We start from the raw sequence: 54,498 nt of genomic DNA on the forward strand, positions 1-54,498 counted from the left end.
AGGTGGGGCAATTGGTGCGCGTGCGCGTGACAGAGTCGAAGTCCAACTCTTTGGCGGGCGTCCCTTTGCAGGGGGGCTAGGTTTCCAAAATCGCAGCGAAAGGCCGGATATGCAGGAATTGGCGCGCATCGCGCAACTATTGCTGCAGAGTTTGGGGCGGCTGCCAGTTTTTGCTTTACAATCAGGTGCTCGGGCTGCAAATCTTGAAAAGATACTCAGGTCTGCGGAAAGCCCGGGGGGGTTATTGCTGTGAAACGACAGTTTAATGCATTGATGAAAATGGTGATCGGGGGGGCAGCGCTTGCGTTTGGCCTTGCTGGGCCCGTCGCTGTGATGGCGCAGCCCAAAGTTACCGGGCAAATTGAGTGGGGCGTGTGGGTCGATGATGACGGCTGTATGCACTGGTGGGCCGATGGTGGCCTTGAAGGCTATATGGTGCCGCGCCGAAACCCAAAAACCGGCAAGCCGGTTTGCCTGAAAAAGAACACCTGTCTGGTGGAAAATACAGATACGTTATTCCAAACCGACAGCGCGAATTTGACTGCCAGTGGCCGCGCAAGGTTGCAGAATTTCTTTCAAAGCACCGACGCGTTTGGCTATGCTATCTATGGCCATACCGACAGCCGTGCCTCACAGTCCTATAACCAAAGCTTGTCTGAACGGCGTGCTGCATCGGTTGGCGCTGTTGCCCGCTCGGTCGGTGCTATGGTTGAACGGCAGATTGGCTTTGGCGAAACACGTCCGATCGCGTCGAACTCCTCTGCTGCAGGTATGCAACAGAACCGCCGTGTCGAAGTTATTTGCTACAGGTGGTAACCGATATGAACAGAGCTTTGATTTCTTTCCTTGGTCTGTCGGCGATTGCCGCCTTGGCGGCCTGCACGGACGGGCTTTCGCCCTATGATGGCAATCCGAACACGGTGATTGCGACCGGCATTGACAAGGGGCGCGATACCGGCGTTCTGAACAATGGCCGCGCTGCGATTGCCTATGATCCAGATGGCTGCCAGAATTGGGTTATCGACGATGGCGTTGAAGGCTATGCCTCGCCGCGCTTCGATCCAGTCTCTGGTTTGCCGATCTGTAACAATCTCTACCCGCCAGGCACAGTGATCCGTGACTATCAGTCGAACACTGAAGGCATCAATGATTATGTGCCCGGCCCCGGCCGCAGAACCGTGGTTGTACGCCGCTGATGGCGGGATGGGCCAGAATAAAAGGCCGCAGCATATGCTGCGGCCTTTTGCGTTGCGCATGGCCTGCCGAAAACCCTGTGTTTTCGGTTGGTTATGAAAGGCCCCTTGTCATCTGCGCCCTCCTATCCCATTTCCCACCTGTAATCATCGTTTGACGAAGGAGTTCTCCTTGGGCATCAGCGCGCTGACCCCCCCGACCACACCGCAAGACACGGTTGAAACCTTGTTGGAATTTCCAGATAACCGCTTGCTGATTGATCTTTGTGGCGAGTTTGATCGAAATTTGGCACAGATCGAGCATCAGACTGGCGTCAATATCCTGCGCAGAGGCAACCGCCTTGCTGTTATCGGGGGGGCTGCCGCGCGTGAATATGCTGCCTCTGTTCTGGCCGCCCTGTATGCGCGGCTGGAGGCGGGCAAAGGGCTGGAAGCCGGCGATATTGATGGTGCGATTCGCCTGGGCCGCCCGATCCCCGAGCGCGAACTTCCGGCCGTAGAACAGATCGAGCTGTTCTCGGGCGAGCGCTATGAACTGCGCACCCGCAAAAAGCCTGTCCAGCCCCGGACCGAGGCGCAAAAGGCCTATGTCGGCAATTTGTTCGACCATGATCTTGGCTTTGGCATTGGCCCCGCTGGGACGGGCAAAACCTATCTGGCCGTGGCTGTCGGTGTGACGATGTTGCTGGCGGGGGCGGTAGATAAAATCATCCTGTCACGCCCCGCGGTTGAGGCGGGTGAGCGGCTTGGCTTTCTGCCCGGCGACATGAAGGAAAAAATCGACCCCTACATGCAGCCGCTTTATGATGCGCTGAATGATTTCCTGCCGCAAAAGCAGCTTGCCAAGCTGATGGAAGACAAGCGGATAGAAATTGCCCCGCTGGCATTCATGCGCGGGCGCACGCTTTCCAATGCGTTTGTGGTACTGGATGAGGCGCAAAACGCCACGTCCATGCAGATGAAAATGTTTCTGACCCGTTTGGGCGAAGGGTCGCGCATGGTGATCACCGGCGACCGCACGCAAGTTGACCTTCCGCGCGGCACGGCCAGCGGTTTGGCCGATGCCGAGCGTATTCTCAAAGGGGTCCGGGGGGTCAGCTTCAATTACTTCACGTCCAAAGATGTTGTACGACACCCGCTTGTCGCGCGGATTATTGAGGCGTATGAGGCGCAGGATGGAGCCACTGGTTGACACAATAATCGAAGACCCGCGATGGGAGGGGGTTGGCCTGGCCGCCTTGGCCAGCCGTGCCTGCGCCGCGGGTCTGGCGCATCTGGGGCTGCCTGCTCAGGGCTTTACCCTATGCCTGATGGGGTGCAATGATGCCCGTATTGCCACCCTGAATGCCGATTTCCGTGGCAAGCCGGTGCCGACGAATGTTCTGTCCTGGCCATCGGATGAGCGCGGCGCAGATCTCGCGGGGGGGGTGCCAGAGGCGCCCACACCCGGCCCGTCAGATGACCCTGAAAGCCTTGGTGATATTGCCATCGCCTGGGAAACCTGTGCGGCCGAAGCCGAAGCCGCAGGCAAACCCATGGCCGAACATGTGACCCATTTGGTCATTCACGGCCTGTTACATCTTCTTGGCTATGATCATATTGACGACACAGATGCCACATTGATGGAAACCACCGAGGCGCGCATACTTGAAACCTTGGGGGTTACCGACCCATATAGGTAGATACGCCCCGGTGCGGGCATTTTTTGGAAAAGGACAGATGGGTAGTACGCATAACGGGTCAGTTGCCAAGCTAGAGGCACAAGGCCCCTCGGATCAGGACAGTGATGAACCTGCGCAACGTGGTTTCTTCGGTCGCATCATTGACGCATTCAGCCCGTCTGACACAGATTCCGACAGCGACGCGCAGCCTGTTCAGGGCCCGGTGCGCCCGCCGAGTGGCCCCGCCACGCATGGCATGGCCAATCTGCGCAAAATGCGGGTCGATGATGTTGCGGTTCCCAAGGTTGAAATTACGGCTGTGCCGATAACTATCGGCAAGGAAGAGCTTGTTGAAGTGTTTCGCGAACAGGGTTTCAGCCGTATGCCGGTGTATAAAGGCACGCTTGATCATCCGCTTGGGCTTGTCTTGCTGAAAGACCTTGCGCTGCAATATGGCTTTGCCGGTGCGTCTGGTCGCTTTTCCTTGCGCAAACTGTTGCGCCCGATGCTTTACGCGCCGCCCTCGATGCCGGTTGGCGTATTGCTGCAAAAGATGCAAAAGGAACGGGTGCATATGGCGCTTGTCATTGATGAATATGGCGGCGTCGATGGGCTTGTTACCATCGAAGACCTTATCGAAACCGTGATCGGCGAGATTGAGGATGAGCATGACGAGGATGAAGGTCTGCCCTGGAAAGAAGAGCCGCAAGGCGTTTTTCTGGCCCAGGCCAATGCCCCGCTGGACGAGTTGGAGCAAGCGCTCGGGCTTTCCTTGCGCAATGGTGAGGATGACGACGATATCGACACGCTTGGTGGCCTTGTCTTTTTGCGGCTGGGTCGGATTCCGGCACGCGGCGAAATCGTACCGCATGAAAGCGGGGCCGAGTTTGAGGTGGTCGATGCCGACCCACGCCGACTGAAGCGGCTTAGGGTTCGCTTGCCTGCGGCCGTAGCGCGCCGGGCCGCTGTAAGTGCAGTCAGCGCGGATACCAAAATAGCGCAAGCATGATCCGTAGCCCAATGCGTTTGTGGAAAAGCCTGGTACACCCGAACACGCGGAATCCGCGCAGGCGCAAGGCGCATCATGGGGCAGACGGCACAAGCATTTCCCGAACGGTACTACGCGGCGCTTGGCCCGGTTGGGCGCTTGCCGGTGCGGCGTTCGGGCTGGGGGCTGTTGTTGCCTCGGGGCAGGCACCTTTGGATGAATGGCGTTTGGCGCTGCCGGGGCTGTTTGCGGCGCTGGTGTTGCTGGCGCGTGCGCCCTCGGCCGGGGCGGCGGGCTGGCTTGGCCTGTTTCTTGGTGGCGGATACTTTGCCCTGTCCCTTTCGTGGATCGTTGAACCGTTTCTGGTGGAACCGGAAACCTATGCCTGGATGATCCCTTTTGTGCTGCTGTTGCTGCCCTTTGGGTTGGGCCTGTTTTGGGCCGTGGCTGCCTGGGCTGCGCATCGCATCGGGCAAGGCCATGTGCAGCGGGTGCTGTGGTCAGCCCTGTTTCTGACCCTGGCCGAAATGGCGCGGGGCTATGTGTTCACCGGTTTTCCCTGGGCCATGCTTGGCCATATCTGGATTGATACGCCGATTGCGCAGGCAGCAGCCTTTGTGGGGGCGGGCGGATTGACCGCGCTGACGCTGCTTTTGGCCGCCTTGCCTGCCGCGTTTGGCTGGCGCTTGTCGGGGGCTTCGATTGTTATTCTTGCCGGGTTTTATGTGTATGGCGATGGTCTGCGCAGCCCGGCTTACCCGGAAAATCCGGCGATTGTCAGGCTGGTGCAACCCAATGCCGAACAACACCTGAAATGGGACCGCGACCGTGCGCGCGTCTTTTTCGATCGTCTGACGCTGCTGTCATCCACACCTGCCGAAACCCGCCCCGATCTGGTGGTCTGGCCCGAAACCTCTGTGCCGTATCTTTTGAACGATAACGAGGCAATGGTGCAGGCCATTGCGCGGGCAGGGCAGGGGGCACAGGTCGCAGTTGGGATTCAGCGGGTCGAGGGCAATCGCGGCTATAACAGCCTTGCCGTCGTCAAGTCGGATGGCGGCATTTCGCAGCTTTACGACAAACACCACCTTGTTCCCTTTGGTGAATATATCCCCTTCGGGGATCTTGCGTTTGACCTGTTTGGCCTTTCGGCCTTTGCGTCGCAGCTTGGTGCGGGCTATTCTGCGGGGCCGGGGCCGGCGGTGCTTGATTTCGGGGCTCGTTTGGGCCGAGCCTTGCCGCTTATTTGCTATGAGGCGGTGTTCCCGCAAGACCTTCGGGCGGCCCCCAGCCGCGCGGATTGGATTTTGCAAATCACCAATGACGCATGGTTCGGCAAGTTGACTGGCCCGTGGCAGCATCTTGCCCAGGCCCGGCTGCGCGCGATCGAGCAAGGCCTGCCGCTGTTGCGCGCCGCCAATACCGGCATTTCGGCGGTGATTGATGCGCGGGGGCGCGTGGCCGCCTATATCCCGCTTGGGGTCGCAGATTTTCTTGATGCGCCCTTGCCCCCTGCTTTGCCGCCTACAGCTTATGCGCGGTTCGGCGATGCGCCAATTCTGGTGTTGCTGCTTGGTCTCGGCCTTGCGCTGCTCATTCAGCGCCGCCGGGGCAAGGCTTGACATGGGCCCAGTGCGGGCATAGGGCGAAAGCATAAACCGTCACAACGGCTTCCTGGCGTGACGCGTATAACCAACGGAGCACTTCCCCATGTCACGCAATAATTACGTTTTCACGTCCGAGTCCGTCTCGGAAGGTCACCCTGACAAGGTTTGCGACCGAATATCCGATGCAATTCTGGATGCGTTCATCGCGATTGAGCCCAATGCCCGCGTTGCCTGCGAAACCTTTGCCACCACCAAGCGCGTTGTTGTGGGCGGTGAGGTTGGGCTTGCCGATCAGGGCAAGCTTAAGGAAATGCTGGGTAGCGTCGAAGGGATCGTGCGCGACTGTATCCGTGACATCGGCTATGAGCAGAAGAAATTTCACTGGGAGACCGTGAAAATTCACAACTACCTGCACGAACAATCGGCCCATATCGCACAGGGCGTTGACAACGATGGCGCTGGCGATCAGGGCATCATGTTCGGCTATGCCTGCACCGAGACCGAGGCGCTGATGCCAGCCCCGATTCAATACAGCCACGCCATTTTGAAGCGTCTGGCCGAAGTGCGCAAATCTGGCCAGGAAAGCACGCTGCGCCCCGATGCCAAATCGCAAATCTCGCTGCGCTATGAAGATGGCAAGCCGGTTGAGGTGACCTCGATCGTGCTGTCGACCCAGCATGAGCATAAAAAGCAAACCAGCCATGATATCCGCGCGATCGTAGAGCCGTATATCCGCGAAGTGCTGCCCGCAAGCTGGATCACCCCGAAAACCGAATGGTGGGTCAACCCGACCGGAACCTTTGTCATCGGCGGCCCGGATGGTGACGCCGGCCTGACCGGCCGCAAGATCATTGTTGATACCTATGGCGGTGCCGCCCCGCACGGTGGCGGTGCGTTTTCGGGCAAAGACCCAACCAAGGTAGACCGCTCTGCCGCCTATGCCGCGCGCTATCTGGCGAAAAACGTGGTTGCGGCTGGCTTGGCCGATCGTTGTACCATTCAGGTCGCTTATGCGATTGGCGTGGCCAAGCCGATGTCGATTTATGTTGATACCCACGGCACCGGCAACGTGCCGGACGCCGAGCTGGAAAAAGTGATCTGGGACGCGATGGACCTGACCCCGCGCGGCATCCGCACCCATCTGGACCTGAACAAACCCATCTACGCGCGCACCTCTGCCTATGGCCATTTTGGCCGCGCGCCTGAGACGGATGGCGGCTTTAGCTGGGAAAAGACCGACCTTGTGGATGTCTTGAAAAAGCCGTTCTGAGTGGCCGTTCATCAGGGCGCCTTGCAAGAGCCGGGCGCCCTGATGCCGGAACGCAAGAAAATTTACTGGCCGTCTGGCTTTTCTGCGCCCGTTATAGCGTTTCGCCTTTGGCTTGCAACAAGGCCTGTCACATAACGCGTTGAAATTTTTGATTTCAGGCAGCGATATGAGATTCAGATTTAAGGCGAAACGCTTTGGGTCCACCGCAAAGCGCAGTCCTTTCAGATCTTGATGTCGTAGGTTACCCAAGCTGTCTTGGTGGCAATTCTGTCATAAACCCCACGCCCGCGATAATTGTCATCGGCAGTTATCCACCGCACAACCGACCAGCCCCGATCTGCAGCAATGGCTCTTACAGCGTCAATCAGCGCATCGGCTACGCCCATACCCCTGGCATCGGGCGAAACGAACAGATCATCCATAAAGCCGCCGGTCGTGGCTGATAACGGTCGCGCAAATGGGCGGAAATGCGCCAGACCAAGCAGCTTGCCGTCAGCACCCTCGGCAACAAGGCCTTGGCTTTCTGCGCTGGGGTCGTGAAGCCACGACCACACACGGTCCCGCATCTGATCCGATTGGGTGACCTTGTAGAAGGCAGCGTAGCCGCGATACAGGTCATCCCAATCGGCCCTGTCGCCAAGTGCAACCGGACGTATGATGACTTTTTTGGCCTTTGTCATGGTTTATCCTTTTGAAAATTCTGCCAGTGCTGCGGCAAAGGGTGGTTTCGCCCAAGTATAAGTGGATTGCAGCTATAAAACCCCGTTCGACGGCAAGGAAGAGACGGCGCTTATGGGTAAAGCCGACCCCTCCGGTGTTTATCCGCTTACCCCTTCCACTCTTTCACCAAGGCCTTGGCCCCTGTCAGCAGCACCCCGATATCCAGCCCCACGGCGGTAAAGGTACAGCCCGCGGCAACCACCTCGCGCAAAAACGCGGGGTCAGACCCCCAGAAACCCTGCCGCCTTGCCCGTGGCCTTGATGCGCGCGATGGCATCCAAAACCGCGGCCTTCACCTCTGGGTGGCCCAACTGCCCCGGATAGCCCAGTGATGCCGCCAGATCGGCAGGGCCGATGAAAATGCCATCCACGCCTTCCACGGCTGCAATCGCTTCGATCTGGTCCAAGGAGGCCTTGGTTTCCACCTGCACCAGCAGGCAAATCTCGGCGTTTGCTGTCGCGGTGTAATTCGGAATGGCCCCGAACCGGCTTGCCCGTGACAGGCCCGAAACGCCGCGCATCCCATGCGGCGGGTAGAGAACCGCCGCAACTGCCGCCCGCGCCTCTGCGGCCGATTGCACATAGGGCACCAGAATTGTCTGTGCGCCTGCATCCATCAACCGTTTGATTTCCACCGCGTCATTCCAGCCGGGGCGCGCGCCCGCATGGGTGGGATAGGGGGCCATTGCTTGCAGCATTGCCTGCACCTGTGCGGGGTCATTCGGTGTGTGTTCGGTGTCGACCATCACCCAGTCAAAGCCGCACGTCGCCACCGCCTCGGCCGAAGCTGCATTGGCAATCGACATCCACAGCCCGATCTGCTGCTTACCGGCTTTCAACGCCGCCTTGAACTCATTCTTCGGCAAATCCATATCTTTTCCCTATGTCCAAATGTTTTGGCGCCTTATGTGCTGTTTCAGGCCAAAGTCGAAAGGCTGCAATTTTTGCCCCCCCCCCTCTGCCCCCCCCCAGACACCGCGCCTGAGGGGCGACAAGAACACCTATGCCAGCAACATCGCCAAACGCCGTACCGCGGCCAAATAGCCTTCGGTTCCAAGCCCCGCAATGACGCCTTCGGCGCGCAAGGACACATAGGAATGATGCCGGAACGTCTCTCGCTTGTGCACGTTGGAAATGTGAACCTCTATCACGGGCCCCTCAAACGCATTCAGCGCGTCCAGAATTGCCACGGATGTATGTGTGAACGCGCCGGGGTTGATGACGATGCCCGCCGCCTTGTCCCGCGCCTCATGGATTTTGTCGATGATCGCGCCTTCATGGTTCGATTGAAACGCATAGAGGCCCAGACCCAGTGCGCTGGCCGTGGTGGTACAGCTTTGCACAACATCGGCCAGCGTCTCATGCCCGTAAATCTCGGGCTGGCGTTTGCCCAAAAGGTTCAAATTCGGGCCGTTCAACAGATAGACTGTCTTCATCAGCGGTATGCTCCTGCGTTTCTTGCGCAGCTTCACCCTTGCCAAGTGAAATTGCAACGCCCTGTGTCACACAGCCTGTCGTATCGGCCCAAAAGCCCGGCCAGTTGCACAGCACAAGGCCCGTCACGCTTGACGCGCCCTTGCGCACAGGCTACGCCCGCCCGCGCCAGCAAAGGGGGCCGCCATGTCTGATCCAAGTGAGAAAACCACGCCCGAACGCCGTAATTTCTATGGCCGCCACCATGGTAAAACCCTGCGCCCCAGCCAAAAGGCCTATCTGGCCGAGGATCTGGAGCCGCTACGCCCCGCAGGCACCAGCCACGCCGACAACCCTGATCGCAATTTGGTTGACCCCAGCACGTTTTTTGCGGATGCCCGCCCGCTCTGGCTGGAAATCGGCTTTGGCGGCGGTGAGCATCTGGTCCACATGGCCGCACTTTACCCCACGGTGGGGATTGTCGGGTGTGAGCCCTTCGTGAACGGTGTTGCCATGCTTTTGGGGAAAATCCGTGCGGCTGGTGTTGAAAATCTGCGCGTCCACCCCGAGGATGTGCGCGATCTGTTCGACATCTTGCCCGATGCCTGCATTTCCAAGACCTTTCTGAATTACCCCGACCCATGGCCAAAAGCCCGGCACCACCGTCGCCGCTTTGTGACGCCGAACCACTTGCACCCTTTGGCGCGGGTGATGAAACCGGGGGCAGAGTTTCGCGTGGCTACGGATATTGATGATTATGTCCGCCAAACATGTGAAGAGGTGCCGCCTGCCGGTTTTGAACTGCTCGACCAATCCGCGACGCCGTGGGACGACTGGATTTCGACCCGCTACGAACAAAAGGCCATCCGCGAAGGCCGCCCGCAGCACTATCTGACGTTCAGGCGAAACGGGTAAAGGGGCGGCTCCCGCCATTCGTTGAAGCGCCTTTGCAGGCGCATCGCCTCAAGGTTGGGCCGGGCCGCCCGCGTGCCGCGTGCGGCGGCAGTGCATGATTGTCCGGGGTCAGTTTTGCTTGGGGCTTTGCGGCTGCGGCGGTTTGGTGCGATAGACCGGCAAGCCCCAGCCAAAGGCGATTGCGCCTGCGCGCAGGACAAATGTGACCGCCGCGCAGGCCATCAGCGCGGAACCGGTGGAATGGCCCAGCCAGAATACCAGCACAGCTGCACCCGCCCCGGCAAAGGCTGCGGTTGCGTAAATCTCGCCCTGCTTCAGCACCAGCGGCACTTCATTGCAAACAACATCACGCATCAGCCCGCCAAAGCAGCCCGTCGCCACCCCCATCACCATCACAATTGCCCAATGCTGCGCCATGCCCAAGGCCACGCCAACCCCGGCAGGAACGGCAATCGACAAAGCAAAGGCATCCAACCAAACAAGCGTGCGATAGCGGCTTTCCAGCAAATGCGCGCCAAAAAACACAACAACCGCCGCCGCCACAGCCGCAAGCAGAATTGACGGGTCGGTTATCCAGAACACCATATCACGGTTCAACAGCACATCCCGAAGCGTACCTCCGCCCACCGCCGTCAGGCAGGCCACAAAAATAAAGCCCACAATGTCCAGTTGACTGCGCGATGCGACCAGCGCCCCGGTCAAGGCAAACACCGCCACCGACGCAAAATCCAAGGCACCCAATAGCGTCATTTTATCGCCCCGGATTTTACCCCGACTGCCTTTGCTGGTTTGAACGGTGCCATCCCTGCGCGCGCCAATTCATCGGCCCGCTCATTCTCGGCATGGCCTGCATGGCCCTTGATCCAGCGCCATTCGACGCTGTGCTGTTGGCGTGCCGCATCCAATCGTTGCCACAGATCAACGTTTTTCACCGCCGAGCCTGCTGCGGTGCGCCAGTTCTTGCGCTTCCAACCCGCCAACCATTCGGTAATCCCGTTTTTCACATAGGCGCTGTCGGTCACTAGAATTATCTTCGTCGGCCGCGCCAAAGCTTCAAGCGCCGAAATCGCCGCCATCAGCTCCATCCTGTTGTTGGTGGTATCGGCCTCGCCACCTTGCAAGGTGCGCTCTTTCAGCACCAGATCACCCTCGCGCGCCAGCATCAGCACGCCCCAGCCACCGGGGCCAGGGTTGCCCGAACAGGCTCCATCGGTATAGGCGTATAGTTCGGGCATTGGCATCTCCTCTTTGCGTCCGTCTAAGCAGGGGGCCACAAAAGGTCAACGCGCTGCCCCTGATGCATGTTGCACATGATTGCATCCGTCAGTACCGCAAACGCTGGCTTGGCGCATTGGCTGAATACAGGAACCTGACCAGGCGCGAACACAGCCCCAAGCGCTTCGGCTTGAACCTTACTCACATATCGCTGCCAGCAACCAAGGATTTCAACGCGCTATGTGATGCACCATGTTCCAAGCCAAAGGCGAAACGCTATAACCCGTGAGGCTTTCTCTTTGGGTCAAATATCCTCGGGGTGAATGCGCCTCAAGGCGCAGGGGGGCAGAAGGCCCCCGCTGCTCTATCCTTTGGGCAGCCCGTCTGCAGGCCGGGACCAAATATGAACTTGGGGAAAGGGGGGCTGCGTGCCGGCGACACAGATGCAGCGCGCCTATCTGGACCAAGGCGCTGACGGCCGCTCTTTACCCCTCGCGCAAAATCCGTGGCACCTTGAACTCTACCATCTCTTGCGCGGTCTCGACCAATTCCACCGTTGTGTCATAATGGGCGCGAAACGCAGCGATCACCTCATTGACAAGCACCTCTGGCGCACTTGCCCCGGCTGTGATGCCAACCGCACGAATGCCCTGCAATGCGCGCCAGTCAATATCCGTGGCACGTTGCACCAATTGCGCATAGGCACAACCTGCGGCACGCCCTACCTCTACCAAGCGCTTGGAGTTGCTGGAGTTGGGGGCACCGATCACCAAAAGCGCGTCGATCTTGGGCGCGATGGCCTTGACCGCCGCTTGCCGGTTGGTGGTGGCGTAACAGATGTCTTCCTTATGCGGCCCCACAATTGCCGGAAAGCGTGCCTGCAAAGCTGCGACAATCATCGCGGTGTCATCCACCGACAGGGTGGTCTGGGTGATATAGGCCAGCTTGCTTGCGTCCCGCACGGCCAGGCTGGCCACATCGGCTTCGGTTTCCACCAATAAAACCTCGCCTTCCGGCAATTGCCCCATGGTGCCAATCGTTTCTGGGTGGCCCGCGTGGCCGATCATCACCATCTGAAGGCCCTCAGAGGAATGGCGCGCGGCTTCGTTATGTACCTTTGTGACCAAAGGGCAGGTGGCATCAACGGCAATCAAGGCCCGCGCCTGCGCGGCGGCGGGCACTGATTTCGGCACGCCATGGGCAGAAAAAATGACGGGCCTGTCGTCTGGGCAATCGTCCAGCTCTTCCACAAACACCGCGCCTTTGGTGCGCAGATCATCCACGACAAATTTGTTGTGTACAATCTCATGGCGAACATAGACCGGCGCGCCCCATTTCTGCAACGCCAGCTCGACGATCTTGATCGCCCGGTCCACACCTGCACAAAATCCGCGCGGTGCGGCCAGATAAAGGGTCAGGGGCGGCAGGGTCATCGGATACTCCTGTGGATATGATGCGCTTTGTTTAAGGCGATGCGATACAGAGGTCCAGCGCCCCGCCGCATTTGCGAAGTTTCGTCGAGCCCGCAGGCGCAATGGTTTATTCAATCAGCCTGGCCGTGATCAGCGCAAGCCCGATATAGCGGCTGGTCTTGGCAATGCCGACCAACAGCAAAAACAGCCACAGCCGCGTGCGCATGACCCCTGCAACGACCGTCATTATGTCGCCGACAGGCAGCCAGCTTAGCAAAAGCACCCAGATGCCCCAACGCTGAAACCAGCGTTCCGCGCGGATCATTTGGGCCGGGCTTGCGGGAAACCAGCGCTTGCCCTCAAACCGGGTGATGCCATGCCCGATGTAATAGTTCACCAGCGCGCCAAGTGTGTTGCCAAGGCTTGCCACAACGACCAGCCAGACCAAAGAAACATGGCCTGCCACCTGCAGCGCGACAAAGAGCACCTCGGATTGAAATGGCACAACGGTTGCGGCCACAAACGCAGCAAAAAACAGCCCGAAAAGCGAGGAGACAAGCATCATGGACTGCCCTTGCCGCAAATCGGCGCTGGCTGCAAAGACAATCCACGCTGATTTTACGCGTTCTGCCATTCTGCAAATAAAAAGGGGGCAACCTGTGCCCCCTTGCCGATTGTTTCTAGCCCGTTGCCGCCACGTCCCCACATGGCCAGCACCTGAGCAGATTTACTTTACCGTCTCGGCGGTCTCAAGCAGGTCTTCGTTGTCAAAGCGTGGCTCGCGCGGGGGGCGGCCGATCACATCGCGCAGCTCGTCCAGCTCGATGAAGTTATCGGCCTGACGGCGCAATTCATCAGCAATCATCGGGGGTTGGCTGCGAATGGTTGATACCACGGAAACCCGCACGCCCTGCCTTTGCAGGCTTTCGATCAGCGGACGGAAATCGCCATCACCCGAAAAGATCACCGCGTGGTCGATGCGCGGCGCAAGCTCCATTGCATCCACTGCCAGCTCGATATCCATGTTGCCTTTCACTTTCCGGCGGCCCTGGCTATCGGTGTATTCCTTGGCGGGTTTGGTCACCATGGAATAGCCGTTGTAATGCAACCAGTCCACCAGCGGGCGAATGGGCGAATAATCGTCATTCTCCAGCAGCGCTGTATAGTAAAACGCCCGCAACAACTTGCCCCGGCGCATGAATTCATGCCGCAGCAATTTGTAATCAATGTCGAAGCCCAACGATTTTGCCGCTGCATAAAGGTTGGACCCGTCGATAAATAAGGCGAGTCTTTCGTCCTTGTAAAACATCACTTTTCCCATCTAAAAAGCACGCACACATCATTTTCGCGAGTGTCAGAGGCTCGAAATTATTTTGTTTGCGAATGTGGGTTAATATCTGGTTTTTGGCTGTAAGTTCAACCCTCACTATACGAAAGCGTAAGGGGCAAAAGGATGGTCGAAATGATCTTATTGTTGGCTTTGGGCGCGAATTTGCCAAATGACCTTACATCAACGAGGCGCTTGCCCGCCGACACGCTGCGGGCGGCTTTGCAAGAGTTGACCGCCTCTGGCTTGCGGTTACAGGCCCAAAGCCGGTTTTACATGACCCCGTGCTTTCCAGCGGGGGCAGGCCCCGATTACATCAACGCCGCCGCCGTGCTCCATGCAGACCCGCACCGCACCGACGGCTTGCAATCGCCGGATCAGATTTTGGCACTGCTGCACCGGATAGAGGCGGCGAATGGCCGCAGGCGTGCGGGCCGCTGGGCGGGGCGAACGCTTGACCTTGATCTTTTGGCCATGGATGACAGGGTTCTGCCCGATGCAGAAACCCAGCGCTATTGGCAAGATTTGCCCCCCCAGGATCAACTTCGCCTTACCCCCGACCGCCTGATTTTGCCGCATCCGCGCATGGCCGAGCGGGCCTTTGTGCTGGTGCCGCTGGCCGAAGTGGCGCCCGATTGGCGCCATCCAACCCTTGGCCTTACGGTGGTGCAGATGCGGGATGCGCTGGACAGCACCGATCTGGCCGCGGTGCGCCCATTGGCCCCTGACGCCGTTCCATAATTCGCCGCCGGCCACCCTATCCTGTGGCTTATCACGGCAATTTGTCGCGTTTCAGGCCAGATCATGGGGCATAAGGCGCTTGTCAAGGGGTTTGCCAGCCCTTACATAGACCGTTCCTAACCTCAAATCTGAAAGGGTGTCTTTATGGCCCGCGTCACGGTTGAAGATTGCGTTGACAAAGTTCCGAACCGGTTTGAGCTGGTAATGCTTGCCGCCCACCGCGCCCGGGAAATCCAGGCCGGATCTCCGCTTACGGTGGAGCGCGATAATGATAAAAACCCCGTCGTGTCCCTGCGCGAAATTGCCGAGGAAACACAAGCCGCCGATGCGCTGCGCGAACGGATGATCGAAAGCCATCAAACCCAGATTGAGGTTGATGAGCCGGAAGAAGACAAGATGTCGTTGCTTATGGGCGGCGAAATGGACCGTCCTGCGACGGATGACATGTCAGAAGAACGGCTGCTGCGCGCCTTGATGGAAGCGCAAGGGGCCAGTTGAGCGCCAGTTGAGCAAAGCATCATACCAACAGGGTGCGCATGAGGGCGCCAAAACCAAGGCAAGTCGCCGAAATAGGATGTGGCGGGGATGATCGACGTCGAAGACTTGGTCGCCCTCGTCCAAAACTATAACCCCCGCAGCAATGCAGACCTGATCCGCAAGGCTTATGCCTATGGGATGCGTGTGCATGACGGCCAGTTTCGCCACTCGGGAGAGCCGTATTTCACGCATCCTGTTGCCGTCGCCGCCATTCTGACGGAACAGCGGCTTGATGATGCGACCATCATCACCGCCTTGCTGCATGACACTATTGAAGACACCAAAGCCACCTATTCTGATGTTGCCGCGATGTTTGGGGACGAAGTGGCAGAGCTTGTCGATGGCGTCACCAAACTGACCAATCTGCAACTTTCCTCGACCCAGTCGAAACAGGCTGAAAACTTTCGCAAGCTGTTCATGGCAATGTCCAAGGACCTGCGGGTGATCCTGGTCAAACTTGCCGACCGCTTGCACAATATGCGCACGATCAAATCCATGCGCCCCGACAAGCAGGCCCAGAAAGCCCGCGAGACGATGGAAATCTTTGCGCCCCTTGCGGGCCGCATGGGCATGCAATGGATGCGCGAGGAGTTGGAAGACCTTGGCTTTCGTGTCCTGAACCCCGAGGCGCGCAATTCGATCATCCGCCGCTTTATCACGCTTCAGCGTGAGGCGGGCGATGTTGTCTACAAGATTACCGCCGATATCCGCACCGAGCTTGACCGTGCCGATATTGACGCCGATGTGTATGGGCGCGCGAAAAAGCCCTATTCCGTATGGCGCAAGATGCAGGAAAAAGACCTGTCGTTTTCGCGGCTTTCGGATATCTACGGTTTCCGTATCATCACCCGAAATGAGGCCGATTGCTACCGCGTGCTGGGGGTGATTCATCAACGCTGGCGCGCCGTGCCGGGGCGGTTCAAGGATTACATCAGCCAGCCCAAAACCAACGGCTACCGCTCTATCCACACCACGGTTTCGGGGCGTGATGGCAAACGGGTCGAGGTGCAGATCCGCACGCGCCAGATGCATGAGGTGGCCGAGGCAGGCGTGGCCGCCCATTGGTCCTACCGCGAAGGCGTGCGCGCCAATAACCCCTTTGCGGTTGATCCCGCCAAATGGGTGGCAAAGCTGACCGAGAATATGAATGAGGAAGACCACGACGATTTCCTCGAAAACGTAAAGCTGGAAATGTACACCGATCAGGTGTTTTGCTTTACCCCCAAGGGCGAGGTCATACAGCTTCCGCGCGGCGCGACCCCGCTGGATTATGCCTATGCCATCCACACCCGCATCGGCAATTCCACGGTTTCGGCCAAGGTCGATGGAATCCGGGTGCCGCTTTGGACGCGGCTGAAAAATGGCCAATCGGTTGAAATCATTACCGCCCAGGGCCAACGCCCGCAATCCAGCTGGATAGAGATTGTTACCACGGGCCGCGCCAAAGCCGCCATCCGCCGCAGCTTGCGCGAGGAGGACCGGGGCCGGTTTGTGAAATTGGGCCGTGAACTGACCCGCGCCGCCTTTGACAATATGGGCCGCAAAGCGACGGATAAAGCGTTGCGCACTGCCGCCCGCATGTTGGGGCTGAATGACGAAAGTGACCTGCTGGCGCGTGTTGGCTCGGCCGAACTGACCGCGCGCCGGGTATTGGAAACACTGTATCCAGAGCTGACTCAGGTGGCGGGTGATGTGGTTGATGCCAGCCGCCCCGTCATTGGCCTTGGCGACAATCAGACCTTTCGCCGCGCCGGCTGTTGCCAGCCCGTACCGGGCGAGCGCATCGTGGGCATCACCTATCGCGGCCTCGGCGTAGTGGTGCATGCGATCGACTGCCCCGCGCTGGAGGAATTGGAAGATCAGCCCGAGCGCTGGGTTGATCTGAACTGGCAATCGGGGCGCCACGCCCCTGTCAACACTGTTAGCCTTAACGTAACAATCTCGAATGATGCGGGTGTGTTGGGGCGAATCTGCACCTTGATCGGTCAGCAAAAGGCCAATATATCGGACCTGCAATTCACTGACCGAAAACCAGATTTTTACCGCTTGCTGATTGACGTTGACTTGCGGGACGTAGAACATCTGCATATGATCATGAACGCCCTTGAAGCCGAGACGGATGTGGCCGAAGTTGGCCGCCATCGCGACACCCGGCGAAAGCCCTGATCGCAGAATAAGGAAGACCCCGGGGCATGGTATTCAAGCGGCGTAACAAACGGTCGTGGGGGCGGGCATTCACCGAGGCCTTGTGGCCACGCGGCGGATGGACACGCGCTGCCCATTACATGAAGCACAGGTTGCGCCGCTTGCCCGATGCCCCGCACCGCATCGCGCGCGGCATATTTGCCGGGGTTTTCATCTCGTTCACGCCGCTGTTCGGGCTGCATTTTGCTGGTGCGGCGTTTTTGGCATGGGTCATGCGGGGCAATATCCTTGCCTCGCTGATGGCCACCTTCGTCGGCAACCCGATCACCTTTCCTTTCATCGCGGCGTTTGGCGTGGAATTGGGGAACTGGCTGCTTGGCCATCCCGGAGTCATGTCCCCCCTGGAGATATTTTCTGATTTCGGCCGTGCAAGCGCCGAGTTCTGGCGCAACATCACCTCACTTTTCAGTGACGATGTTGCGCATTGGGATCGGCTGCATCGGTTTTTCTTGCGGGTCTATCTGCCCTATCTTCTGGGCGGCTTCATTCTGGGGATCGTCGGTGGAATCTCAAGCTATTATATCAGCTTGCCTGTCATTCTCGCCTATCAAAGCCGCCGCAAGAAAAAGCTGCGCGACCGGCTTGCAAAACGGCTGGCCGCGCGTGGGCTGGAGTTGGACAAGCACGCCGCGAATGGCCCAAAGCCATCGGATGATGGCGCATCGGGCCAAGCAAAGTCTGGGCAAACAAGGTCTGGGGATGACGTGGCCCGGACAAAAGGTTAATCTGGGGTGCAAAGCCCTTGGTGTTGGGGCTGGGTTGAAAGAAGGATTGCATGATGAAACCTCTGGGGCGGCTGCGGCTGGGTATCAACATCGACCATGTGGCGACCATTCGGAACGCGCGCGGCGGCGCATTGCCCGACCCTTTGCGCGCCGCCCTTTTGGCCGAGGCGGCAGGTGCCGACGGTATCACCGCCCATCTGCGCGAAGATCGCCGCCACATCCGGGATGCGGATATTGAGGCGCTGATGGCCGGCATTTCCATTCCGCTCAACTTTGAATGTGCGGCGACCGATGAAATGCAGGCAATCGCCCTGCGCCACAAGCCCCATGCCGTTTGCCTCGTGCCCGAAAAGCGCGAGGAACGCACCACCGAGGGCGGGCTTGATGTGGCGGGCGATGCGGCCCGCCTTGGGGCCTTCATTACCCCCCTGCGCGAGGCCGGTTGCCGCGTGTCCCTGTTCATCGGGCATGAGCCGCGCCAGATTGCGGCATCGGCAAAAATCGGTGCGGCGGTGGTTGAATTGCACACCGGCCGCTACTGCGATCTGGTCGCTGATGGCCATGAGGCAGAGGCCGCAGCAGAGTTTGAGGCCCTGCGCACAGGTGCCACGCTTGCCCATTCGCTGGGGCTTGAGGTGCATATGGGCCACGGCCTTGACTTTGAGACGGCGGCCCAGGTTTCAGTTTTTTCCGAGGTGGTTGAGTTGAATATCGGCCATTTCCTGATTGGCGAGGCGGTGTTTCGTGGCCTTGGCCCTGCGATTGAAGAAATGCGTCGCCGCATGGATATTGCCCGGGCCAGTGCGGGGCGGGCATGAATTTTCGACGAAAATTCGGGGGCCAGCCAATGCCCGCCTGTGCCACATGATTGTTGGTATCGGAAGCGATCTGGCGAATATTGACCGGATAGCAGCTACGCTCCTGCGTTTTGGTGACCGTTTTCGCAACCGCGTTTTCACCGAGCAAGAACAACGCCGTGCTGAAACCCGTGCCCATGCCCCGGCAACCTATGCCAAGCGCTGGGCGGCCAAAGAGGCCTGTTCCAAAGCGCTTGGTACGGGGCTGCGCATGGGCATTGCATGGCGCGACATGGCGGTGTCAAATCTGCACACGGGCCAGCCGCAAATGCAGCTGACCGGCTGGGCGGCCGGGCGGTTGGCCGCCATGACTCCGCCGGGGCATACGGCGCATGTCCATGTCACCCTGACCGATGATCACCCTTGGGCCCAGGCCTTTGTGGTGATCGAGGTACGGCCGCTGACCGCATCTGCGCTGCTGCCAATTACCCCCACAAACCCGCAGCCCGCTTGACTCCTCACGCCTCCACGCGCATGTAGCGCCGCAAAGCAGCAAAAGGCAAAAACCATGGCCAGCAAGGCAAAACCCGAAGGCGGCATCGTCGAGACCATCAAGACCATCGTTTACGCGCTGTTGATTGCGGGCATTTTCCGTACATTGTTCTTTCAACCCTTCTGGATTCCGTCAGGCTCTATGAAGGATACGCTGCTGATCGGTGATTTTCTTTTTGTGAATAAAATGGCCTATGGCTATTCCAAATACTCTTGCCCGTTTTCCATGTGCCCCGTTAGCGGCCGTCTGCTGTTCTCGGAACCAGACCGTGGCGATGTCGTGGTGTTTCGCCACCCTGTCAGCGGCGCTGATTATATCAAGCGTCTGATTGGGTTGCCGGGCGATACTGTGCAAACCCGCGACGGTCAGATCATCTTGAACGGAACCCCAGTGCCACAGACCCCGGATGGACAGTTTTCAGAAATCTATGATCGTCAGGGGCCGATGGGCCATTTGCCGCGCTGTGAAAACTCGGCCGGGGCGGTTGGCATCGGCGCAGAGTGCACCAAGTCGCGCTTTATCGAAACGCTGCCGGGCGGGCGCAAACATGCGGTGCTGAACATAGATACCAATGGCGCTGGCGATAATACCGATGTGTTCACCGTGCCTGCCGGGCATTATTTCTTTATGGGTGACAACCGTGACAATTCGCAAGACAGCCGCTTTGGCCAGGCCGTTGGCGGTGTTGGCTTTGTGCCTGCCGAAAACCTGATCGGGCGGGCCGACCGGATCATGTTCTCGTCTGCCGGGTCGTCGCTGTTCTATTTCTGGACGTGGCGCGCTGATCGCTTTTTCAAAGCGGTCGAGTGACAGCGATGGGGGTCACCGGCGCATGATGCAAAGCCCAAGCCTTTTCAGGACATTCTTTGACAGGAAGGGTACAGCCTCGCGCAAGCGGGGCTGGTTGGTTTTCGGGTTTGGTGCAGTTACGCGGGGGGCGGGCCTTGCGCTGGCCGCCCTTCCTGTGGCGTGCGAGCGGTATCGGAGAACGGTAGAATGAAGCTTTCTGCGGAACTTCGAGCCTTTGAAGGCCGCCTGGCCCATAGCTTTCGCACGCCTGAATTATTGGTAGAGGCGGTTACCCACGCGTCAATCTCCTCGCCCACCCGCCCCGACAACCAAAGGTTGGAGTTTCTGGGTGATCGGGTATTGGGCCTTGTGATGGCCGAGGCGCTGCTGACGGCTGATATTGGCGCCGCCGAGGGCCTGCTTGCCCCGCGTTTCAATGCCATGGTGCGCAAGGAAACCTGTGCCGATGTGGCGCGGGAAATCGGGCTTGGCGATGTGCTGAAACTGGGCCGCTCGGAAATGATGTCGGGCGGGCGGCGCAAAGAGGCGCTGCTGGGGGATGCGCTGGAAGCTGTGATTGCCGCCGTCTATCTTGATGGCGGCTTTGATGCCGCCCGCAAGCTGATTACCCGGCTTTGGGCCCCGCGCATCGCCTCTGTCAAGCAAGACGCCCGCGACGCCAAGACCGCGCTGCAAGAATGGGCGCAGGCCCGTGGCATGACGCCGCCGACCTACACGGAACAAGCCCGCTCTGGACCTGATCATCAACCGATCTTTACGGTTGCGGTGCGGCTGGACAATGATGAACACGAGACGGCATCCGCCGGAACGAAACGCGCCGCCGAACAGGCCGCAGCCCGCGCCCTTTTGGCCCGGATGGAGCAAAAGACATGACCAACGATCACCCCATCAGCGACCCCGCACCCGGCCCGGTTGGCGGAGAGGGAAACACCCGCGCAGGCTTTGTTGCCCTTATTGGCGAACCCAACGCCGGCAAGTCGACGCTGCTCAACCGTATGGTCGGTTCCAAAGTGTCAATCGTGACGCATAAGGTGCAGACCACGCGCGCGCGTATTCGGGGTATCGCGATGCAGGGCAACGCGCAAATCGTGTTTGTCGATACCCCTGGCCTGTTTCGCCCGCGCCGTCGGCTTGACCGTGCCATGATCGCCGCCGCCTGGGGGGGGGCGGCTGATGCCGACCTGATCGTGTTGTTGGTCGAGGCCCATCGCGGCTTGACCGAGGGCACCGCCGCCATCATTGACAGTATGCGCGACCGGATTCCACAGGGTCAGAAAGTGGCTCTGGCTATCAACAAGATTGACCGGGTAAAGGCCGAGGTTCTTCTTGGCCTGTCACAAAAACTGAATGAGGCGTTTCCGTTTGCCGAAACCTTTATGATCTCGGCTGAAAAGGGCTATGGCGTTGATAAAATGCGCGAATGGCTAGCGGGAGAGCTGCCCGTCGGCCCGTGGTTCTATCCCGAAGACCAGATTGCCGACCTGCCGATGCGCATGATCGCCGCTGAAGTGACCCGCGAAAAGCTGACGTTGCGCCTGCACGAAGAACTGCCCTACCAACTGACCGTGGAGACCGAGAAATGGGAAGACCGCAAAGACGGGTCTACCCGGATTGACCAGATCGTCTATGTGGCGCGTGATGGTCACAAGGGCATCGTTTTGGGCAACAAGGGCGAAACCATCAAATCCGTGGGCCAAGCGGCGCGTGTCGACCTGACGGAATTTCTGGGCCGCCCGGTGCATTTGTTCTTGCAGGTCAAGGTGCGCCCGAACTGGCTGGAGGAACCGGAACGCTATTCTGAAATGGGGCTGGAGTTCAAGGACGGGAACTAGGGGGTGGTCAATATCGGGCAGGGGCCACGAATTTTCGTCGAAAATTCAGATTTTTCTGTCGAAAAATCGGCCTCCGGCGGGGATATTTTTGAACAGATGAAAAGCAGAGCATGCAGGCGCGACTAACGGCGGATTTCTGGGTGAAGGCCTATCTGAAGCGTTTGCTGCTTGCGGGCATCCCCGCCTTTATCACCGCGCGTGGTGATGCGACAGCGGGGGCGGTTTTGGTCAAGCAATCCCCGATGGACGGCAGCGCCCGCGCGTTTCAGCGCAGCTTTGATCTGCAGTCCGGCGCGCGCGTCTGGGTGATTCTGGCCGAAGGCGTCGAGGCCGATGTTGATGCAGCCATCACCCGCCAGCGCAGTTTTGATCCTGATCTGTGGGTGATCGAGGTCGAAGACCGTGCGGGCCGCCATTTACTGGACCAAGAGGGGCTGGCGGAGTAGTGCCACGCTTGCAATAGTCACCCAATGGATTGGCAAGACGAAGGGGTGCTGATTGCCATGCGTGTGCATGGTGAGGCCTCCGCGATCATCGAAGTGTTCACCGCAGCCCATGGGCGTCATGCGGGGGTTGTGCGGGGCGGTGCCTCACGCAAGCAGGCTGCCATCATGCAGCCCGGCACCCAGCTTGCCGTCTCATGGCGGGCACGGCTGGCTGACCATATCGGAACCTTTACCGTAGAGCCGCTGCAAAGCCGCGCGGGTTTGCTGGCCGATCGTTTGGGCCTGGCTGGTCTGACCGCGATTTGCGCCATGCTGCGGGTTGCCTTGCCGGAACGTCAGGCGCATCCAACCTTGTGGCGGGCCACGATGGCGCTGCTGGCGGCGCTGGAGCATGACCGCGAGTGGCCCGCGCTTTACCTGCGCTGGGAGGTGACGCTGTTGGAGGAGCTTGGCTTTGGCCTTGATCTTTCGCGCTGCGCGGTGACCGGCAGCCGCGATGATCTGAGCTTTGTCAGCCCGAAATCCGGCCGTGCGGTTAGCCAGCAAGGCGCGGGCGTATGGGCCAATCGCTTGTTTCCCTTGCCACAGTGCTTGATGGGGCAGGGGCCCGCTGCGCCATCCGAGATTATTCAGGGGCTTGTCATTACCGGGCATTTCCTGACCCGCGAATTGGCCGAGGCCCTGTCAAGCCATGCCTTGCCCGAAGCACGGAACCGATTGTTGACCCTGTTGGAGAAGCAAAGATGAAGGCCCCGCTGAAAGCTTTCGTCCGCAGGGGCCACCCGGCCCAGTCAGCTTTAACCAAGCGGCTGCACTGCGTTCCCCCAGCCTTGGGGCGGCCCACGCTGCCTGGCCGGGTGGCGGCACCGAATTGGCAGATGCGGCTTAGGCGGGGGCTGGCCGCCCTTGACCCCAAGGCGATTCCCCTAAAGCCGGTTCGGGGGCATGTGGCCCAAGCGCTGCCGGTGTGCATAACACCTTATTTGCGCCATGCGTTGTCGTTTTTTGCCCAATCTGTCGCCACGGGCCAAGACGCCACCCCATTGCCTGGCGCAAAACAGGGTATCGACGAGGAAATTCAACCGCATGGCAAATAAGTATATTCCGACTCTGCTGCGGCATAGCCCTGTTCCCAAAGTGCATCATTTCGCCTTGCTGGCCGGGTTGGATGCTTCGGTGCGCGGCATGCTCATATCGGTGATGCCGCTAACGGTTTACGATGCGCTTGGCAGTGCGGAATCTGTCAGCCAGGTGTATTTCATCGCGGGTCTGGCCTCGCTTTGTCTTGGGTTGATGGTGCCGTGGGCCACGCGCTATATCCCCCGGCGCTGGATGTATACCATTGGCACCTTGCTGTATATGCTGGGCGCAGCCTTGGCGGTTCATGGCAGTTCGGTCACCGTGCCGCTGGCGCTGATGGCGAATGCCGGGGCGACAGCCACCACTTTTGTCTGCTTCAACGCCTATGTGCTTGACTACATAGATCGCTCCAATCTGGGCAAGGCCCAGTCGCTGAACATGGTCTATGCGGCAGCGCCCTGGGCGATTGGCCCGCTGTTGGGCGTTTGGCTGCGGGAACTCTGGGCACCGCTGCCGTTTTTACTTGCTGGAGCCCTGGGGCTGATCTTGTTGATCACCTTTTGGATATTGCGTCTGGGCAATGGCAAACAGATAAGCCGCGCCCGCCGCCCCGCCACCAATCCGCTGGCATTCATGGGGCGTTTTTTCGCGCAGCCCCGGTTGATTGCTGGTTGGATGTTTGCGGTTGTCCGGTCTTGTGGCTGGTGGGTTTACGTTGTGTATCTGCCGATCTTTTGTATCGAAAACGGCTTGGGCGACAAGGTTGGCGGCGTCGCCCTTTCGCTTTCCAACGCGCTTTTGTTCATAACCCCGCTGATGCTGCGCCTGGTCAACAAGCTGACAGTGCGGCGTTCTGTTCGGCTGGCCTTTGCGCTTTGTGCCGTGGCCTTCGCCGGCTCGGCGCTTGTGGCACCGTTGCCATGGCTTACGGTAGGTTTCATGATGGGCGGCGCCGTCATGCTTGTGGTTCTTGATGTGGTGGGTGGCCTGCCGTTCCTTATGGCCGTCAAGCCGTCAGAGCGTACCGAGATGGCCGCGATCTATTCCAGCTTTCGCGATGTGTCCGGAATAATAACCCCCGGCTCGGCATGGCTGGTTTTGTTGGTGGCCCCGCTTCCGGCGGTGTTCGCGCTGACCGGGTTGGCCATGGCTGGCTGTGTCGTCGTTGCGGGCAAGCTGCATCCACGTTTGGGCAGCCGCCGCCCCTCACACGGGCGCTTGTTGCCAGAGGAACTGCTGCCAGAGAAATAGCGCAGACTGACCGGAGCGGAAAAGAAAGCCAAAGGGGAATGCAAAACACGGCCGTTTCGGGCTTGATCCGATTGCCGCAGAGCCTTGCATCGGCATCTGGGCGGCAAGCCAAATATCAATGGCATGGCCCCAAAGAGTCTTGTCCTGAACCTGCAATGGCAAAAGGGGCGCTATTTCAATCTTGCCTCAGGGCATCTGTGACAGCCGATATCAAGGCCTTTTGCAGGAACATGGCACCAGTATTGGAAAAGTGATCATCATCGTAGTATAGAATTTTTTCGCCAAATGCGTTGACACATCTGTCTGGGATAACCGTGTCACACAAGACATCGGAAGATCGAAACCGACTGATACGCGGATCGGCCAGGCTGTCTAAAAACTCGATGCTGATTTTGTTGCGATCTTTATACCGCTGCCAACTGGTAGAAATCTGGATATTATCGTCGCTGCCTATTGTGATGGCGTAAAGTTTGGCAAACAGCTCTGGCACGTCCCACCCCGCTTCGGGAGAGGGGTAAATGACCAATATCTTTCGGCCCAAACCCAAAAGCGCCTCGATCCCACTTTCAAAGCGATCAAATAGCGCCTTGGGATAGGCGGGAGAGCCTATCTCATGGTTGGGCAGGATGAATGTATCAACCAGCCCATTTTCGACGCCGCCTTCGCCATTATCAAAACGACGGTCAGTCAGATAAACGGTCCAACGCGCCGATAACAGAATCAGCTCCGGGTGCGCGTTTTGTAGCAAGGCCATGACTTGATTGGTATATTTTGTACAATCACGCGTTTGCGCGACTAGGCCCGTGATGGGCAGGCATGAATTTGCTGTCAATTGCCAAAAGCGATACCCAGCCTTTTGGGCGGCCTCACGCAGGGCATGCGCATAGTGATCGGCGTGGCTGTCGCCGAGCAGCACCACAAGCGGCGCAGTCGGCGCACCGGCAGAGCAGGACTGAACAGCGATTTCGGCATCAAAGGTTTCAAAGGTTCGCAGGCAGTCCGTATAATCGTTTTTGTCACCTTTGGCCTGCAAGATAAAGTCGGGCATAGACCCGCTTCTTGCCCATGTCCCGTCGGTCATATGCCCAGCCACGCCAAAGGCAAGAAAGGTTGCGCTGATCAATGCAGCGCTGCCCCAAAGGCTTTTGCGCGTTGCAAGCACAGGATTGACGCGCCTACGAAGCGGTTGTTCGACAAAGCGCCATGTGACATAGGCCAAGCCAAGCGATACCAGCGCGCAAGACAGCATTACCAGGGCCGCAGGTTCCTTTAAGCTGCTGAGGCGGGCAAAGGCGAAAAGCGGTTGATGCCACAAATAGGCGCTATAAGAAATCAGACCAATTGCGACCAGCGGGGCGGTTGACAGCAACCGCGCAACCCAGGTGGCCTGCCCGGCGAATAGAATGATCAGGGCCGTGCCACCGACCGGAAGAAGGGCGAAAATGCTGGGAAAAGGCGTTGTACCATCAAAATAAAAGACCGCAAACAGGATAGCGACCAACCCGGCCAAGCTTAACATGTTGTTCGCTTGCAAGGGATGTCGGGCCAAAATGAAAGCGCAGATTGACCCCATCCCTATTTCCCACAGCCGAGAAAGCGTGAAAAAGAAGTTTCTGCCCATATTCTCACGCCAGCCGATTTCGGCCACCAACAGGCTTAGCAGAACAAAAATCACGCAAATCACAAAAACCTTGCCACGCCCAAAGCGCCACAGGGCCATCAGGCTGAGCGGGAAAAACAGATAGTATTGTTCTTCAACGGCAAGGCTCCAAGTGTGAAGCAGGGGCTGAAGCTCGGCGTTCGGGGCGAAATAATCAACTTGGCTTAGAAAGTAAAAATTCGAGATTGAAAGCACGGTGGCAAAGCTGCTGGCCGCAAAATCTGCGAATTGTTCGGGCAGCATATAAAGCCATGCAAAGGGAATGCAGGTCGCCATCACGACATATAGCGCGGGCAAGATACGCCGCGCCCTGCGTTCGTAAAAGCGGTAGAGCGAAAACTGCCCGCGGTCCAATTCTGCGATCAGCAGGCTTGTGATCAGATAACCGCTGATGACAAAAAACACGTCAACGCCGACAAAGCCACCACCAAAAAACCCAAACCCTGCATGGAACAGAATTACGGGCAAAATCGCTATGGCTCGCAAACCATCTATTTCCGGTCTGTAGCGCACGCGCGGTTCATCCCTGTAACTTTTGCTGATCAATACCAGAGCGCTGGCGGGTTTCAAATACAGTTTTTTCCACGGCATCAAGGCTGTATTCGTGCAGCGGTTTAGGTCCCTGGCGTGTTTGATGCCTTGGGTTCACGGCCATTCTCAGCGCTCTTTCCCATCCTTTAGCGTCAGCAACCTTGTCTGGGCCGAAAGGCGGGTGCTTGAATTAGCAACCCTCTTGAAACCCCCTGCGCCCATGCCTACATACCGACAGTCGGTTTGTAACGGTGCGAAGAATGAAGAACGATCACATATCTGAAGTAACGGCTGCCCCCAAGCGCTTGCGTATGGCGCCCGATGCCCGTCGGGAACAAATCCTCGACACGGCGCAAAAGCTGTTTTTTATCCGCGGCTGGGACCAAGTCACGATTGCCGATGTTCTGACCGAGGTTGGCATTTCGAAGGGGGGATTCTACCATCACTTTGCCGCCAAGGAGGATTTGCTTGATGGTGTGGTAAAGCGTTTCACGATCGAGGCGCTTGCCGCTGCGCAAGCCGCGCGTGATGCCACATCTGGCGATGCTCTGCAGCGGTTCAACGCCTTCATTGCCGAGACCAGCCGGTGGAAAGCCGAGCAAGGGCCGCAGATGAAATTTTTCTTTGATGTCATGCTGCGCCCCGGCAACGATGTTCTGTTTGGCCGGATAACGGCGGCGGCAAATGCTGCTGCGATGCCGGTACTGCTGGAAATGATCATCCAAGGGGTTGATGAAGGGGTGTTCGAGGTGCCCGATATTGGCCTTGTTGGCGAAACCATCATGGCGCTTACTCAGGGGCGTCGCGCGGTTATGGAAGCGGCGCTGCAAGCCGCCGCGTCAGGCGATCTGGAGGCGGCAACGGCGCGCCTCAGCCAGCGGATGGTGTCAGAGGGCGCACTGATCGACCGGATGCTTGGCCTGCCGGATGGCAGTGTAAGGCTCGTCAATCCCTCAGAAATCCGCCTCATGCTGCGCGCAATTGTAGACGGCTGAGACAACGACGGCGCAGGGAAACCCCCCTGTCCGAACGACGATAAGCAAAGGAAAAAACATGCTCAAGGTAAGAGAATTGAAATCGAATGTCTGGGAACTGACGCTGGACGGTGTTCTGGAAAAGGGCGATATTGAGGTAATGGAACGCGAGCTTACGCCTGCGCTGAAGGGTGACGGGCCGCTGGGTTTGATCGTCCGCGCCGAAGGCTGGAAAGACATCACTGCCGATGCGATGGTCGAGGATGCGAAGTTTGAATTCGGGATGCTTGCCCAGTGGTCCAAGATCGCGAAGATGGCGCTTGTGACCGACCTTCAGGCATTTGCGGCGGTCATGAAATGGATCGACCCGATCCTGCCGATGATCGACATGAAGGCCTTCGCCGCCTCCGATGTGGCGGCCGCTGAGGCGTTCGCCTCTGACCTGCCGGTGAGGCAGGCGGCAGCTTCAGGCAGTGGTGTGAATTTGCTGTCTGACGGCAAGGACGGTGTTCTTGCCTATGAGATCGACGGCCGGATCACCGCAGACGACGTGGACAAGCTGCTGGCCCCGCTTGAGGCGCATATGAAGGGCGATGAAAAGATCAACCTGCTCGTGCGGTTCAAACATTACGACGGCTTTGACCCGGCGATCCTGATTGACGGGTCGGTGATGGGCAGCAAGATCAAGGCGATCACGCATCTGGGCAGGTACGCAGTTGTGGGTGCGCCAAAATGGATGGCGGCAATGGTCAGCACGGTCGGTGCAATGATGCCGTTTGAGATGCAGATGTTTGACGCATCCGAAGATGCCGCCGCCTGGGCTTGGGTTCGCGGCGCATAGGTCACCATGCCGCCCGGTCTTGCCGGGCGGTATATCCAAACAAACCAGATTTCAGGGATCGGTAACGATAGCCTGACCGGCATGGCGTCTGGCAATGGCGCGTGATTCCAAGGAAACCAGACGATGACCAAGACCCCGCAAGACGCGCGTCAGACGCTCTCCTTTGACAGTGACCGCGGATCAAATCGGTCCAGATGGGTTGCAGGCGGTTTGGCCGTGGCTATCATCGGCTGGATGGGGAGCGGTTATGTTTTCCCCACGGAAAACGCATCCCAGACCGCAAAAACGCCCGTGACCACCCGTGCGGTGTCGGTCGCTGTTCGCCAGTCGGTGGCGCAATCGGTCGAGCAGGTTTTTGTGGCCGAGGGGCAGGCGCTGCCCGACCGGGACACGGTTATCCGGGCAGAAACATCGGGGCAGATCGGTGAGCTGCTGGTCGAAATGGGGGCCGATCTGGAGGCAGGGCAGGTTATCGCACGGCTGAACATCGCCGCCCGCCAAGCCGATCTGGACCGGGCCATGCAGGAACGCGACCGCGCGCAGCGCGAATTTGACAATGCGACAGCACTGGTCGAACGTGGCATCGCTACGCTTGACCGCGTGGCGCAGGCAAGGGCAACGCTTGCGGCGGCACAGGCAGGCGTAACTGCGGCAGAGGAGGCCGTTGGAAACACAGAAATCCGCGCCCCTTTCGCGGGGCGGCTGGAATCGCTGGACATAAACGTGGGGGAATTTGTCTCACTCGGGGGCGACGTGGGCCGCATCGTCGACAATACGCCGCTGAATATTCGTATCCAGATTCCACAGCAATCGCTGCGTGACATCAAGGTCGGCCAGATGGCCGAGGTTGCCTTCATCACCGGCGAGACGTCAAAGGGCGAGGTGCGCTTTGTATCGACAAGTGCGGATGCCGAAACCCGTACCTTCATGGCACGGATTGAGGTGCCGAACGCGGGCGGCGCGATTCCCGCCGGCCTTAGCGCGCAATTGCGTATCCCGACAGGCGAGGTGACCGCGCATTTCGTTTCGCCCGCGATCCTGTCGCTGGATACCGACGGGACGTTGGGGATCAAGACGGTGACTGCAAAGAACGTGGTCGAGTTTCACAAGATCAGCATCGTGCGCGCCCAGACTGACGGTATCTGGGTGTCTGGCCTGCCGGATTCGGCACAGATCATCTCTATCGGTCAGGGTTTTGTCAATGATGGTGAGAGCGTCGATCCGCAACCGGAGCGGGGTGAAAACCTGCCCGCTGCGCAAGACCCTGTTCCGGGGGCACCAGCGACGAAGGCGCAAGCCGATGGCAACGGACAAATCATTGCGACCGTGCCCAAGACGGATGTTCCCGCCGACATGCCCCTTGGCGCGGATAAGGAGAAACTGCAATGAACGGGCTTATCGACGCTGCTTTCAGCCGCGCCCGTGTGGTCGTCATGGCGCTTTTGATGATCCTTGGCGTGGGGGCCTATGCCTATGTGGCGATTCCCAAGGAAAGCACGCCCGAAATCCCGATCCCGCTGTTTTACGTCTCAACCGGCCTTGATGGCATATCGCCGCAAGACTCCGAACGCCTGTTGATTGAACCGCTGGAAACAGAGCTGTCGTCGATCACCGGCCTCAAGCAGATGACCAGCAACGCGGGCGAAGGCTATGCCAGCGTGCAGCTTGAATTTGAACCGGGGTTTGATGCCGCCTCTGCGCTCGACAAGGTAAAAGAAGGCGTGGACCGCGCGCAATCCGACCTGCCCGCCGATGCATGGGACCCGGTCGTGACCGAGATCAACACTGCCCTGTTCCCGATCCTGACAGTCATCCTGTCGGGCCCGGTGCCCGAACGCACGCTGAACAGCCTGTCTGAACAACTGTCAGACCGTATCGAAGGCCTGCCGGGCGTGCTGGAGGTTGATATCGGCGGCGCGCGCACCGAACTGCTGGAGGTGTTGATCGACCCCACGGTGTTTGAAACCTACAACATCAGCTTTGAGGAGTTGATCGGCCAGATCAACCGCAACAACCGACTGATTGCAGCGGGCGCCATTGAAAACGGCGCGGGGCGGATCGTGCTGAAGGTGCCGGGGCTGATCGAGGGCATTGAGGATGTCATGGCCCTGCCGGTCAAGGTGCGCGGTGACACCGTCGTCACCTTTGCCGATGTCGCCACCATCCGCCGCACGTTTGAGGACCCGACCGGTTTCGCGCGCATTGATGGCCAGCCCGCCTTGGCGCTGGAAATCAAGAAACGGTCCGGCTCGAACATCATCGAGACTGTCGCCGCCGTGCGCGCCCTGATTGATGAGGCGCAGGCCGCATGGCCCCAAAGCGTGCAGATCGACTATATGCAGGATGAAAGCGAGCAGGTGCAGACCATGCTCAGCGATCTGGAGGCCAACGTGATTGCCGCCGTCATTCTGGTGATGATCGTCATCGTCTGGTCGCTTGGCATCCGTTCCGCGTTACTGGTTGGCTTGGCCATTCCGGGCGCGTTTTTGGCCGGCGTCACGATCTTGTTCATGATGGGCTATACGATGAACCTTGTCGTTTTGTTCTCGTTGATCCTTGTGGTGGGCATGCTGGTGGACGGGGCCATCGTCACCACGGAACTGGCCGACCGGCGCTTGCAGGAAGGGGACGAACCGAAAGCGGCCTATACCTATGCGGCAAAACGCATGTCCTGGCCCATCATCGCCTCAACCGCCACAACCCTGTCGGTGTTCTTCCCGCTGCTGTTCTGGTCTGGCACGGTGGGGGAGTTCATGAAGTTTCTGCCGATCACCGTTATCCTGACGCTGACCGCCTCTCTGTTCATGGCGCTGATCTTTATCCCGGTTGTGGGTGGCGTAATTGGCAAAAAGCCGCCGCAATCGGCCAAGGCCAAACAGGCGCTGCACGCCGCCGAAAATGGTGATCCGCGTGAATTAGGCGGCTTTACCGGCGGCTATGTGCGGGTTTTGCAATTCGCGATTCTGCGTCCTTGGGCGACGCTGATCATGGCGGTCAGCTTTTTGCTTGCGGGCTTTGGTGCCTATGGCCAGTTTGGCACCGGCATCAGCTTTTTCCCCTCGGTCGAGCCTGACTTTGCGCAGGTGCAGGTCCGCGCCCGCGATAATTTTTCGATTTATGAGAAAGACGCGCTGGTGCGCCGGGTGGAAGAACGCCTGTTTGCCTATGATGAAATCGCATCGGTCTATGCCCGTTCCGGCGGCAGCAATCAGGATGCCGCCGACCTGATCGGCACAATCCAGATTGAGCTGACAGAATGGAGTACCCGCCGCACCGCCGCCATGATCGGTGAAGATATCCGCGCCGATATGGCCAGGATTCCGGGCATCGACGTGCAGGTGCAGACGGCATCCAGCGGCCCTTCGGCGGGCAAACCGATCAGCCTGCGCGTTCAGGCCAGTGACCCTGACGAACAGGCCGCCGTGGTCACGCGTATCCGCGCGGCGATGGATGATATCGGCGGGTTTACCGACATCACCGACACGCGGCCCCTTCCGGGCGTTGAATGGCTTATCTCGGTCAACCGTTCTGAGGCGGCGCGCTTTGGGGCCGACATTTCCACCCTCGGGCAAGCGGTGCAACTGCTGACGCGCGGCATCACCGTGGCCGATTACCGCCCCGATGATGCGGATGGCTCGGTTGATATCAACGTCCGTTTTCCGTCGGATGAACGCACGTTGGAGGAGCTGCAATCGCTGCGCGTGCCCACCTCGGCAGGTCTGGTGCCAATCTCGAATTTCGTGACGTTTGAGCCGTCGCCCCGCAGCGGCACCATCACCCGCGTCGATCAGCGCCGGGTCATCACGATTGAGGCCAACGTCGCCCCCGGCGTGCTGGTCAACGATCAGGTCGTATCCCTGCAATCGGCCATCAACGGCATGGACCTGCCAAACGGGGTTGAGGCCGCCTTTGCCGGCGAAGCGCAGGATCAGACCGATGCGATGTTTTTCCTTGTCGGCGCATTCGCAACCGCCATCTTCCTGATGTTCGTCATCCTTGTGATCCAGTTCAACAACTTCTATCAGGCCTTTGTAGTGATGAGCGCCATCGTGTTTTCCATCGCCGGTGTTCTGTTCGGCCTGATCGTCACAGGGCGTCCCTTTGGCGTCGTGATGGGCGGCATCGGGGTGATCGCACTGGCCGGCATCGTGGTGAACAACAACATCGTGCTGATCGACACCTATAACGACCTGAAGAAAGCTGGCCTGTCACCACTGGAAGCCGCCCTGCGCACTGGCGCGCAGCGTCTGCGGCCCGTCGTCCTCACCTCGGTCACGACGGCGCTTGGCCTGATGCCGATGGTGATCGGTGTGAACCTTAATTTCTTCACCCGACAGATCGTCTATGGCGCGCCCTCAACGCAGTGGTGGACCGAACTCAGCTCTGCCATCGCCGGGGGGCTGGTGATTGCAACGGTGCTGACCCTGATCGTCACACCCGCCATGCTGATGCTGGGCGAGAAGAAGGCGCGGCGCGCCCAACCCACATTGCCGGGCGCGGCTAGGCCAATGGCTGTCGGCCCTTGAAAGATATGGCGCCGCCGCGCTGATTTTGGGCCGGGGGCCGCCTGCCAACTGGGTCTGGCTGTGCCTCTTTGTGCTGCTGTTTCACCGATCGGCTTTGGCGGATTTGTGTTGGATCAATCTCATGCGCGCGCGGCGGGTGATGCGACAATCACGTCAGGCCTGTATCCATGATTTTTTGCCGCAGGTTCAGGTTGGCCTGCAGCAGGGCGTTCTCGGCGCCCAAGCGGGCAAGCGTGGACGGGGTGGCGGTTTGGGTTTCGCGGTAAAACTGGTCAATCGCCGCATCATCTGCGGTCAAAAGCCACTCTTGCAGCGGGGGGTTATATTGATACGCGCCACGGGTCAGACGGAACTGCAATCTGTCGCGCCAGCTTTTGGGGTCTTGGGCGTGGAAATGCAGCAGGGCGATATCGGGCGTAAACTCACCGCCTGGCACGCGACTGCCTGCGCGAAAAGCCCCGTGAAGGCGCGGTTCAAAGCGCGACAGACCCGTGCGGAAAAAGCACTTTCCGGCAGAGTGGGACAGAACGCCATTGGACAGCAGCGGGGCGTAGGGGCCAAAGGCACGGCTGCGGGCGTCTGCATTGCGCTGGCCACTGAGGGCGGCGCGAAAGTGGCGGGCGGTAAAGATATCATCGGGCAGCGCGGGATCATGCAGCGCCTCCCACGGGGCCATGCGCAGCATGGATTGTTCGGGCGGCAGCTTGTCGAGGGCCGCGGCGATACTGGTCGTTGGCAAGATGTATTCATCAACGTCGATATGCGCGATCCATGGCAGCGCCCCGATCTGATAGATGCGGTGCATGTTGCGGCCTTGTCGATTCTGGTGCCGCGCGGGGCGTTTGCCGATGCTGTCCATCCAATAGGCATCTGTGCAGCGCTGAACGGTGATTTGGGGGTGGTTGATCAGGGCCGCTGCAGGGTCGTCGGGGGTATCAAAATGCAGCCAGATATGGGCGGCACCCAAGCTGAGGTGATGGGCAGCAAAGGCCCTTACCTGATCGGCTGGGGCCTTGACCGTGCTACAGATGCCCCATGCGGTTTGGGTCATAGCAGCCCCAGCAATTCAAGGGTGGGCCATGCGTCGGCAGGAAGGCCAAGGCGGCGCTGTTCCTGGCGCACGGCCTCGCGGGTGTTGGTGCCAAGTATGCCGTCGATGCCGCCAACGTCATACCCGCGCGTTTGCAGTTTTTGTTGCAGGGTCTTGGTATCCTCCAGCGAAAGCTGCGGGTCAGGGGTGCCGGGGGTAAAGACGGGTGCGCCGTTCAGCCTGTTGGCAAAATAGGCGGCGGTGGTGACATAGACAAAGCTTTGGTTCCAGTTGAACAGGGTCGAATAGTTGGGATAGGCAATGAAGGCGGGGCCCTTGTGGCCTTCGGGCAGCAGGATGGATGCGGGCAGATTGGCCAGCGTGCCTTGCCTGGGTTTGACGCCCATCGCGGCCCATTCCGGGCCGGTCAACTGGGTGCGCAGGCCGGTTTTTTCCCATGGCAGGGCTGGCGGCAGGGTGACCTCTTGCAGCCACGGCTCATCCTTGCGCCAGCCAAGATCGCGCAGCATGGCCGCGCCCGACAAGATTGCATCAGCGACCGAGGTTTTCAGGCTGACAGCCCCGTCGCCATCGCCATCAACACCGCGGTTCAGGATATCGGCAGGAAGCATCTGGACCATGCCAATCTCACCTGCCCAGGCGCCGGTGGTGGTGGCCGGGTCGAACATGCCCTTTTGCCAAAGCGTTACAGCCGCAAGAAGTTGGGGCTGGAACAGATCGGGCCGACGACAATCATGCGAAAGGGTGGCAAGCGCGTTGGCGGTGTTGAAATCGCCCTGAAAGGCCCCAAAATCGGTTTCAAACGCCCAAAAGGCCAAAAGAATACCGGGTGGAACGCCGTATTCGGCCTGTGCACGGGCAAAGAGGTCGGCGTGTTTTGCGGCATTGGCCTTGCCGCTGTCCAAGCGGTTCTGGCTGATCAGGCTGCGCGAAAAATCAGTGAAAGTTTTGCGAAAGATGCCTTGGGCGCGGTCGGCTTTCAACACTTTCGGGTCTTGGGTGATGCCGCGGAAAAAGCGGTCGGCCTCGGCAGCCGAAACGCCGTTTTGCTGGGCTTCGATCTTTATCGCGGCGATGAAATCGGCAAAATTGCCGCCGCAGGGGGCCGCAATGGCAGATGAGGCAGAAAGGCCTGCAATCAGGGCTAGGGCGGCAAATCGCATCACATCCTCCGGGCATATGTCAGCGGATACAGTATCAGGGTAAGGGCGGGTGACAACCAGTGCGCCCGCAAGATTTTCGCGCGGCCTTGGCGCAACTTTGGGTGTTTCAGCAAAACGCCTTGAAAAAAGCAAAACGCCTTGAAGAAAAAGACTGGGGCCTCGTTTTCAACGGCGCCGCCGCATGCCATCGCCGCAAAGCCAGCCTGATCTTGCCCTTGTGCGGGCCCTGAAATGCCCGCCTGAAACTGGTTGGCGGGCCTTGAATTTGGCAGCGCGGGCGACGTGGCTTTAATGCAGCACAGGAATTTATGTGGCACGCGATCAAAAGGGTATCTTGATTTTAAATGATTTTGGCGCAGACTGAAGGCCAACGGAGGGATGCATCATGCTGGAATTTTTACCGCAAGAGATCCGAGACGGGCTGGCCGCCGCGAAAAAACGCGATTACCTGCGAAAATCGCGGTTGCGTGTGCAGTCGGGCGGGGCTGTTTTTCCGATTCTGCGGATGTGGGAGGGTGGGTTAGCCCTGGACGCTGATGGCACGCCGCATCTGCGCGGCTTGATTGATGTCTATGACGGGGCCAACCAGATTTTTCAATGTCTGATTATAGCCTCGACGATTGAGGAAGGCGAGTTGATTTGTGAGTTCAAGCGCGCGACCCAAGTGACAGATAAGGCCGCACTGGATTTTTGGCGCGATGAAAACGCGCCAGTTGGATATTTGTCGAAACAGTAAGCCTTTTGCTATGGCGGGCGCGCAAGGTATTCAGAAAGTCATTACAGGCGATGTTTCGCCAGAAATTCTGGGGTCATTTGTTCCGATAGCGCTGCCATAGCCACAGCAGCAGCACCGCCCCCAAAACGGCGCCGACAAACATCGCCACATAGCCGGTGACCGCCACCAATACCCGCAAAATTACCCAGCCGATGACCGAACCAACGACCCCGATCGCGATGGTGGTTGGCACATCTGTTTGCACCTTCATAAGGCGGGTCGCCAGAAACCCTGCGGCAGCACCGATGATGACAATCAACAATATCATGGGCATGGATACGGCCTTTTGCGCTATGAGATGGGGCCGGGATGGCCCCACCCGTCAGGGGGCAGGGTGGTCTGGTTTCAGTCTTGCACAGGTCAATCTGCAAAACGGTTCGAGCAAACGGGGGCGGCGTTTGCGCGCCAGCCCTGTTGCCTTAATAGCAGTAATTGCCGCCATAGGTATAGGTCGAACAAATTTTCATGCGGCGCGAGCCTTCGGCCTCGATATCGTCGATCATGCCCAGCAGGGCATCATCGCCGGTTGCAGCGGTGCGGGCCGCAGTAAAGGCGGCGTCTTTGCCGGTTGTTTCGGCTGGCAGGGTGCCCATGTCACCGCCCAGATCGTCGCGCAGCTTGATACCGGCAAGGATCAGCACCGCATCATTGCGCGCGGTGCCTGCGGCGATCAGCCTCTCGCTCATCACGATCTGGTCCATTACGGCGGCGGTTGGGCCTGCGTCCTGGGCCAGTGTCGGGGCGGAAATTGCGGCAAGCAAAGCGGCAGAGAGCAAAAGAGATTTCATGGATTTTCCTTTGATTTTGTTGCGATAGCCCAATCCTATGGCGCGTCCATGACAGGGTCAATTGGTTCAGGTTCGGGTGACAGGATTTGTCATCACGGCGCGGTTGGCCCCGAAACTTCTGCTTGCGCCGCGTTGAGTGACAGCGCAACGAAAAGGAATGAATCCATTGCGCCTGGCCCATGTGGAAGGCAGTGCAGGCCACCGCGCCACAGTCATTTGTGCTGCAAGCCCGGTGTCAGGCCAGCGTGGCAGGCAGCGTAAAGCCGCGTAAGATCTCGGCGGTTTCGGTCGGGCGCTTGCCGGTTCGTTGGGCTTGCAAGATTTCAACGGCCCCTGTGCCGCAGGCTATGGTAAAGCCGGTCAGCACCTGGCCCGGCGCGCCAGAGCCCGCAGCCAGCCGCGACCGCAGCAGTTTTACCCGCTCGCCGTTCACGTCGCACCAGGCACCCGGAAAGGCCGAGAGGCCACGGATCTGGCGGTCTACGGTTGCAGCAGGCTGCGTCCAATCGACCCTGGCCTCGGCCTTGTCGATTTTGGCGGCATAGGTTACCCCCTCGCTCGGCTGGGGTTCGGGGGTCAGGCTGGCGTGTTGATCCAATGCCTGCACAATCAGCGCGGCGCCGATGGCAGACAGGCGGTCGTGCAGATCCAGCGTGGTTTCCGTATCGCCAATGGCAGTTTCACGGCGCAGCAAAACCGGGCCGGTATCCAGACCCGCGTCCATTTGCATGATGCAGACCCCGGTTGTCGGATCGCCCGCCATGATGGCCCGGTGGATAGGCGCAGCACCGCGCCAGCGCGGCAACAGCGAGGCGTGGATATTCAGGCAGCCGAGCTTGGGCGCAGACAGGATGTTTTGCGGCAAGATCAACCCGTAAGCGACAACAACGGCAATATCGGCGTTCAGATCGGCAAAGGCCTGTGCGGCAGCGTCAGAGCGCAGGGAAATCGGTGTGCGGACGGGCAGGCCAAGCGTCTCGGCGCGGGTCTGCACCGCCGAAGGCCGGTCTTTTTTGCCACGTCCGGCAGGGCGTGGGGGTTGGGAATAGACAGCGGCTATTTCATGCTGCGCGGCCAGCGCGTCGAGGATGGGAACGGAGAAATCGGGGGTTCCCATGAAGATCACGCGCATTGGCTTTTCCTTTTGGGGTTGTTTTCATGGCTGATCAGGGGGGGGCTTATGATAGTTTTCGGGCCTTTTTCAGCAGCATATCGCGTTTCATTCTGCTTAGGCGGTCAAAATACATTTTGCCGTTCAGATGGTCGATTTGATGCTGTGCACTGGTCGCCCAGAGGTTCACGAAATCGCGGTCTTCCATTTCGCCCGCCGCATTCAGATAGCGCACCGTTACCGCGCGCGGACGGGTGATTTTGGCGAAGACACCGGGCAGGTTCGGGCTGGCTTCATCATGGTCGCGCGGTTGTGCCGAGGCGTGAAGAATTTCGGGGTTGGCCATCAGCACGGCTTTGCCCCTCTCGGCTGAACAGTCAACCACAGCCAGCCGCAGCATCACGCCGATTTGCGGGGCGGCCAGGCCATAGCCCGGCATTGCCTCCATCGTGTCGACCATATCGGCCCAGATAGCGCGGATTTCATCGGTGATTTCGGCCACTGGGGCGGCGGCGGTTTGCAGCCGTTTATCGGGCCACGGGATGCAGCGGCGGGCGGTCATGCTGGCCCCTCCGAGACGGGGTTTGGCAGATTGGGATAGTCAATACACAGGATGCCGTCGAGGTGGTCGCGTTCGTGCTGGGCACAAACGGCGGCGAAGCCGTCAAAGAAACCCTCACAGTCGCGGCCAGCCAGGTCTTGCCACGCCATCCGCACAAGGGCTGGGCGCGAAATACGGACGGGCTGATCGGGGATGGACAGGCAGGCCTCATCGTTTGCCGCCAGCCCTGCCGCATCCTTGATAACGGGGTTGATGCAGACCAAGGGGCTTGGCCGCCCCTCTTTCCAGCCCACATCCATCACGAAAATGCGCTGCATCACGCCGATTTGCGGGCCTGCAAGGCCACGCCCCGCTGCGCTGTACATGGTTTCCAGCATCTCATCGCTCAGGTGCTTCAGGGCGGCATCAAACCGGGTGACTGGCGCACAGGTTTGGCGCAGGCGGTCATCGGGAAGCTGCAAGATTGAACGCAGGGCCATCAGGCGTTCCGCGCCAATTCGCGTTTCAGCTTTTCCATTTTGCGGGTGATCATCTGGCGTTTCAGCGGCCCGAGATAATCAATGAACAGCTTGCCGTTCAGGTGGTCAATCTCATGCTGGACGCAGGTGGCCCAGAGCCCTTCAAACTCTTCTTCCTGGCGGATACCGTCAAGGCCCAGCCATTCGACGCGGACCTTGGCGGGGCGGGTCACTTCGGCATATTGGTCGGGGATCGACAGGCAGCCTTCGTCGTAAACCGATGTCTCCTCAGAGCTCCAGGTGATGGCGGGGTTTATCAGCACCATCGGGCGCGGCGCTTTTGCCGGGTCTTTCACGCAATCCATCACCAAAAGCCGGGTCATCGCACCGACCTGAGGCGCGGCAAGGCCGATCCCGGGGGCGTCATACATGGTGGCCAGCATGTCCTCGGCCAACTGGCCAATCTCGGGTGAAACCGCGTCCACAGGGGCGCAGATTTTCTTGAGTCGCGGGTCGGGGTGGATCAGGATGTTTCTTATCATGGGCGATGATGTAAGGGATGCGGCGCTTTGGTGCAATGCTGTGTGTTATGGTTGTTGCGGCGTGTTTTGAGGCGGTGACGCAAAAGGATACGGTTTTTCGGCAAAAACCTTTACCCTGCCGATTGTACCCCAAACATTCCAGCACTGGAACGGTATAAATCGGGGCGTTAGGGTGGGGAAACAATGCAGGGAACAGCAATGACTTTTGATGAAGAGATCAACCGCGTCGGCACACATTCGGTGAAATGGGATGAGATGGAAAAGCTGTATGGCGTGTCCCCAAAGGATGGCATTGCCATGTGGGTGGCAGATATGGATTTTCGCCCCCCTGCCTGTGTGCAAAAGGCGTTGGAAGAGGTGATCGCGCATGGGATTTACGGCTATTTTGGCGATGATGGCGACTATCTGGCGGCTATTCAGTGGTGGATGAAAAACCGCCATGGCTGGGATGTTGAAGCGGCATCAATCTTTACCACGCATGGTTTGGTGAACGGCACCGGGCTGTGCGTGCAGGCGTTTTCTGCGCCCGGCGATGGGGTGGTGTTGATGACCCCGGTCTATCATGCCTTTGCGCGGGTGATCAAAGCCGCGGGGCGCAGCGTGGTGGAATGCCAGATGCCTGTGGTGGCCGGTCGCCATGTGATGGATTTTGACGCCTGGGATGCCCAGATGACCGGGGCTGAACGAATGCTTATCCTGTGTTCGCCGCATAACCCCGGCGGCCAGGTTTGGAGCGTGGAAGAACTGCGCGGCGTGGCTGCATTTGCCAAGCGACATGACTTGATTGTGGTGTCGGATGAAATTCACCATGATCTGGTGTTCCCGGGCGCCAAGCATACGGTGATGCCGCTGGCCGCGCCCGAGATTGCGGATCGTCTGGTGATGATGACGGCGACGACCAAGACCTTCAACATTGCAGGCAGCCATATCGGCAATGTGATCATTCCCGATCCCGTGCTGCGGGCAAAGTTTGCGGCGGTGGTGAATGGGTTGGGAATATCGCCCAATTCGTTTGGTTTGTTCATGGCGACAGCGGCCTACAGCCCCGAAGGCGCGGAATGGCTGGATGCGCTGATGCTTTATCTGGACGAGAACAGGCGGGTATTCGATGAGGGTGTGAATGCGATTCCCGGTTTGAAGTCGATGCCTTTGGAGGCAACCTATCTGGCCTGGGTGGATTTTTCCGGCACAGGGATGCGCCGCGAGGAATTTACCGACCGGGTGCAAGGCGCGGCCAAAATAGCGGCCAATACCGGGCCGAGCTTTGGCAAAGGCGGCGAGGATTGCTTGCGGTTCAACATCGCCACCCCGCGCGCGCGGATCGTAGAGGCCGTTGCGCGTTTGAAGGCGGCGTTTTCTGATTTGCAATGATTAGGAATGGCGGGCGGCAAGCCAAGGGCAAGGCGCGGCGGGTATTTTTGCCAAGATGAAATCGCAGCGTCAGGGCGGGGCTTCGGATTGTAAAGGTCTGCTTTTATGGCCCCGGCCCGATGCCCGTGTCTTGTCGCCCGAATTTGCGCGCGGCTATCCGGGTCTGATACAATGTGGACGCCCCGTTATGCATGGGCTATCAAACGGCAAAGTTTTGCCAAATCCGCAAGATATGCAGGAGAACACTATGTCAGGCCACGGCGCTGCGCAAATGATGACCGCTACAAGATCCAGCCCTTTGACCGGGCTGGCAGAGGTGCCGGGCGATAAATCCATCAGTCACCGGGCGCTGATTTTTGGGGCGATGGCGGTGGGGGAAACCACGATTACCGGGCTGCTGGAAGGCCAGGACGTGCTGGATACAGCGGCTGCAATGCGTGCTTTCGGGGCCGAGGTTGCGCGACATGGGGCAGGCATGTGGTCGGTGCATGGCGTGGGCGTGGGTGGGTTTCGCGAACCGGAAAACGTGATCGACTTTGGCAATTCGGGAACGGGTGTGCGGCTGATCATGGGCTGCATGGCGACCACCGCGATGACGGCGACCTTTACCGGGGATGCCAGCTTGCGCAAACGACCGATGGGGCGGGTGACGGACCCGCTGTCACTGTTCGGAACCCAGGCTTACGGGCGCAAAGGCGGGCGCTTGCCGATGACCGTGGTGGGCGCGGCCAACCCGGTGCCAGTGCGTTATGCGTTGCCTGTTGCCTCGGCGCAGGTGAAATCGGCGGTGTTGCTGGCGGGGCTGAATGCGCCGGGCCAGACGGTTGTGATCGAGCGCGAGGCCACGCGCGACCATTCCGAACGCATGCTGTTGGGCTTTGGCGCCGAGTTGGTCGTGGAAAAGACGGCCGAGGGCAATGTGATTACCCTGACGGGCCGCCCCGAGTTGCGGCCCCAGACCGTGGCGGTGCCGCGTGACCCAAGTTCGGCGGCGTTTCCGGTCTGTGCGGCGTTGATCGTCGAGGGGTCGGATATTTTTGTTCCCGGTGTCAGCCAGAACCTGACGCGCAACGGGATCTATATTACCCTGGTCGAAATGGGCGCGGATATTACCTTTGAAAATCCGCGTGAGGAAGGGGGCGAGCCGGTTGCAGATCTGCGGGTTCGCTTCTCGGATTTGCAGGGGGTTGAGGTGCCGCCAGAGCGCGCGCCGTCAATGATTGATGAATACCCCATCCTGTCGGTGGTTGCGGCGAATGCAACCGGCAAAACCGTCATGCGCGGCGTCAAGGAATTGCGGGTCAAGGAATTGGACCGGATTGATGCGATGGCAAGGGGGCTGGAGGCTTGCGGGGTGCGGATTGAGGAAGACGAGGATACGCTGATCGTGCATGGAATGGGGCCGGGGGCTGTGCCCGGTGGCGCGACCTGCGCGACCCATCTTGATCACCGCATTGCAATGTCTTTCCTGGTCGCGGGGATGGCAAGCCAAAAACCGATCACGGTTGATGATGCCTCGCCCATCCTTACGTCTTTTCCGCTGTTCGAGGGGTTGATGACGGGGTTGGGTGCCACGCTGACAAAGGGCTGAACCATGCAAGATCAAGGAAAAGCGCGTTTCGCCAAGATGCTGCATCACCGCGCGGAAAAGCTGAAAAAAGGTGAGCCAGTGGCCCCGCCGCTGATCTCGGCCACGACCTATCACCTGCCCGAGGTTGAGGGGGCCAGCCATGTTTATGGCCGTATGGCGATGCCAACCTGGGAGGCGGTCGAGGCGCAGCTGGGGATTTTGGAGGATGCGCCCTGTGTGGCGTTCCCATCAGGAATGGCGGCGATTTCGGCGGCCTTGATGGCGGTTTTGACCGACCGGAAACGGCTGATCATTCCGTCGGATGGGTATTATGTGACGCGGGTGTTTTCGGCCGAGATTCTTGCGGCCTATGGCGTGGAGGTGATCGAGGTTCCCACTGCCGAAATCGCGACGGCAGATGTTTCGGGCGGGGCGGTGGTGTTTATTGAAACCCCGTCGAATCCCGGTTTGGAATGTTGTGATATTGCCTTGATCGCGCAGCGGGTGCGCACGGCGGGCGGGCTGCTGATTGTGGACAATACCACGATGACGCCGCTGTTGCAGCGGCCCCTTGATTTAGGGGCTGACATGGTGGTCGCAGCCGATACCAAAGCGCCGGGCGGGCATTCGGATATCTTGTTTGGCCATGTTGCGACGCGGGATGTCGAATTGGCGGCACGGGTGCGCAATTGGCGCAAACTGTCGGGGGCGGTGCCGGGGGCATTTGAGGCGTGGCTTTTGCATCGCGGGCTTGAAACGCTGGAAGTGCGGTTGGAGCGGATGTGTGCCAGTGCGCAGGTGATCGCAGAGCGGTTGGCGGCGCATCCGGGCGTGACCAACCTGCGGTTTCCGGGCCTGGCAAGTGATCCGTCGCATGAGATTGCCAGCCGCCAGATGTCGGGTTACGGGTTTCTGATCGGGTTTGAATTGCCAAGCGGCGCTGCGGCAGAGGCGTTTTTGGCCGCTTGCCCTTTCATCACGCAGACCACCAGCTTTGGCGGTACGCATACCGCAGGTGAGAGGCGGGCGCGTTGGGGCGACCCGGTTTCCGAGGGGTTCATTCGGCTTTCAATCGGGGTGGAGCCGGTAGAACCGTTGTGGAACGCGATTGCGGAGGCGCTGGGCAATCCGGGCTGATTTCGGTTGCGCCGCGCAAACGGGGGCCGTTTCCACCTGCTGTAGGCGGGTCTGTGGCGCAGGTAGTTTTGCCAGGATGAAATCCGGTGATTTTGATCTGCAGGGCGCGCGCCGGTTGAAACAGGTTCACGGCTTGAGGTAGGAGGGGACGGCGCCCGATGCGGTCGTCAAGTCTGAAAGTGCAAAAAGGGCCAGGGATGATCTTTACGGTTGCGATTGATGGCCCTGCCGCCGCGGGGAAGGGTACGATTAGCCGGGGGGTGGCGGCGCGGTTCGGGTTTGCGCATCTGGATACCGGGCTGCTGTATCGCGCTGTCGGGGTGAAGGGGGGCGACCCTATTCTTGCCGCAAAAAGCCTGACTTCCGAGGATCTGGCGCGGGCCGACCTGCGCAGTCTTCATGCAGGGCAGGCGGCCAGCAAGGTTGCCGCCATGCCAGAGGTGCGCGCCGCATTGAAAGACTTTCAGCGCCTTTTTGCGCGGCGTGAGGGCGGTGCGGTGCTGGACGGCCGCGATATTGGCACCGTCATTTGCCCGCAAGCCGAGGTGAAGCTGTTTGTTACCGCCAGTGCCGAAATCCGCGCCCGGCGGCGTTGGTTGGAATTGGGGGGCGAGGGGGCGGGGGCGATCTATGCGGATGTGCTGGCGCAGGTGCGCGAACGCGACGACCGCGATATGAACCGCGCCGATGCCCCGCTGCGCCCGGCGGCGGATGCCGTCTTGCTGGATACGTCGGCGCTGTCAAGCGATGCAGCGGTGGCGCAAGCGGTGGCATTGGTGGCCGCGCGGCTTGGCCGGGCGGATTTGTGAACGGATCGCTGGCTTCTTGCCTCGTCTCGGGACCGGCAGAGGATTGATAGGAAAGCGCCCCTACAGGCTTGGCCCTTGGTATAACGCGTGCAACCCGTGCCGCAGCGTTACCATTTGGCGCTGTTGATAGCCGCAGGCTGCGTTGGATGGGCACCGCAGTTGAGTTGTGCGATTTTTGCACAGAGGCTTTGCGCTCCTGCGCCTTTGCCTTGTGCAGCCATGCGCCTATTTGGGCTGGGCAAGCAAGGATAACAGGCCAAGACTTTGGCGGAATCAGGAATATGATATGTTGAATGATCGTTTGAACTGGCGCTATGCCACCAAGAAAATGGACCCTTCGAAAAAGGTATCGCAAGATAAACTGGACCGGATACTGGAAGCGATTCGACTTGCGCCGACCTCAAGCGGGTTGCAGCCGTTTGAGGTGATTGTGGTGAAAAATCCCGAGATCCGTGAAAAACTGCGCGAGGCGGGGAATGGCCAGGGCCAGATTACCGACAGCTCGGCGGTTTTGGTGTTTGCGGCATGGGATACCTACACAGACGCGCGGATTGACAGCGTTCTGGCGATGACCGAGGACCAGCGCGGCATGAAATCAGACACGCTGACCGGGTATTTTGACCGGCTGAAGGGCATCTATGTGCCGCGGGACGCGCGCACGAATTTTGAACACGCGGCGCGGCAGGCCTATATCGGGCTTGGGCTTGCGGTTACGGCTGCCGCCTTTGAAGAGGTGGACGCGACACCGATGGAAGGGTTTGACCCCGACAGGTTTGACGCGATTTTGGGGCTGCGCGCGCGTGGATTGAAGACTGTGGCGATCTTGCCGCTGGGCTACCGGGCGCCTGAGGGCGACTGGCTGGCAGGGGCCAGAAAAGTACGTCGCCCGATGGATCAGTTTGTGACCGTGGTCGAGTAAAACTGTGGCGCGCCGATCCGGGTAGCGGATGCCTGCCCGGATCTGCGTACTGCCCTTGCCAGCAAGGCCCAAACGCCTTATGAAACGCCCAACCTGAGGGGGATTCTGTTGCGCGCCATATTTCGGCGCGTTTTTGGATTTTCGCAAAGGCCCCACCCAAAGACCGGCGGAGACAACCGCAAGGCCCGTGAAAAAAAGACGAAAAGGAAACTGATTTTAATGGCTACTATGAACACTATGGAAGAATTCGAAGCGCTTTTGGCAGAAAGCCTCGAAATTGACACCCCTCAGGAAGGGTCTGTTGTCAAAGGCAAGGTTATCGCGATCGAAGCGGGCCAGGCCATCATCGACGTCGGCTATAAAATGGAAGGCCGCGTTGATCTGAAAGAATTTGCTGACATTGGCGGCACCGCTGAAATTCAGGTCGGCGACGAAGTTGAAGTGTTCCTTGACCGCGTTGAAAACTCGCGCGGCGAAGCACAGATTTCGCGCGACAAGGCCAAGCGCGAAGAAGCCTGGGACCGTCTTGAGCGTGCCTATGCCGATGAAACCCGTGTTGATGGTGCCATCTTTGGGCGCGTCAAGGGCGGCTTTACGGTTGATCTGGGCGGCGCTGTTGCGTTCCTTCCGGGCAGCCAGGTTGACGTGCGCCCGGTGCGTGATGCCGGCCCGTTGATGGGCATGAAGCAGCCGTTCCAGATTTTGAAAATGGACCGTCGCCGTGGCAACATCGTTGTGTCGCGCCGCGCCATTTTGGAAGAATCGCGCGCCGAACAGCGTGCCGAAGTTATCGGCAACCTGACCGAAGGCCAGACCGTTGACGGCGTGGTCAAGAACATCACCGAATATGGTGCGTTCGTTGACTTGGGCGGCGTTGACGGCTTGCTGCACGTCACCGACATGGCATGGCGCCGTGTGAACCACCCGTCCGAGATTTTGGCGATTGGCGAAACCGTCAAGGTTCAGGTCATCAAGATCAACAAAGAAACGCACCGCATCAGCCTTGGCATGAAGCAGTTGCAGTCTGACCCGTGGGATGCGGTTGAAGTGCAATATGCGCTTGGCACCGTGCACAAGGGCCGCGTTACCAACATCACCGATTACGGCGCATTTGTCGAATTGGAAGCTGGTGTCGAAGGTCTGGTTCATGTGTCCGAGATGTCCTGGACCAAGAAGAACGTGCACCCCGGCAAGATCGTTTCTACTTCGCAAGAAGTGGACGTCATGGTTCTGGAAATCGACAGCGCCAAGCGCCGCGTTTCCCTTGGCCTCAAGCAGACCCAGCGTAACCCATGGGAAGTGTTTGCAGAAACCCACCCTGTTGGTACGAATATCGAAGGCGAAGTCAAGAACATCACCGAATTCGGTCTGTTCGTTGGCCTTGATAACGACATCGACGGCATGGTTCACCTGTCCGACCTGTCCTGGGACCAGCGCGGCGAAGATGCGATTGCCAACTACCGCAAGGGCGACACGGTTCAGGCCGCTGTTACCGAAGTGGACGTTGAAAAAGAGCGTATCAGCCTGTCGGTCAAAGCGCTTGGTGAAGACACCTTCACCGATGCGGTTGATGGCGTGAAGCGCGGCTCTATCATCACGGTTGAAGTGACCGCGATTGAAGAAGGCGGCGTTGAGGTTGATTACAACGGTATGAAATCTTTCATCCGTCGTTCCGACCTGTCGCGTGACCGTGCCGACCAGCGCCCCGAGCGTTTCGGCGTAGGTGACAAGATCGACGTGCGCGTGACCAATATCGATTCCAAGACCCGCCGCATGGGTCTGTCGATCAAGGCGCGTGAGATCGCAGAAGAGAAAGAAGCCGTCGAGCAATACGGATCATCCGATTCGGGCGCGTCCTTGGGGGATATCCTTGGCGCGGCGCTGAAGGGCGACAAAAACTGATCTGACCTTGGTCAGGCTGCTAAAACACGCTTTCAGGGCCCCACCGCAAGGTGGGGCCCTTTGATTATGTGCAGCAATGCACGGAGTTGTTTGGTTTTCCTGTTTGTAAGAACCGAATTTTTCCCTATAGTTGAGCCGTATAATGGGTCGGCGGCGAAAAGATCGTTGACGCGCATGGGGGTATAAACGGATGATCCGTTCGGAATTGATCCAGAAGATCGCGGATGAGAATCCGCATCTGACGCAGCGCCATGTTGAGCGTATCGTCAATACGGTGTTTGAAGAAATCATCGAGGCCCTGTCGCGCGGCGACCGGGTTGAGCTGCGCGGATTTGGCGCCTTCTCGGTAAAGGCGCGAGATGCGAGAACGGGGCGTAACCCAAGGACGGGCGAATCGGTTCAGGTCGAAGACAAGAAGGTTCCCTTCTTCAAGACCGGCAAGCTGCTGCGCGACCGGCTGAACAGTAGGTAAGGGCCCAATATGATTCGGTATCTGCGTTATGTGTTGCTTGTTACTTTGGCGATTGTTTTGCTGACAGTGGCGATTGCCAATCGTGCCCCTGTAACCCTGAACGCATTGCCGCCGGATATGGCTGCTTTTGCCAGCCTGCATTACACGCTTACAATTCCGCTTTATCTGGTCATTTTTGCCGGGATCATTGCCGGGCTGATGATCGGGTTTGTCTGGGAATGGTTCCGTGAACACAAGCACCGCGCAACGGCAAGCAACCGCGCCCGCGAAATCGCCCGGTTGGAGCGAGAGCTGGCAGCCCTGCGGCGCAGCGCGCCTGCACCGAAAGACGATGTTCTGGCCCTGCTGGACCGCCCCGCAAAAGCGGGCTGAGATATGGCAGATATCAGGGTTAAAATTTGCGGCCTGCGCAATGAGGCGGATGTCGCGGCGGTAGTTGCGGCGGGGGCAGCCTATGCCGGATTTGTGTTCTTTCCCAAATCTCCCCGCCATCTGACCACCGATCAGGCGCGCCTTTTGGCCTTTGCCGCCCCCCCCGGACTGGCCAAGGTTGGACTGACGGTAAACGCTGATGACGCGACGCTTGATAGGATACTGGAAGCGGTTCCGCTTGATATTTTGCAGTTGCACGGCACCGAGACGCCGGACCGGGTGGCCGAAATCCGCGCGCGTTATGGCCTGCCGGTGATGAAGGCGGTGGGCGTGGCGGATGAAGGCGATTTGGCCGCGCTGATTGACTATTCGCTGGCCGCCGACCAGATTTTGATTGATGCCAAGCCGCCCAAAGGGGCCGATTTGCCGGGCGGCAACGGTTTGGCCTTTGATTGGCGTTTGCTGGTGGGGCGCAAATGGTTGCGTCCGTGGATGCTGGCCGGGGGGTTGTCGCCGCAAAACGTGGCCGAGGCCATTTTGCTGACAGGGGCGCGGCAGGTGGATGTGTCTTCGGGGGTTGAAAGTGCGCCGGGGGTAAAGGATGCGGCCTTGATCGCCAGTTTTGTAAAGGCTGCACAATGATCCGATGGCGAGAGGCGCTGCGCGCGGATGTTCCTGCCATCGTGGCGCTGCTGCGTGAAGACGCGCTGGGCCAGTCCCGCGAAACCGCTGAGATGGAGGACTATTTCGCCGCTTTCGATGCGATGTCCTATGAATATGGCAACAGCCTGATTGTCGGTGAGACGGACGGGCGCGTGATGGCAACCTATCAGCTTACCTTCATCACGGGGCTGTCCCTGCGCGCCAGTCGCCGGGCGCAGGTGGAATCGGTGCGGGTTTCGGCCAGGCTGCGCTCGGAAGGGGTTGGTGCCGCGCTGATGCGCGATGCGGAAATGCGGGCCACCCATGCGGGCTGTACCTTGATGCAATTGACCAGCGATAAAACCCGCGATGAGGCGCAGCGCTTTTACGAACGGGCGGGTTATACCGCTTCGCATATCGGGTATAAAAAGCGCCTCGACTGATTTCACCCCGGCAAAATACCTAAAGCGTTTCGCCTTGACCCTCGTGCCGCTATCACGGCCTGAAATCAAAGGTTTCAACGGGTTATGTGAGGGGCTGTGTTTCAAGTTAACGTCGAAACGCTATAATCCGACGCATCCACAGGCAAATCGGCTGGAAGCAGTTTCCAATGCCTGCCACCTGCGCTAAATGGACAGGCGGAACAGTTTGGGGGATACCATGGCCGAGGACGGAATCAACAGCTTCATGACAGGCCCGGATGAGCAGGGCCGCTTTGGCATTTTTGGCGGGCGCTTTGTGTCGGAAACGCTGATGCCGCTGATCCTGGAACTGGAAGCACGCTATGAATTCGCCAAGACCGACCCCACATTCTGGGCCGAGATGGAGGATTTGTGGAAGCATTACGTTGGCCGCCCCAGCCCGCTCTATTACGCCGAACGGCTGACGCAGAAACTGGGCGGTGCCAAGGTCTATATGAAGCGTGATGAGTTGAATCACACCGGGGCGCATAAGATCAACAACGTCTTGGGCCAGATCATCCTTGCGCGCCGTATGGGCAAAACCCGGATTATCGCAGAAACCGGCGCCGGCCAGCACGGGGTTGCAACGGCAACTGTTTGCGCCAAATTCGGGTTGAAATGCGTGGTCTATATGGGCGCGCATGATGTGGAACGCCAAGCGCCCAACGTGTTTCGGATGCGGCTTTTGGGGGCCGAGGTTATTCCGGTAACCTCTGGTCGTGGCACGTTGAAAGATGCGATGAATGATGCGTTGCGCGATTGGGTGACCAATGTGCGCGACACGTTTTATTGCATCGGCACCGTTGCGGGGCCTGCGCCCTATCCTGCGATGGTTCGCGATTTTCAAAGCATCATCGGCAAGGAAGTGCGCTGGCAATTGGCCGAGCAGGAAGGCGAGGGGCGTTTGCCCGATACGCTGGTTGCGGCCATTGGCGGCGGCTCTAACGCAATGGGGTTGTTCTTTCCGTTCCTTGATGACCCGTCGGTGAATATCATCGGGGTCGAGGCAGGCGGCAAAGGCGTGGACGACCGGATGGAACATTGCGCATCGCTGACCGGCGGGCGGCCCGGCGTTTTGCACGGCAACCGCACCTATTTGCTGCAAGATGATGATGGCCAGATTCTGGAAGGGTTTTCAATCTCGGCCGGTCTTGATTACCCTGGCATCGGGCCGGAACATTCCTGGCTGCATGATACCGGGCGGGCGAAATATGTTTCCATCACCGACGCCGAGGCGCTGGAGGCGTTTCAGCTTTCCTGCGCGCTGGAAGGTATTATCCCGGCATTGGAACCCAGCCACGCGCTGGCCCATGTGATGAAAATCGCGCCGGCGCTGCCCGCTGACCATATCATCGTGATGAACATGTGTGGGCGTGGGGACAAAGACATCTTTACCGTGGCCAAGCATCTTGGCTTTGAAATGAAGATTTGACGCCTACGGGCGCCGGGGCTTTGAAAAATGAAAATCTGACGCTTGCGGCCGTTGGGGGGTTACCTTGACGGCCGCAGCCGGGGGATGCCGCCGGGCGGGGTAAGATCATCAACGACCCCCATGCGCAGCCCGCGCCCGATGCGATGCGCAAGGGCCGACCATTGCGCAGCCGTCTCGGCGGGCAGGCGGCGGTGCAGCACAGAATCAAACAGCACCAGCCAATCATCAAACATGCCGGGGCGCACATTGCCCGCGGCGCGGTGTATCGCCATCGGATTGCCATCGTAGCTGCGTTCAAACAAGATTGCGTTGCGCCAGAAACGGGCAATCTTTTCTTCATGCGCGGGCCAATCGGTGACATGGGCGGCAAAGACCGGCCCAAGGCTGGGATGAGCCCGGATGGCAGCATAAAACTCGGCGACAACGCCGGAGATTTGTTCTGCGGTAATGGGAAAACGTGCAAGGGTCATGGGAAATCGCTAAACCTGTGTGGAAACGATGGCAAGGGCTATGCTGTCGCAGGCCGGTTATTGAGGCGCATAGCGCTGTAGAATATCCAGTGCGACAACGTCCAGTGTACGAATATGGGTGGCGGCAAGGTTCACTTGCGGGGCGGCGCCCTCGTGATGGGCCTGCAAGAAACGACTCGCGCAAAGGCACCACCGATCGCCCGGCTTCAACCCTGCAAAGCCAAATTCGGGCCGGGGCGTAGACAGGTCATTGCCCAGATATTTTGACAGTGCCAGAAACTCTGCAGTCATCACGGCGCAGACGGTGTGCCGCCCGCGGTCCTCGGGGCCGGTGTCACAGCACCCATTGCGGAAAAACCCCGTTATCGGCGCGCGGGAACAGCCTTCAAGCGCGCCGCCAAGCACGTTGATGGATGGGTCTTTGGATGCCGTCATGCGCTGTCTCCTGTGATGCCTGTCCAAACTGTAAGGGTTTACAGCCGAAATGCCAGTGTCGGGGGCTGAAATCGTTGATTTGCCCTTGGCGATACAGCAGCGCAATGGGGGGGAAATGGCGATACTGCTGGGACAAAGCGTTTTGCCTAAACGCCTTCCTCACATATTGCGCCTGAAATCAAAGGTTTCAACGCGTTAAACGATGGGCCTTGTTTCAAGGCAAGGACGAACCGCTTTGGCCCCATCGGGCCGATCAGCTTTTCTTGCCTCAGGCCAATGATGTTGCCTGTGATCTATGCAAGAGAGGGCCTGTGCAAGGTCGGATTGCGGGCCCGCCAATCGGCCAGCAGGCGCAGGCTGCGGGTGATAGGGCCAAACGCCAAAGCGCTTGCTGGCCGGTTGGTGAAGGCGGTTGCGCAGGGGGCCGGTCATCTAAACCTGTCGGCCAGCCTTTGCAATGCGGTGCGGGTGTCGGGTTGGGCCTCGGGTTTCGGGGTGGGCTTGGCGCTGGGTAAGGCCGGGGTGGGGGGCGCTGCCGTGCGGGGGGCGCCCCCACCAGAGGCGGGGCGCGGTGCTGCGCCGCGCAGGCCTACAGCGTTGGAAAACTTTGGCCCATCACCTGCGGCCAGATAGGGGGCGCCATCGGACAGCCCGCGCAGCAGGTCCTCAAGCCAGCCCTGATCGGCTTTGGCGAAATCATGCAAGACATAGGCTGCCACCGCATCTTTATGGCCGGGATGCCCGATTCCCAGCCGCACACGGCCATAGGCCTCGCCGATATGGCCATGGATTGACCGGAGCCCGTTATGCCCCGCATGCCCGCCACCTTGTTTCAGGCGCATCTTTCCGGGGGCAAGATCAAGCTCATCATGAAAGACGATCACCTCTGCCGGGGTGATCTTGTGAAATGCCATTGCTGATTGAACCGCCTCGCCCGAGAGGTTCATGAAGGTTTCGGGTTTCAACAAAAGCACCCGTTCAGAGCCTAATCGACCCTCGGCCGCCAGCCCCTTGAACGCCTTTTTCCAGGGGCCAAATCCGTGGTCGCCCGCGATCCGGTCCAGCGCCATGAAGCCGATGTTGTGCCGGTTGCCCGCATATTTCGCGCCCGGATTGCCCAAGCCCACAAACAGCCACATATCGCCCCCTGTTGTCACGCGCTGACCCGCCTTTTAGCAGAGCGGGGGGCGCAATTCAAAACCCTTTGCACGGGCCCTCAAACGCAAAACGCAGGGGCAAAGCCCCCGCGTTCCATCTTGGTTTCCGACGGTGAAAGATTACGCTTCTGCAGCGTCTGCCTCGTCATCCGCGTCAGCACCGGAAGACCGCAAGCCCGACGGAGCCGAAATGTTCGCGATAACGAAGTTCCGGTCAACGCTGGGTTTTGCGCCTTTGGGCAGCGTGACGTCATTGATGTGGATAACATCGCCGATGTTCAGGCCGGTCAGATCCACTGTGATGTGATCCGGAATATCGCCAGCGGTCACTTCCAGTTCGACTTCGTTGCGCACAACAACCAGCGTACCGCCCTTTTTCAGGCCGGGGGCTGCTTCGTGGTTCTCAAAGTTCACATGAATGAACAGTTTGATCAGGCTGGTGCGGCGCAGGCGCATCAGGTCAAGGTGCAACGGAATGTCCTTGACGGGATCGCGCTGAACGTGACGGCAGATCACGCGCACATCTTCCTGGCCTTCAACCTTGAGGTTGAACAGGGTTGACAGGAAGCGGCCTGCCTTCAGGTGCTTGATCAGGTAGTTGTATTTGACGTTCAGCGGTTGCGGGTCAATCCCACCCCCATAAACGATGCCGGGCACCAGTTGATCACGACGAGCTTGGCGGGCGGCCCCCTTGCCTGTCCCCACGCGAACCTCGGCTACAAGATCCGGGATCTCTTTTGCCATTGTAATTCTCCATATGTTAAATCCGCCGCCCTCCAAGGGTGTGCGACGCGACCGCTGGTCTATAGCGGGGAATCAGTGGCGGGGAAAGGTGAAAGTTGCACAATGGCGCCTGTTATCGGGCTTGTGTAAGGGGGGCGCCCGTTCTAGGCCAACGTCTGTAGTATAAGGATATCCGCAATGCCGCCGCCCAACATCCTGATGATCGCGCGCGCGCCACTTGCTGCGTTTGCGGTGATGGGCGTGGCATGGGGCACATTTGCCGCCGTCTTGCCGGACCTGAAAGGGATGCTGGGGGTGGATGAGGCACAGTTGGGTTTGCTGTTGTTCCTGACCCCGGTGACCGCGGTGCTGGCGATGCTTGCCGCGCCCGCTTTTGGCGCGGCGCTGGGCCGCCTTGCCCTGCCGCTTGCCACGGTGATGATGGCGCTCAGTTTTGCATTGCCGGGGATGACGGCATCGCTGCTGCTGTTCCCACTGGCGATGATGGCCTGCGGTGCGGCGACGGGGTTGACCGATGTGCTGATGAATGCGCGGGTTGCGGCCTTGGAAAACACCCATGCGCGGCCCCTGATGAACCTGTGCCACGCGCTGTATTCGCTGGGCTATGCCGTGGGGGCGCTGACCACCGGCGCGATGCGCAATGCCGGGGCAGCGCCGGGGCTGGTGATGGGCAGCCTTGCGCTGCTGGCGCTGCTGCTGTCGTTGTTCACATGGGACAAGGCGGGCCGGATAGAGGGGCTGTCACGGCCCGCGACCAAAGCGGCGGCACGGCTTGGCACATTGCCGTTGATCGGTGGCGCAATCGTGCTGGTGGCCTTCATGACGGAAAACGCGGCTGAAAGCTGGTCGGCGCTGCATATCGAGAAAACCCTGGGGGGCAGCCCTGCCCAGGGCGCGCTTGGCCCTGCCACGCTTGCGCTGACCA

Annotated in this window: 60 protein-coding genes and 1 riboswitch (2 of these 61 running past the window's edge); of the genes, 38 read left to right on the forward strand and 22 right to left on the reverse strand. The window is 59.3% G+C overall.

Annotated features, from left to right (window positions below; genetic code table 11):
* The 8 genes from miaB to metK all read left to right on the forward strand — a co-directional run.
* Window positions 1-80: the 3' portion of a tRNA (N6-isopentenyl adenosine(37)-C2)-methylthiotransferase MiaB gene (miaB, locus tag VDP61_RS13620; RefSeq protein WP_323007401.1), read on the forward strand. It extends 1,234 nt beyond the left edge of the window; only the last 80 of its 1,314 coding nucleotides appear in the window; the start codon falls outside the window, past its left edge; its stop codon occupies window positions 78-80.
* Window positions 81-249: 169 nt separating this feature from the next.
* Window positions 250-816 carry an OmpA family protein gene (locus tag VDP61_RS13625; protein ID WP_323007402.1) on the forward strand — a complete coding sequence of 189 codons (567 nt, stop codon included), beginning with the start codon at window positions 250-252 and terminating at the stop codon, window positions 814-816.
* Between the two features lie 5 nt (window positions 817-821).
* The gene (locus VDP61_RS13630; protein ID WP_323007403.1) at window positions 822-1,196 is read left to right on the forward strand and encodes a hypothetical protein; all 375 of its coding nucleotides are present in this window, start codon (window positions 822-824) and stop codon (window positions 1,194-1,196) included.
* A 169-nt stretch (window positions 1,197-1,365) separates the two neighbouring features.
* The gene (locus VDP61_RS13635) at window positions 1,366-2,385 is read left to right on the forward strand and encodes a PhoH family protein (RefSeq protein WP_323007404.1); all 1,020 of its coding nucleotides are present in this window, start codon (window positions 1,366-1,368) and stop codon (window positions 2,383-2,385) included.
* Window positions 2,369-2,875: an rRNA maturation RNase YbeY gene (gene ybeY, locus VDP61_RS13640; protein WP_323007405.1), complete on the forward strand. Its 507-nt coding sequence runs from the start codon at window positions 2,369-2,371 to the stop codon at window positions 2,873-2,875. The genes VDP61_RS13635 and ybeY overlap by 17 nt, the downstream gene beginning before the upstream one ends.
* A 37-nt stretch (window positions 2,876-2,912) precedes the next feature.
* Window positions 2,913-3,863: a transporter associated domain-containing protein gene (locus tag VDP61_RS13645; RefSeq protein ID WP_323007406.1), complete on the forward strand. Its 951-nt coding sequence runs from the start codon at window positions 2,913-2,915 to the stop codon at window positions 3,861-3,863.
* Complete coding sequence (lnt, locus tag VDP61_RS13650) at window positions 3,860-5,464, forward strand: apolipoprotein N-acyltransferase (RefSeq protein ID WP_323007407.1); 1,605 nt, start codon at window positions 3,860-3,862, stop codon at window positions 5,462-5,464. The genes VDP61_RS13645 and lnt overlap by 4 nt, the downstream gene beginning before the upstream one ends.
* Before the next feature lie 33 nt (window positions 5,465-5,497).
* Window positions 5,498-5,545: riboswitch (SAM-SAH riboswitch) on the forward strand.
* A 7-nt stretch (window positions 5,546-5,552) separates the two neighbouring features.
* On the forward strand, window positions 5,553-6,719 hold the full coding sequence (metK, locus tag VDP61_RS13655) for a methionine adenosyltransferase (RefSeq protein WP_323007408.1): 1,167 nt from the start codon (window positions 5,553-5,555) through the stop codon (window positions 6,717-6,719).
* A 221-nt stretch (window positions 6,720-6,940) separates the two neighbouring features.
* Here the strand turns inward: metK and VDP61_RS13660 are convergent, their stop codons facing one another.
* The 3 genes from VDP61_RS13660 to aroQ form a co-directional block, all read right to left on the reverse strand.
* On the reverse strand, window positions 6,941-7,399 hold the full coding sequence (locus tag VDP61_RS13660) for a GNAT family N-acetyltransferase (RefSeq protein WP_323007409.1): 459 nt from the start codon (window positions 7,397-7,399) through the stop codon (window positions 6,941-6,943).
* Window positions 7,400-7,660: 261 nt separating this feature from the next.
* Window positions 7,661-8,311 (reverse strand): HpcH/HpaI aldolase/citrate lyase family protein, encoded by a 651-nt coding sequence (locus VDP61_RS13665; protein WP_323007410.1) that lies wholly within the window; start codon window positions 8,309-8,311, stop codon window positions 7,661-7,663.
* Window positions 8,312-8,440: 129 nt separating this feature from the next.
* Window positions 8,441-8,875: a type II 3-dehydroquinate dehydratase gene (gene aroQ / locus VDP61_RS13670; RefSeq protein ID WP_416236536.1), complete on the reverse strand. Its 435-nt coding sequence runs from the start codon at window positions 8,873-8,875 to the stop codon at window positions 8,441-8,443.
* Between the two features lie 184 nt (window positions 8,876-9,059).
* Here aroQ and trmB point away from each other — a divergent pair, with 184 nt between their 5' ends.
* Window positions 9,060-9,767 (forward strand): tRNA (guanine(46)-N(7))-methyltransferase TrmB, encoded by a 708-nt coding sequence (trmB, locus tag VDP61_RS13675; RefSeq protein ID WP_323007411.1) that lies wholly within the window; start codon window positions 9,060-9,062, stop codon window positions 9,765-9,767.
* A 108-nt stretch (window positions 9,768-9,875) separates the two neighbouring features.
* Here trmB and VDP61_RS13680 read toward each other — a convergent pair whose 3' ends face one another.
* The 5 genes from VDP61_RS13680 to VDP61_RS13700 form a co-directional block, all read right to left on the reverse strand.
* Window positions 9,876-10,517: a trimeric intracellular cation channel family protein gene (locus VDP61_RS13680; protein WP_323007412.1), complete on the reverse strand. Its 642-nt coding sequence runs from the start codon at window positions 10,515-10,517 to the stop codon at window positions 9,876-9,878.
* Window positions 10,514-11,002: a ribonuclease HI gene (gene rnhA, locus VDP61_RS13685; RefSeq protein WP_323007413.1), complete on the reverse strand. Its 489-nt coding sequence runs from the start codon at window positions 11,000-11,002 to the stop codon at window positions 10,514-10,516. The genes VDP61_RS13680 and rnhA overlap by 4 nt, the downstream gene beginning before the upstream one ends.
* A gap of 465 nt (window positions 11,003-11,467) precedes the next feature.
* Window positions 11,468-12,415: a 4-hydroxy-3-methylbut-2-enyl diphosphate reductase gene (gene ispH, locus VDP61_RS13690; protein ID WP_323007414.1), complete on the reverse strand. Its 948-nt coding sequence runs from the start codon at window positions 12,413-12,415 to the stop codon at window positions 11,468-11,470.
* A gap of 106 nt (window positions 12,416-12,521) precedes the next feature.
* The gene (locus VDP61_RS13695; protein ID WP_323007415.1) at window positions 12,522-12,959 is read right to left on the reverse strand and encodes a YqaA family protein; all 438 of its coding nucleotides are present in this window, start codon (window positions 12,957-12,959) and stop codon (window positions 12,522-12,524) included.
* Window positions 12,960-13,121: 162 nt separating this feature from the next.
* Window positions 13,122-13,703 (reverse strand): NYN domain-containing protein, encoded by a 582-nt coding sequence (locus tag VDP61_RS13700; protein WP_323007416.1) that lies wholly within the window; start codon window positions 13,701-13,703, stop codon window positions 13,122-13,124.
* Between the two features lie 153 nt (window positions 13,704-13,856).
* On the opposite strand from VDP61_RS13700, the gene folK reads away from it, so the two are divergent.
* From folK to VDP61_RS13760, 12 genes are all read left to right on the forward strand, one after another.
* Window positions 13,857-14,462: a 2-amino-4-hydroxy-6-hydroxymethyldihydropteridine diphosphokinase gene (gene folK / locus VDP61_RS13705; RefSeq protein ID WP_323007417.1), complete on the forward strand. Its 606-nt coding sequence runs from the start codon at window positions 13,857-13,859 to the stop codon at window positions 14,460-14,462.
* 144 nt (window positions 14,463-14,606) lie between these two features.
* A complete protein-coding gene (gene rpoZ / locus VDP61_RS13710) occupies window positions 14,607-14,960 on the forward strand; it encodes a DNA-directed RNA polymerase subunit omega (RefSeq protein WP_323007418.1) in 354 nt (117 codons plus the stop codon).
* A gap of 87 nt (window positions 14,961-15,047) precedes the next feature.
* Window positions 15,048-17,165: a bifunctional (p)ppGpp synthetase/guanosine-3',5'-bis(diphosphate) 3'-pyrophosphohydrolase gene (locus VDP61_RS13715; protein ID WP_323007419.1), complete on the forward strand. Its 2,118-nt coding sequence runs from the start codon at window positions 15,048-15,050 to the stop codon at window positions 17,163-17,165.
* A 26-nt stretch (window positions 17,166-17,191) separates the two neighbouring features.
* A complete protein-coding gene (locus tag VDP61_RS13720) occupies window positions 17,192-17,929 on the forward strand; it encodes a DUF2062 domain-containing protein (RefSeq protein WP_323007420.1) in 738 nt (245 codons plus the stop codon).
* Between the two features lie 53 nt (window positions 17,930-17,982).
* Window positions 17,983-18,747, forward strand: a complete 765-nt coding sequence (locus VDP61_RS13725) for a pyridoxine 5'-phosphate synthase (RefSeq protein WP_323007555.1) — start codon at window positions 17,983-17,985, stop codon at window positions 18,745-18,747.
* Window positions 18,748-18,793: 46 nt separating this feature from the next.
* On the forward strand, window positions 18,794-19,240 hold the full coding sequence (gene acpS, locus VDP61_RS13730) for a holo-ACP synthase (protein ID WP_323007421.1): 447 nt from the start codon (window positions 18,794-18,796) through the stop codon (window positions 19,238-19,240).
* Window positions 19,241-19,294: 54 nt separating this feature from the next.
* A complete protein-coding gene (gene lepB / locus VDP61_RS13735; protein ID WP_323007422.1) occupies window positions 19,295-20,089 on the forward strand; it encodes a signal peptidase I in 795 nt (264 codons plus the stop codon).
* Window positions 20,090-20,275: 186 nt separating this feature from the next.
* A complete protein-coding gene (gene rnc, locus VDP61_RS13740; protein ID WP_323007423.1) occupies window positions 20,276-20,962 on the forward strand; it encodes a ribonuclease III in 687 nt (228 codons plus the stop codon).
* The gene (gene era, locus VDP61_RS13745) at window positions 20,959-21,921 is read left to right on the forward strand and encodes a GTPase Era (RefSeq protein ID WP_323007424.1); all 963 of its coding nucleotides are present in this window, start codon (window positions 20,959-20,961) and stop codon (window positions 21,919-21,921) included. Before rnc ends, era begins: the two co-directional genes overlap by 4 nt.
* A gap of 110 nt (window positions 21,922-22,031) precedes the next feature.
* Window positions 22,032-22,367: a DUF1491 family protein gene (locus VDP61_RS13750; RefSeq protein WP_323007425.1), complete on the forward strand. Its 336-nt coding sequence runs from the start codon at window positions 22,032-22,034 to the stop codon at window positions 22,365-22,367.
* A gap of 24 nt (window positions 22,368-22,391) precedes the next feature.
* Window positions 22,392-23,114 carry a DNA repair protein RecO gene (gene recO, locus VDP61_RS13755; protein ID WP_323007426.1) on the forward strand — a complete coding sequence of 241 codons (723 nt, stop codon included), beginning with the start codon at window positions 22,392-22,394 and terminating at the stop codon, window positions 23,112-23,114.
* A 339-nt stretch (window positions 23,115-23,453) separates the two neighbouring features.
* Window positions 23,454-24,698 (forward strand): MFS transporter, encoded by a 1,245-nt coding sequence (locus VDP61_RS13760; protein ID WP_323007427.1) that lies wholly within the window; start codon window positions 23,454-23,456, stop codon window positions 24,696-24,698.
* A 175-nt stretch (window positions 24,699-24,873) separates the two neighbouring features.
* Here the strand turns inward: VDP61_RS13760 and VDP61_RS13765 are convergent, their stop codons facing one another.
* Both VDP61_RS13765 and VDP61_RS13770 read right to left on the reverse strand, forming a co-directional pair.
* The gene (locus VDP61_RS13765) at window positions 24,874-26,871 is read right to left on the reverse strand and encodes an acyltransferase family protein (RefSeq protein ID WP_323007428.1); all 1,998 of its coding nucleotides are present in this window, start codon (window positions 26,869-26,871) and stop codon (window positions 24,874-24,876) included.
* A 7-nt stretch (window positions 26,872-26,878) separates the two neighbouring features.
* Window positions 26,879-27,013 (reverse strand): hypothetical protein, encoded by a 135-nt coding sequence (locus VDP61_RS13770; RefSeq protein WP_323007429.1) that lies wholly within the window; start codon window positions 27,011-27,013, stop codon window positions 26,879-26,881.
* Between the two features lie 136 nt (window positions 27,014-27,149).
* Here VDP61_RS13770 and VDP61_RS13775 point away from each other — a divergent pair, with 136 nt between their 5' ends.
* From VDP61_RS13775 to VDP61_RS13790, 4 genes are all read left to right on the forward strand, one after another.
* Window positions 27,150-27,884, forward strand: a complete 735-nt coding sequence (locus VDP61_RS13775) for a TetR/AcrR family transcriptional regulator (RefSeq protein WP_323007430.1) — start codon at window positions 27,150-27,152, stop codon at window positions 27,882-27,884.
* A gap of 58 nt (window positions 27,885-27,942) precedes the next feature.
* On the forward strand, window positions 27,943-28,704 hold the full coding sequence (locus VDP61_RS13780; protein ID WP_323007431.1) for an STAS/SEC14 domain-containing protein: 762 nt from the start codon (window positions 27,943-27,945) through the stop codon (window positions 28,702-28,704).
* Window positions 28,705-28,827: 123 nt separating this feature from the next.
* On the forward strand, window positions 28,828-30,093 hold the full coding sequence (locus VDP61_RS13785) for an efflux RND transporter periplasmic adaptor subunit (RefSeq protein WP_323007432.1): 1,266 nt from the start codon (window positions 28,828-28,830) through the stop codon (window positions 30,091-30,093).
* Window positions 30,090-33,230 carry an efflux RND transporter permease subunit gene (locus VDP61_RS13790; protein WP_323007433.1) on the forward strand — a complete coding sequence of 1,047 codons (3,141 nt, stop codon included), beginning with the start codon at window positions 30,090-30,092 and terminating at the stop codon, window positions 33,228-33,230. The genes VDP61_RS13785 and VDP61_RS13790 overlap by 4 nt, the downstream gene beginning before the upstream one ends.
* A gap of 148 nt (window positions 33,231-33,378) precedes the next feature.
* Here the strand turns inward: VDP61_RS13790 and VDP61_RS13795 are convergent, their stop codons facing one another.
* Together VDP61_RS13795 and VDP61_RS13800 are read right to left on the reverse strand one after the other, a co-directional pair.
* Window positions 33,379-34,281 (reverse strand): glycosyltransferase family 2 protein, encoded by a 903-nt coding sequence (locus tag VDP61_RS13795; RefSeq protein WP_323007434.1) that lies wholly within the window; start codon window positions 34,279-34,281, stop codon window positions 33,379-33,381.
* Window positions 34,278-35,444 (reverse strand): lytic murein transglycosylase, encoded by a 1,167-nt coding sequence (locus VDP61_RS13800; protein WP_323007435.1) that lies wholly within the window; start codon window positions 35,442-35,444, stop codon window positions 34,278-34,280. The genes VDP61_RS13795 and VDP61_RS13800 overlap by 4 nt, the downstream gene beginning before the upstream one ends.
* A gap of 385 nt (window positions 35,445-35,829) precedes the next feature.
* Here VDP61_RS13800 and VDP61_RS13805 point away from each other — a divergent pair, with 385 nt between their 5' ends.
* Window positions 35,830-36,180 carry a hypothetical protein gene (locus tag VDP61_RS13805; RefSeq protein WP_323007436.1) on the forward strand — a complete coding sequence of 117 codons (351 nt, stop codon included), beginning with the start codon at window positions 35,830-35,832 and terminating at the stop codon, window positions 36,178-36,180.
* A 73-nt stretch (window positions 36,181-36,253) separates the two neighbouring features.
* Here the strand turns inward: VDP61_RS13805 and VDP61_RS13810 are convergent, their stop codons facing one another.
* The 6 genes from VDP61_RS13810 to def (VDP61_RS13835) form a co-directional block, all read right to left on the reverse strand.
* Window positions 36,254-36,493 (reverse strand): GlsB/YeaQ/YmgE family stress response membrane protein, encoded by a 240-nt coding sequence (locus VDP61_RS13810; protein ID WP_323007437.1) that lies wholly within the window; start codon window positions 36,491-36,493, stop codon window positions 36,254-36,256.
* Window positions 36,494-36,638: 145 nt separating this feature from the next.
* Window positions 36,639-37,007 carry a hypothetical protein gene (locus tag VDP61_RS13815; RefSeq protein ID WP_323007438.1) on the reverse strand — a complete coding sequence of 123 codons (369 nt, stop codon included), beginning with the start codon at window positions 37,005-37,007 and terminating at the stop codon, window positions 36,639-36,641.
* Between the two features lie 235 nt (window positions 37,008-37,242).
* Window positions 37,243-38,139, reverse strand: a complete 897-nt coding sequence (gene fmt / locus VDP61_RS13820; protein WP_323007439.1) for a methionyl-tRNA formyltransferase — start codon at window positions 38,137-38,139, stop codon at window positions 37,243-37,245.
* A 46-nt stretch (window positions 38,140-38,185) separates the two neighbouring features.
* The gene (def, locus tag VDP61_RS13825; RefSeq protein WP_323007440.1) at window positions 38,186-38,680 is read right to left on the reverse strand and encodes a peptide deformylase; all 495 of its coding nucleotides are present in this window, start codon (window positions 38,678-38,680) and stop codon (window positions 38,186-38,188) included.
* Window positions 38,677-39,159, reverse strand: coding sequence for a peptide deformylase (def, locus tag VDP61_RS13830; protein ID WP_323007441.1), 483 nt, complete (start codon window positions 39,157-39,159; stop codon window positions 38,677-38,679). The genes def (VDP61_RS13825) and def (VDP61_RS13830) overlap by 4 nt, the downstream gene beginning before the upstream one ends.
* Window positions 39,159-39,680, reverse strand: coding sequence for a peptide deformylase (gene def / locus VDP61_RS13835; protein ID WP_323007442.1), 522 nt, complete (start codon window positions 39,678-39,680; stop codon window positions 39,159-39,161). The genes def (VDP61_RS13830) and def (VDP61_RS13835) overlap by 1 nt, the downstream gene beginning before the upstream one ends.
* A 198-nt stretch (window positions 39,681-39,878) precedes the next feature.
* On the opposite strand from def (VDP61_RS13835), the gene VDP61_RS13840 reads away from it, so the two are divergent.
* The 11 genes from VDP61_RS13840 (at window position 39,879) to trpB (ending at window position 50,767) form a co-directional block, all read left to right on the forward strand.
* Window positions 39,879-41,051 carry a MalY/PatB family protein gene (locus tag VDP61_RS13840; protein ID WP_323007443.1) on the forward strand — a complete coding sequence of 391 codons (1,173 nt, stop codon included), beginning with the start codon at window positions 39,879-39,881 and terminating at the stop codon, window positions 41,049-41,051.
* A 247-nt stretch (window positions 41,052-41,298) separates the two neighbouring features.
* Complete coding sequence (gene aroA / locus VDP61_RS13845) at window positions 41,299-42,642, forward strand: 3-phosphoshikimate 1-carboxyvinyltransferase (protein ID WP_323007444.1); 1,344 nt, start codon at window positions 41,299-41,301, stop codon at window positions 42,640-42,642.
* A gap of 3 nt (window positions 42,643-42,645) precedes the next feature.
* The gene (locus tag VDP61_RS13850; RefSeq protein WP_323007445.1) at window positions 42,646-43,758 is read left to right on the forward strand and encodes a cystathionine gamma-lyase; all 1,113 of its coding nucleotides are present in this window, start codon (window positions 42,646-42,648) and stop codon (window positions 43,756-43,758) included.
* A 197-nt stretch (window positions 43,759-43,955) separates the two neighbouring features.
* Window positions 43,956-44,567, forward strand: coding sequence for a d(CMP) kinase (locus VDP61_RS13855; RefSeq protein WP_323007446.1), 612 nt, complete (start codon window positions 43,956-43,958; stop codon window positions 44,565-44,567).
* Window positions 44,568-44,853: 286 nt separating this feature from the next.
* Window positions 44,854-45,486, forward strand: coding sequence for an NAD(P)H-dependent oxidoreductase (locus tag VDP61_RS13860; protein ID WP_323007447.1), 633 nt, complete (start codon window positions 44,854-44,856; stop codon window positions 45,484-45,486).
* Window positions 45,487-45,705: 219 nt separating this feature from the next.
* The gene (rpsA, locus tag VDP61_RS13865; protein ID WP_323007448.1) at window positions 45,706-47,388 is read left to right on the forward strand and encodes a 30S ribosomal protein S1; all 1,683 of its coding nucleotides are present in this window, start codon (window positions 45,706-45,708) and stop codon (window positions 47,386-47,388) included.
* Between the two features lie 190 nt (window positions 47,389-47,578).
* Window positions 47,579-47,860 (forward strand): integration host factor subunit beta, encoded by a 282-nt coding sequence (gene ihfB / locus VDP61_RS13870; RefSeq protein WP_323007449.1) that lies wholly within the window; start codon window positions 47,579-47,581, stop codon window positions 47,858-47,860.
* Between the two features lie 9 nt (window positions 47,861-47,869).
* Window positions 47,870-48,232, forward strand: coding sequence for a LapA family protein (locus VDP61_RS13875; RefSeq protein WP_323007450.1), 363 nt, complete (start codon window positions 47,870-47,872; stop codon window positions 48,230-48,232).
* 3 nt (window positions 48,233-48,235) lie between these two features.
* Window positions 48,236-48,874 (forward strand): phosphoribosylanthranilate isomerase, encoded by a 639-nt coding sequence (locus VDP61_RS13880; RefSeq protein WP_323007451.1) that lies wholly within the window; start codon window positions 48,236-48,238, stop codon window positions 48,872-48,874.
* Complete coding sequence (locus tag VDP61_RS13885; protein ID WP_323007452.1) at window positions 48,871-49,317, forward strand: GNAT family N-acetyltransferase; 447 nt, start codon at window positions 48,871-48,873, stop codon at window positions 49,315-49,317. The genes VDP61_RS13880 and VDP61_RS13885 overlap by 4 nt, the downstream gene beginning before the upstream one ends.
* Before the next feature lie 217 nt (window positions 49,318-49,534).
* Complete coding sequence (gene trpB / locus VDP61_RS13890; protein ID WP_323007453.1) at window positions 49,535-50,767, forward strand: tryptophan synthase subunit beta; 1,233 nt, start codon at window positions 49,535-49,537, stop codon at window positions 50,765-50,767.
* Window positions 50,768-50,826: 59 nt separating this feature from the next.
* Here the strand turns inward: trpB and VDP61_RS13895 are convergent, their stop codons facing one another.
* The 4 genes from VDP61_RS13895 to VDP61_RS13910 form a co-directional block, all read right to left on the reverse strand.
* The gene (locus VDP61_RS13895) at window positions 50,827-51,237 is read right to left on the reverse strand and encodes a group III truncated hemoglobin (RefSeq protein ID WP_323007454.1); all 411 of its coding nucleotides are present in this window, start codon (window positions 51,235-51,237) and stop codon (window positions 50,827-50,829) included.
* Window positions 51,238-51,294: 57 nt separating this feature from the next.
* Window positions 51,295-51,672: a DUF2237 domain-containing protein gene (locus VDP61_RS13900; RefSeq protein WP_323007455.1), complete on the reverse strand. Its 378-nt coding sequence runs from the start codon at window positions 51,670-51,672 to the stop codon at window positions 51,295-51,297.
* Between the two features lie 428 nt (window positions 51,673-52,100).
* Entirely contained in the window at window positions 52,101-52,811 is a 711-nt protein-coding gene (gene pth / locus VDP61_RS13905; protein ID WP_323007556.1) for an aminoacyl-tRNA hydrolase, read from the reverse strand.
* 138 nt (window positions 52,812-52,949) lie between these two features.
* Complete coding sequence (locus VDP61_RS13910) at window positions 52,950-53,573, reverse strand: 50S ribosomal protein L25/general stress protein Ctc (protein WP_323007456.1); 624 nt, start codon at window positions 53,571-53,573, stop codon at window positions 52,950-52,952.
* Between the two features lie 177 nt (window positions 53,574-53,750).
* On the opposite strand from VDP61_RS13910, the gene VDP61_RS13915 reads away from it, so the two are divergent.
* Window positions 53,751-54,498: the 5' portion of an MFS transporter gene (locus VDP61_RS13915; RefSeq protein WP_323007457.1), read on the forward strand. The gene runs 398 nt beyond the window's last position; the window shows 748 of its 1,146 coding nt (coding positions 1-748); its start codon is at window positions 53,751-53,753; its stop codon lies off the right edge, out of view.

Origin of the sequence: Pseudorhodobacter sp. (assembly GCF_034675685.1) — a bacterium.
Lineage (GTDB): Bacteria > Pseudomonadota > Alphaproteobacteria > Rhodobacterales > Rhodobacteraceae > Pseudorhodobacter.

What these genes read in the sequence shown, in the direction of transcription:
- aroA (WP_323007444.1), top strand. Translation starts at nt 41,299, where the DNA reads ATGTCAGGCCACGGCGCTGCGCAAATGATGACCGCTACAAGATCCAGC.
- VDP61_RS13630 (WP_323007403.1), top strand. Translation starts at nt 822, where the DNA reads ATGAACAGAGCTTTGATTTCTTTCCTTGGTCTGTCGGCGATTGCCGCC.
- ispH (WP_323007414.1), bottom strand. Translation starts at nt 12,415, where the DNA reads ATGACCCTGCCGCCCCTGACCCTTTATCTGGCCGCACCGCGCGGATTT.
- VDP61_RS13885 (WP_323007452.1), top strand. Translation starts at nt 48,871, where the DNA reads ATGATCCGATGGCGAGAGGCGCTGCGCGCGGATGTTCCTGCCATCGTG.
- era (WP_323007424.1), top strand. Translation starts at nt 20,959, where the DNA reads ATGACCAACGATCACCCCATCAGCGACCCCGCACCCGGCCCGGTTGGC.
- aroQ (WP_416236536.1), bottom strand. Translation starts at nt 8,875, where the DNA reads ATGAAGACAGTCTATCTGTTGAACGGCCCGAATTTGAACCTTTTGGGC.
- rnhA (WP_323007413.1), bottom strand. Translation starts at nt 11,002, where the DNA reads ATGCCCGAACTATACGCCTATACCGATGGAGCCTGTTCGGGCAACCCT.
- VDP61_RS13770 (WP_323007429.1), bottom strand. Translation starts at nt 27,013, where the DNA reads ATGGCCGTGAACCCAAGGCATCAAACACGCCAGGGACCTAAACCGCTG.
- rpsA (WP_323007448.1), top strand. Translation starts at nt 45,706, where the DNA reads ATGGCTACTATGAACACTATGGAAGAATTCGAAGCGCTTTTGGCAGAA.
- VDP61_RS13900 (WP_323007455.1), bottom strand. Translation starts at nt 51,672, where the DNA reads ATGACGGCATCCAAAGACCCATCCATCAACGTGCTTGGCGGCGCGCTT.
- VDP61_RS13665 (WP_323007410.1), bottom strand. Translation starts at nt 8,311, where the DNA reads ATGGATTTGCCGAAGAATGAGTTCAAGGCGGCGTTGAAAGCCGGTAAG.
- VDP61_RS13725 (WP_323007555.1), top strand. Translation starts at nt 17,983, where the DNA reads ATGAAACCTCTGGGGCGGCTGCGGCTGGGTATCAACATCGACCATGTG.
- VDP61_RS13895 (WP_323007454.1), bottom strand. Translation starts at nt 51,237, where the DNA reads ATGACCCTTGCACGTTTTCCCATTACCGCAGAACAAATCTCCGGCGTT.
- def (WP_323007440.1), bottom strand. Translation starts at nt 38,680, where the DNA reads ATGACCGCCCGCCGCTGCATCCCGTGGCCCGATAAACGGCTGCAAACC.
- ihfB (WP_323007449.1), top strand. Translation starts at nt 47,579, where the DNA reads ATGATCCGTTCGGAATTGATCCAGAAGATCGCGGATGAGAATCCGCAT.
- VDP61_RS13645 (WP_323007406.1), top strand. Translation starts at nt 2,913, where the DNA reads ATGGGTAGTACGCATAACGGGTCAGTTGCCAAGCTAGAGGCACAAGGC.
- ybeY (WP_323007405.1), top strand. Translation starts at nt 2,369, where the DNA reads ATGGAGCCACTGGTTGACACAATAATCGAAGACCCGCGATGGGAGGGG.
- trpB (WP_323007453.1), top strand. Translation starts at nt 49,535, where the DNA reads ATGGCCGAGGACGGAATCAACAGCTTCATGACAGGCCCGGATGAGCAG.
- VDP61_RS13750 (WP_323007425.1), top strand. Translation starts at nt 22,032, where the DNA reads ATGCAGGCGCGACTAACGGCGGATTTCTGGGTGAAGGCCTATCTGAAG.
- VDP61_RS13775 (WP_323007430.1), top strand. Translation starts at nt 27,150, where the DNA reads ATGAAGAACGATCACATATCTGAAGTAACGGCTGCCCCCAAGCGCTTG.
- trmB (WP_323007411.1), top strand. Translation starts at nt 9,060, where the DNA reads ATGTCTGATCCAAGTGAGAAAACCACGCCCGAACGCCGTAATTTCTAT.
- VDP61_RS13700 (WP_323007416.1), bottom strand. Translation starts at nt 13,703, where the DNA reads ATGTTTTACAAGGACGAAAGACTCGCCTTATTTATCGACGGGTCCAAC.
- fmt (WP_323007439.1), bottom strand. Translation starts at nt 38,139, where the DNA reads ATGCGCGTGATCTTCATGGGAACCCCCGATTTCTCCGTTCCCATCCTC.
- metK (WP_323007408.1), top strand. Translation starts at nt 5,553, where the DNA reads ATGTCACGCAATAATTACGTTTTCACGTCCGAGTCCGTCTCGGAAGGT.
- VDP61_RS13680 (WP_323007412.1), bottom strand. Translation starts at nt 10,517, where the DNA reads ATGACGCTATTGGGTGCCTTGGATTTTGCGTCGGTGGCGGTGTTTGCC.
- VDP61_RS13805 (WP_323007436.1), top strand. Translation starts at nt 35,830, where the DNA reads ATGCTGGAATTTTTACCGCAAGAGATCCGAGACGGGCTGGCCGCCGCG.
- def (WP_323007441.1), bottom strand. Translation starts at nt 39,159, where the DNA reads ATGGCCCTGCGTTCAATCTTGCAGCTTCCCGATGACCGCCTGCGCCAA.
- pth (WP_323007556.1), bottom strand. Translation starts at nt 52,811, where the DNA reads ATGTGGCTGTTTGTGGGCTTGGGCAATCCGGGCGCGAAATATGCGGGC.
- VDP61_RS13660 (WP_323007409.1), bottom strand. Translation starts at nt 7,399, where the DNA reads ATGACAAAGGCCAAAAAAGTCATCATACGTCCGGTTGCACTTGGCGAC.
- VDP61_RS13790 (WP_323007433.1), top strand. Translation starts at nt 30,090, where the DNA reads ATGAACGGGCTTATCGACGCTGCTTTCAGCCGCGCCCGTGTGGTCGTC.
- VDP61_RS13810 (WP_323007437.1), bottom strand. Translation starts at nt 36,493, where the DNA reads ATGCCCATGATATTGTTGATTGTCATCATCGGTGCTGCCGCAGGGTTT.
- VDP61_RS13875 (WP_323007450.1), top strand. Translation starts at nt 47,870, where the DNA reads ATGATTCGGTATCTGCGTTATGTGTTGCTTGTTACTTTGGCGATTGTT.
- VDP61_RS13715 (WP_323007419.1), top strand. Translation starts at nt 15,048, where the DNA reads ATGATCGACGTCGAAGACTTGGTCGCCCTCGTCCAAAACTATAACCCC.
- VDP61_RS13785 (WP_323007432.1), top strand. Translation starts at nt 28,828, where the DNA reads ATGACCAAGACCCCGCAAGACGCGCGTCAGACGCTCTCCTTTGACAGT.
- VDP61_RS13815 (WP_323007438.1), bottom strand. Translation starts at nt 37,007, where the DNA reads ATGAAATCTCTTTTGCTCTCTGCCGCTTTGCTTGCCGCAATTTCCGCC.
- def (WP_323007442.1), bottom strand. Translation starts at nt 39,680, where the DNA reads ATGATAAGAAACATCCTGATCCACCCCGACCCGCGACTCAAGAAAATC.
- VDP61_RS13855 (WP_323007446.1), top strand. Translation starts at nt 43,956, where the DNA reads ATGATCTTTACGGTTGCGATTGATGGCCCTGCCGCCGCGGGGAAGGGT.
- VDP61_RS13860 (WP_323007447.1), top strand. Translation starts at nt 44,854, where the DNA reads ATGTTGAATGATCGTTTGAACTGGCGCTATGCCACCAAGAAAATGGAC.
- rpoZ (WP_323007418.1), top strand. Translation starts at nt 14,607, where the DNA reads ATGGCCCGCGTCACGGTTGAAGATTGCGTTGACAAAGTTCCGAACCGG.
- VDP61_RS13850 (WP_323007445.1), top strand. Translation starts at nt 42,646, where the DNA reads ATGCAAGATCAAGGAAAAGCGCGTTTCGCCAAGATGCTGCATCACCGC.
- folK (WP_323007417.1), top strand. Translation starts at nt 13,857, where the DNA reads ATGATCTTATTGTTGGCTTTGGGCGCGAATTTGCCAAATGACCTTACA.
- acpS (WP_323007421.1), top strand. Translation starts at nt 18,794, where the DNA reads ATGATTGTTGGTATCGGAAGCGATCTGGCGAATATTGACCGGATAGCA.
- VDP61_RS13695 (WP_323007415.1), bottom strand. Translation starts at nt 12,959, where the DNA reads ATGATGCTTGTCTCCTCGCTTTTCGGGCTGTTTTTTGCTGCGTTTGTG.
- VDP61_RS13760 (WP_323007427.1), top strand. Translation starts at nt 23,454, where the DNA reads ATGGCAAATAAGTATATTCCGACTCTGCTGCGGCATAGCCCTGTTCCC.
- VDP61_RS13910 (WP_323007456.1), bottom strand. Translation starts at nt 53,573, where the DNA reads ATGGCAAAAGAGATCCCGGATCTTGTAGCCGAGGTTCGCGTGGGGACA.
- VDP61_RS13800 (WP_323007435.1), bottom strand. Translation starts at nt 35,444, where the DNA reads ATGCGATTTGCCGCCCTAGCCCTGATTGCAGGCCTTTCTGCCTCATCT.
- VDP61_RS13880 (WP_323007451.1), top strand. Translation starts at nt 48,236, where the DNA reads ATGGCAGATATCAGGGTTAAAATTTGCGGCCTGCGCAATGAGGCGGAT.
- rnc (WP_323007423.1), top strand. Translation starts at nt 20,276, where the DNA reads ATGAAGCTTTCTGCGGAACTTCGAGCCTTTGAAGGCCGCCTGGCCCAT.
- VDP61_RS13720 (WP_323007420.1), top strand. Translation starts at nt 17,192, where the DNA reads ATGGTATTCAAGCGGCGTAACAAACGGTCGTGGGGGCGGGCATTCACC.
- lepB (WP_323007422.1), top strand. Translation starts at nt 19,295, where the DNA reads ATGGCCAGCAAGGCAAAACCCGAAGGCGGCATCGTCGAGACCATCAAG.
- recO (WP_323007426.1), top strand. Translation starts at nt 22,392, where the DNA reads ATGGATTGGCAAGACGAAGGGGTGCTGATTGCCATGCGTGTGCATGGT.
- VDP61_RS13780 (WP_323007431.1), top strand. Translation starts at nt 27,943, where the DNA reads ATGCTCAAGGTAAGAGAATTGAAATCGAATGTCTGGGAACTGACGCTG.
- VDP61_RS13795 (WP_323007434.1), bottom strand. Translation starts at nt 34,281, where the DNA reads ATGACCCAAACCGCATGGGGCATCTGTAGCACGGTCAAGGCCCCAGCC.
- VDP61_RS13840 (WP_323007443.1), top strand. Translation starts at nt 39,879, where the DNA reads ATGACTTTTGATGAAGAGATCAACCGCGTCGGCACACATTCGGTGAAA.
- lnt (WP_323007407.1), top strand. Translation starts at nt 3,860, where the DNA reads ATGATCCGTAGCCCAATGCGTTTGTGGAAAAGCCTGGTACACCCGAAC.